The sequence below is a fragment of the uncultured Muriicola sp. genome, assembly GCF_947258935.1.
In the GTDB taxonomy this organism is placed as follows: domain Bacteria; phylum Bacteroidota; class Bacteroidia; order Flavobacteriales; family Flavobacteriaceae; genus Muriicola.
In genome coordinates, this window is record NZ_CAMYKH010000025.1 from 1 (window position 1) to 40,960 (window position 40,960).

Here is a 40,960-nt window from a genome sequence, read left to right on the forward strand (position 1 = left end):
CAGTTCCTGCATCAGGTCGGCTATGGCATTGGTGGTTACATTTCCCTTTGGAGTTCCTTCTAGGTGGTACACAGCCTTAAGGTAGTTTTCTTCCGATTGGGTCATTCTTTTTTCTTTATATACAAAAATACATTTTTATTTGTAAAAACAAATTTTTAGATTTGTCTAAATTTAGTAAAACAAGAGATGTTCTCCTTTAGATATTCTACTTATCGATTATTTATTATTGTGGTCACCGCATTACTATACTGTAATAATCTGTTTGCACAACAAGGCAAGATAGTTGGTAAGATCACAGATAGTGGAAAACCCATTTCTTTTGTAAATGTAAGTCTTAAGAATACGACCAAAGGAACATCTAGTGATGAGAATGGAGCGTATGAATTGGAAGATATTAAACCAGGACGCTATGTATTTCTGGCAACTGCACTGGGGTATAAGAACTATCAGACCACTGTGGTACTATCTGCTGATGAAGTCTTTTATTTAAATATTGAACTAATACCTAACATTGAGAGCTTAGATGATATTGTAGTAACCGGGACACTTAAACCAGTAAGCCGACTTGAAAGTCCGGTTCCTGTTGAAGTGTATTCCCCCGCTTTTTTACAACAGAATCCCACAGCAAATATTTTTGAAGCACTTGCCAATGTAAATGGGGTTCGTCCCCAAATCAATTGTAATGTATGCAACACGGGAGACATACATATTAATGGACTTGAAGGCCCATATACCCTGGTCATGATAGATGGTATGCCTATAGTTAGTGGTTTAGGAACGGTTTACGGACTTTCTGGCATCCCTAACTCACTTATAGCCCAAATTGAGGTAGTAAAAGGCCCTGCTTCTTCACTTTACGGCAGTGAAGCTGTAGGCGGACTGATCAATGTCATAACCAAATATCCCCCGACAGCCGCAGAATTGGCAGTAGACGGGTACCTTACCGGATGGGGAGAGTACAATTTGGATATTGGGTCGAAAATTGATCTGGGAGACAAAACTACCGTGCTTTTGGGAGTAAATTATTTTAATTATGATAATCCCATAGACAACAACAATGATAATTTTACGGACGTGACCCTGCAAAACAGGGTATCAATTTTCCAAAAATGGAATTTTCAGCGATCTAAACTAAGAGAGTTTTCTCTTGCCGGAAGATATTTGTACGAAGACCGCTGGGGTGGTGAAATGCAATGGTCCCCGGAATTCCGTGGTACAGACAGTATCTATGGCGAAAGTATCTATACAAACAGATGGGAATTGCTAGGTAAATATCAATTGCCTTTAGACATTCCAATCATGTTCTCCTTTTCGTATACAGATCATGATCAAAATTCGGTCTATGGCACCCTTCCTTATCTGGCACAACAAAGGATAGGATTTGGACAACTTACATGGGGACCAAAACTGAACTCTCATGATCTGCTTTTTGGCGCTGCCTTGAGATACAATTATTATGATGATAACACTACGGCAACATCAGACAGTTTTGGAAATCAACCCGATGAAGCGTGGATCCCGAGCCTGTTTGCACAGGATGAGATAACTTTCAACGAGCACCATTCTCTCCTCCTAGGGTCCAGAATTGATTATGACAAAAGACACGGAACCATTTTTACTCCCAGAGCGGCTTACAAATGGAAATTAAACGATCTTGATGTGCTTAGGATCAATGCTGGTACGGGTTTTAGGGTTGTTAATCTTTTTACTGAAGATCATGCAGCTCTTACCGGGGCCAGGGAAGTAGTTATAACTGAATCTCTAGATCCCGAACGCTCCTTCAACATAAACCTAAACTACCTGAAAAAAATCTTCAGCTCTCAAGGGACATATCTCAACTTTGATACTTCCATCTTCTATACATATTTCTCTAACCGAATCCTTCCTGATTACGAAACAGATCCAAATCAAATTATTTATAGCAATTTGGGCGGTAACTCCATTTCCAAAGGGATAAGTGGAAATCTGGATCTGTCCTTGCCAAACGGACTCAAAGTATTACTGGGAGCTACAATAATGGATGTTAGTACTGAGGAAAACCAGGTGAAAACAAGACAAATCCTTACGGAGAGATTTACAGGTACCTGGAATGTTTCATACACGGTAATCCCATGGAAGCTTACCATAGATTATACCGGGAATATTTACGGACCAATGCGTTTACCCTTACTGGGTGAATTAGATCCTAGAGATGAATTTTCGCCCACATGGAGTATACAGAACATACAATTTACCTATAAAGACTGGGAAGGAATTGAACTGTACGGTGGGGTAAAAAACTTGTTGAACTGGACCCCCAACAGAAATGCCCCCTTTATTATCGCCAGAGCCAATGACCCATTCGACAAGAATGTAACCTATAATTCTAATGGGCAAGTAGTGGCCACAGCAGATAATCCGTATGCCCTCACCTTTGACCCAACCTATGTATACGGCCCTAACCAGGGTATTAGAGCATTCTTTGGATTGAGGTATCGTTTATGATTAGGATAAAAGTCATTTTGTTTTTAGCTTAATTTGTACCTTTATCCACTCGCTTGGGTGTATGAAAGAATACGATTTCATCATAATTGGTGCTGGTGCAGCCGGACTCATGATGGCCGATGGAATGGGAAAAGACCCTGCCTTTCGAGACAAATCCATTCTCCTTTTAGATAAAGACGACAAAACCACCAATGATCGTACCTGGTGTTTTTGGGAAAAAGGACCGGGTGCTTTTGACAATATCGTTCATAAGAAATGGGATGAGATCTACTTTGCGGGAAAGGAAAATAAAAAGATCTATCCTATTACTCCTTATTCATATAAGATGGTCCGGGGGATAGATTTCTATCAACACTATTTAAAAAGAATTTCATCATATCCCAACGTTACTTTCAGACAGGAAGCTGTGAAGAGCATCCTGGATCAACAGGATATGGGGGTAAATGTAGGAACTGATAAAAACAACTACCTGGCCAAACAAGTTTTTGATAGTCAGCTAAGCTTTAAAAAGTTTAAGGATCATCCCAGGTATCCTATTCTACAGCAACATTTTATCGGATGGTTTATTCAAACAAAAGAGCCTGTTTTCGATCCCCGGCAGGCCACATTTATGGATTTTTCGGTAGCGCAAAAAGGCAACACACGGTTTATGTATGTCCTGCCCTTTTCAGAAACATCTGCACTTTTAGAATATACCCTTTTTTCGGGCTCATTGCTTCCCAAGGAGGAATATGAAACGGCTATAGTGGCATATATGGACACTCATTTTAAGGGTGTTGAATTTGAAATTGTAGAAAAAGAACAAGGCAGTATTCCAATGACGTGTATAGATTTTACCTTACAAAACTCACGGAATGTTTATCATATTGGTACTGCAGGTGGATGGAGTAAGCCCAGTACTGGATACACTTTTAGAAATACGGCTTTAAAAAGTGAAGCCCTCATCCAACATCTTAAAGCAAACAAACCACTTGATACCTTCCAAAAGAGAAATCGTTTTTGGATGTATGATGTGCTTTTATTAAATATACTTTACAGGAACAATGCTTTGGGACGATCCATATTTGAATCGCTTTTTACGAAAAGGAAACCTCAGTTGATCTTTAAATTCCTGGATGAAGAAACACGCTGGTATGAGGATGCTTATATAATGATGTCTCCTAAGCCAATCCCATTTGTGAAGTCGCTCATTCGTCATGTGTATTGGATATTCACAGGCACAAAGAAGCGTTGGTAATTTATCAGACCTTTCTGCCCATCAGAGCTTTACCAAATTGACGTAATACATCTTTATTCTTGTCGGAAACAACAAGGGTGTCTAGATGAGAAAAAGCTTTTTTGGTATAAGAGGCGATCGCCTTTTTCGTTGCCTTAGACGCTCCGTTTTGTTCATAGATCTCTTTCACCCTTTTTACTTTCATATCAGTTTTGCCGGGTTGGATAGAAAACAGATCCTTTAGCTCCCTGCTTTGAATTTTATCGGCCATTTCGATCGACTTCAAGTATAAATAGGTCTTTTTGTTTTCGATTATATCACCCCCTACCTGCTTCCCAAAGGTCTTGGGATCCCCAAAGGCATCTAGGTAATCATCCTGCAATTGGAATGCTATTCCCAGGTTGAGACCAAAATCATAAATATCTTTTTGGGCAGCAACAGTAGCCCCGGCTATGATCGCACCCATTTTCATGGATGCTCCAACCAGAACAGCTGTTTTATACTCGATCATCTTAAGGTACTCAGCTACCTCAACATCCTCCCGTGATTCAAAATCCACGTCGTACTGTTGTCCTTCACAAACCTCAATGGCCGTTTTACTAAAAAGCATGGTCAATTCCTTAAAGACAGAAGGAGAATACGACTCTAAATAACAATACGCCTCTATAAGCATGGCATCTCCGGATAAGATCCCGGTATTGACATCCCATTTTTGATGTACGGTGGTCTTACCACGTCTCAAAGGAGCCGCATCCATAATATCATCGTGGATCAGGGAAAAATTATGAAAGAATTCCACCGCCATAGCCGCATCAAAAGCATCCTGATATCTACCGCCAAAAAGTTCAGTGGTCAACAAAGTAAGTACAGGTCGCAGACGTTTGCCCCCCAGTCCTAGAATATAACTCATGGGTTCATACAGGCTTGCAGGTTCTCTTACAGCCACTCTGGAGGTGAGATGTTCATTGAATTTTTCCTGATAGTATTCAACTGTATGCATGGCAAATTTTTTTCAAAAATAGGTGAATTCACCACAAGCTGCCTAATGATCCTGAAAATCTCAGCTTCACCTTGCTTTAAAGAATATGTTAAATAATTGCAAAACGTAGGAAACTTTATTTGTATTTATAGTTTCCTACCTTATATTTGCCCCCTTATGAAAGAAAAAATACTCGATAAGGCTACAGATATGTTCCTGACGCTTGGATTCAAAAGCGTTACTATGGATGATCTTGCCCATGAAATGGGTATTTCCAAAAAGACCATCTACGCGCATTTTGAAAATAAAACGAAATTGGTAGAAACGTCCACTTTGGAGCTTTTTGAGGTGATCTCAAAAGGAATTGACACCATTTGTAGTCTTCAGAAAAATCCTATTGAAGAATTATACGAGATCAAAAAGTTTGCTATGCGGCATTTGAAAGATGAGAAAGCGTCTCCTCAATATCAATTGCAAAAATATTACCCGCGTATACATAAAACAATGCGAAAGAAGCAATTTGAACTTATGCAAAATTGTGTGGTAGACAACCTTAAACGTGGAATGGAGCTGGGTATCTATCGCTCCTCTCTAAATATAAATTTTATTGCCAGGATCTATTTTACCGGCGTAACCAGTATAAAGGATCACACACTTTTTCCGGAAGATGAATTTCCAATAAGCCAACTTATGGATGATTATCTGGAATATCATCTCAGAGGTATTGTAACTCCGGAAGGTCGAAATATTTTAAATGAAATCATTCACTCTAATCACGAATAAATGAACACATATCGTTTATTTCTTATACTGTTCACTACATCATTTTTTGGCTTTTCTCAGGAAGCGCCTGTAGGGTACACGCTTAATGAAGCCATTGCCTTCGCTTTGGAGAATAATTACAGCGCACTCAACGCCGATCGCGATATTATAGATGCCCAAAAACAAAAATGGGAGACCATTGCCTCTGGATTGCCTCAGATCAGCGCAGACCTCAATTATCAAAATCAATTAAAACAACCTGTTTCCCTAATCCCTGCCGAATTCTTTGGGGGCCAACCCGGAGAGTTCCAAGCTATTGTTTTTGGACAACCTCAACAGGCCAGTGCCACTGCCACAGTTCGCCAACAGATCTTCGACGGTTCATATATAGTAGGGGTGCAGGCAACGAAGGCCTTTTTAAGTTATAGCAGGAACAATAAGGAAAAAACACAACAAGATGTACGCAAAGCTGTTGTAGAAGCTTATGGAAATGTTCTTTTGGCAAAGGAATCCGTGACCATTTTGCAAAAAAATCTGGATGCCCTGCAAAGCAACTTGTATGAAACCCAAAAACTGTATGAGAATGGCCTGGCAGAAGAAGAAAATGTAGAACAATTACAGATCACTTTTTCTACGGTGGAAAGTCAGTTGAAGAATGCCCAGCGTCTTCAAAATATCACCCTTCAAATGCTCAATTTGGTCATGGGGCTACCTATTGAGGACGAGACTCAATTAAAGGAGGACCTCAACGATCTTGCTCAGGCCTACGTAGACCCTGCTGCTTTAAACACCCCGTTTAGCATGGAGAACAATGTGGACTATAAATTGGTGAACAACCTTAATGAACAACGCTATTTTGAATTAAAACTTGCAAAGAGCAGGGCTTTACCTACATTAAATGCCTTCGCTAATTACGGCACGGCAGCTTTCAGTAATTCTTTCACTTTTCTGGACGGGGATCAGCAATGGTACGATTCCTCTATTTTAGGTTTCGATCTGAGTATCCCAATCTTTAGTTCATTAAAAAGGAGTGCCAGTACGCAAAGAGCCAAAATAGCCCTCGAAAAAGCCAAGACCCAATTAACAGAAACCCAGGAGCGGATTAGACTACAATTGGAAAAGGCAAAAAGTGATTACCTCCTGGCAATAGAACAATATGCTACAACTCAACAGAATTTGAATTTGGCAGAACGAATAGAACAAAAAAATCAGATCAAATACAAGGAAGGGATCGCCTCTAGTTTTGAGCTGAGACAAGCCCAAACCCAATTATATACAGCTCAGCAAGAGTATTTGCAATCCATGGTAGATGTTATCAATACCAAAACCGAATTAGAAGTAATCGCCAATAATCAGTAAAAAATAAACTTATTTTCAAAATGAAAAATACTATATCCATCTTCACCATATTTCTTCTGTTACTATCCTGTGGTAGTGATAAGAATGTGTCTATAGACACCCTCATAGCCAATGGAGATCTCAATGCACTAAGGTCCAAAAAGACGGTCATCACAGAGCAGTTAAAAGTGTTAAATGAGCAAGTTAAGACACTAGATTCCGTAATTACTGCCTTAGATACGGATACCAAATTACCGTTAGTGAGCACCTTTGAGGTAAGCTCTCAAAACTTTCAACATTTTTTGGAACTCCAGGGTGATGTTGCTACCAAACAAAATGTGTTGATTTACCCGGAAATGGCCGGAACACTTCAGCGTGTCTATGTTACCGAAGGAGATAGAGTAACGAAGGGACAGTTATTGGGTGTCATAGACGATGGAGGCATGGCCAACCAACTGGCACAATTAAAAACACAAGCAAGCCTGGCGGAAACAACCTATGAGCGGCAAAAAAGGCTCTGGGAGCAAAAAATTGGTTCAGAAATACAATACCTGCAAGCTAAAACCAACTATGAAACCACTATGAGCAGTGTAGAGCAAGCAGAACGCCAATTGAGTAAATCTAAACTAAGGGCCCCATTTACCGGGATCATAGATGATGTTATAAAAGATCAGGGAACCGTGGTATCACCGGGTCCGGGATCTGAGGTCTTTCGGATAGTAAATCTATCTAATATGTATATCACTGTAGACGTTCCTGAATCGTACCTGGGTAGTATTACCAATGGAAGTATGGCTAAGGTATATTTCCCTGTTCTGGGCGATTCTATAAATACAGCGGTTCGGCAAACCGGAAATTTTATTAATCCTAATAACCGCTCCTTTAGTGTGGAAATACCTGTCCCTAATAAAAATGGAATTATTAAGCCAAATTTGAGCGCCAGGGTTACTATCAATGATTACTCCAATCCTATAGCACTGCTTATTCCCCAGAGTGTGATCTCGGAAAATGCGGAAGGTGAACAGTACGTGTTTATTGTAGAAAAGCCTTCGGAAGAAATGCAGGGAACCGCCAAAAAAAGGATCGTTACAACCGGGAGAACACAGGGCAGGTACGTTGAGATCCTTACCGGACTCACCGCAGGAGAATTGATCATTCAGGAAGGGGCCAGGAGTGTTAAAGACAATCAGGACGTACAAATTAATAAGTAAGAAGTACTATGAGCCGACAGCAAAAAAACGCCAACAAGGAATTCAGACTTTCATCCTGGGCCATTGACAACCCTTCTGTGGTCTATGTTATGATTGCTATTTTCCTTTACATGGGTTATACCTCCTATATGGCCTTACCCAGGGAGGACTTTCCGGAGATAGTGGAGACCAAAGTGTATATCAGTACCCCTTATCCGGGAAATACAGCAGAAGATGTAGAAAGACTCATTACCGATCCTCTGGAAGATCGGATCAAAAATGTGAGCAACCTGGTAGAACTTACCTCTACTTCACAGGAAGATTACAGCATTATTACTGCCGAGTTCGATGAGGAAATTACCGTTGAAGCTGCTAAACAAAAAATTAAGGATGAAGTAGACGGTGAAAAGGCAAGTGAAGATTGGCCCTTGTTCAACGGCGCTAAAGTAGAGCCAAATATCTTCGATCTTAATTTAGCAGAAGAGTTCCCCATCATGAATATCAACTTTACCGGGGATTATCCGGTTGAAAGTTTAAAAGAATTTGCCGAGTACCTCCAGGACGAGATAGAAGACCTGCCACAAGTAAAAGAAGTGAATATTAGAGGGGCTCAGGAAAAAGAAGTGGAAATTGCTGTAGATGTCTATAAGATGATGGCTTCCAAAGTAAGCTTCCAGGATGTGATTCAAACCATAGCCAATGGAAATATGACCATGTCTGCAGGGAATCTAAAGACCATCAATCAACGAAGGAATATTCGAATTATAGGTGAGATCAAAGATCCAAAAGAGCTAAACGAATTTGTGGTTAAGTCGGAGAATGGCGCAGTTTATTTAAAGGATATTGCAACCATCACCTTTGATGAGAAGGACAAAACTACCTATGCCCGTGAATTTGGAGAAAATGTAGTAATGCTCGACGTTAAGAAACGTTCGGGTCAAAACAGCATTGAAGCAACCAATGAGATCAAGAAGTTGGTTAAAGAAGCAAGAGAGAATTACTACCCAAAAGATCTTACACTTACTATTGCCAATGACTCCTCTAGCCGCACCCTTGGCCAGGTAGATGACCTTGTCAATAATATCATTTTTGGGATCATTCTGGTAGTTACCGTACTTATGTTCTTTCTTGGTTTCAGGAATGCCCTTTTTGTCGGTTTTGCTATCCCAATGTCTATGTTCATGTCTTTTGTTATACTCTCCGCCCTGGGGTATACCTTAAATACAATGATCCTTTTTGGACTTATCATGGGTCTGGGGATGTTGGTGGATAACGGAGTTGTGGTGGTGGAAAATGTATACCGACTAATGGAACAGGAAGGGATGACCAGAATTGAAGCTGCCAAGAAAGGTATTGGAGAGATCGCTTTTCCAATTATTATCTCGACCCTTACTACGGTAGCAGCTTTTGTTCCACTCGGTTTATGGCCCGGGATTTTTGGACAGTTTATGATCTATTTCCCAATTACCCTGTCTGTGGTCCTGGGATCTTCCCTTTTTGTGGCCATTTTTATGAACTCTATGTTGGTTTCCCGCTATATGGAACTTGGGGATAAAGAATTAACCCGCCGGCAATTGATCAGAGTTAGTATTATCCTTGGAAGTATTGGGATCTTGATCCTGATCTTCGGAGGTGCCATGCGTGGTTTGGGTAGCGTAATGATCGTTACGGCCATACTATTCTGGTTCTACAAATACGGCTTAAAAAAATGGGCTAAAAAATTTCAAACAACGTCGCTTATTCGCTTTGAGAATTTCTATGAAAAAACAATTAAATACGCTCTTAGAGGTAAAAATGTGTATTGGTTTTCGGGGATTACCGTCCTATTATTACTAAGTACCTTTATGCTCTTTGGACTTTCATTGGGTAGTGGCCGCACCAAGGTTGAATTCTTCCCGGACAATACCCCCAATGAGATATACGTCTATATTGAGTACCCACAGGGAACTGCCATTGAAAAAACCAATGAATTAACCAAAGTAATAGAGGAAAGGGTCTACGCTATTACTAAAAAACCTGAGTATACAAATAAAGGTTATAATTACCTGTTATCCTCTGCTGTATCTCAAGTTGGAGAAGGTGCCGGAAATCCTAATACGGATGGAGGTTCATCGGCTGAAATGCCTCACAGAGGAAAGATCACCCTCTCCATGCGCGAATTCAAATACAGGAATGGGATCAGCACAGAAGATCTCCGCAGCGATATTCAGGAAAATCTAATCGGGATCTACCCCGGAGTTTCTATCTCTGTTGAAAAGGAAGCTGCAGGGCCACCTTCTGGATACCCCATTAACATTGAATTGGAGGGAATAGATTACGATGTATTGATCAATACTGCCGAAAACATTCGAAACTTTATCAATAAAAAGAACATCGCCGGAATAGAAGAACTGAAAATTGATGTCAATAAAGGGAAACCTTCTATGAATGTACTTGTAGACAGGGAAAAGGCAGGAGAATTAGGTGTCACTGTTGGGCAGGTTGGACAGCAATTACGGCGTTCTCTTTTTGGCGAAAAAGCAGGTGTCTATAAGGTAGGTGGGGAAGATTATGACATCAATGTACGTTTTAGAGAGGACATGCGGTACGATAAAAGTGCCCTGTTCAATCAGAACATTATTTTTAGAGACCAGGCTACCGGTCAGATTAAGGAAATTCCGGTTTCGGCTGTGGCATCTCAAAAGAACACATCTTCCTTTAGCGCCATTAAACACCGCGATGGTAAACGCGTAGTAACCGTATATTCTGGTCTAAAACCCGGCTTCTCAGATGCCGGAGCTGTAGTTGCTGATATTCAGAAAGAAATGGAGAACTTTGAAGAACTCCCTGCAAATGTAAAACTAGATTTTACAGGACAAATTGAAGAACAGAACAAACAAATGCAGTTCTTAGTAGGTGCTTTCTTTTCTGGTCTTGGGCTGATTATGCTTATCCTGATCTTCCAGTTTGGAGGAATTTCCAAACCTGCGATCATCATGACGGCTATATTTCTAAGCTTTATTGGCGTCTTTGGCGGACTAATGATAACGGGCTGGTCTTTTGTTATCATGATGACTATGATGGGTATTATAGCACTGGCCGGTATTGTTGTAAACAATGGTGTAGTGCTGTTAGACTATACACAGATCCTTATAGACCGCAAGAAAGTTGTACTTGGGCTAGACGACTATGACCTGATACCCCTTGAGCAGGTAACGGAAGTGATCGTTAAAGGAGGTAAAGCAAGACTGCGCCCCGTAATACTTACGGCAGTAACAACGGTTCTTGGGCTTATACCTTTGGCCATTGGCCTCAATATAGATTTCTTTTCGCTCTTCTCTCAGGGAGATCCTAAGATCTATATAGGTGGAGATAACGTTATCTTTTGGGGGCCCTTGGCATGGACGGTTATTTTTGGTCTTATTGTTGCCACCTTCTTAACCCTAATCATTGTTCCGGTGCTGTTTAATATTACGTATAGAATAAAATTGTATTTCCGCCCTAGCAAGGTATCTGACCTTAATAAAGTTGAAGCAGAAATTGCTGCCTAGATTTTTGGTCCAAAAATAAAAAGCCGCCCTATTGGGCGGCTTTTCTTTTTGACCTACTACCAACTATTCATTCTCGGAAAGAGGCACAGGTAATGTGTTAAAGATCTGATCTCCTGCACGGTCAATAGACAGGGTGTTAGACAAATTATATCGTCTGAGATCGAACATCCTATGGTTCTCACACCAAAGAGAATATCTGCGTTGGTTTAACATCTCTGTTGTTAAGGCATCTGCTGTTAATGGGCCGGCATAAGGTCCTAAGGAAGCCGAGTTCCTGATCACATTGATGGCGTCTTCAGCCTCCGTGAGATCATTCGCCAATATATTTGCTTCCGCATAGACCAGCACAAGCTCTTCATTACGCAACATATCAATAGGTGAAATATTGGAAGCATATAAAGCCGTCTGGTATGCCCCAGCCAGGCCATCCTGCTCAGTAGGATTAGCTCTGATGAGTGTCTTAGATGATACCCGGGTATCCCCTGCTTCTGCATCGGCGATAAAGGAATCATGAACAATGATCTGATCTCCGTTATTATCCGGGATCTTAAACAAGTCATTCGTAAAATCCCCACTGTCTAAACTATAGACATGCTTGGGACCTACTGTGAGATCACCGGCAAGATCAAAATAAGAAGCATTTAATGCGGTTAAAGTTCCTGTACCATCCCCTGCATATAAGGCTGCTACTGCAGCAGTCGCCCTATTGAATTGAGCAAAGGTACTTGGTGTATCAAATCCGGCAAATCCGGCAAGGGGGAAAGCGAATTCTGCTCCCGCACCGTTCAGATCAGATAAAGCTTCATCCAGCAAAGACCTTACAGCCGTTAGAGCTGCGCCGAAATCTAAAATTGGTCCAAGATTATCAGGATCTGCAACATCTACTCTGGCTCTGTTATAAGACTTTAGGATCTCAATGAGTTCAAACGCAATAATGGTCTTTGCAAAACCACGGTAGCCTGATTTCTGTGTGTCAGTAACCGAGGTAGTGTTATCTAAAGATTGCAATAGAATATTGGCATTCTTAATAGACACATACCGCCCCCCCCAGGGAGCTGTTGAATAGAAGGAGTTATTATCTAAATTAATGCCACTTGCACCCAACAAATCCTGAGTATTCCTGGGATCAGCATCAAATAAATATAATTCTCTTGCCATGGTCCCAGACCCTGTGGTCTGTATCCCCAAAGAATTTCTCATGGCCGATTCTACTCCAACAACCAGGTTGTTGAGCTGGTTCTGAGAAGCATCTGTCAAAACTCCTGCCAGACTTGGTCTGTTTGGATCTACCTGTTCATCGAAAGAACAGGAGGTTATAAAAGCCCCAAAGAATGCCATGAGTGCTATTACACCTGTTATTTTATATTTCTGTATAATTTTCATTGCTATTTTTTTAGAAGTTAACGTTTAGATGAAAATAAAACTGCTTGGTACTTGGGAATGGAGTAACCTCTATCCCGGAAGACAAGCCGGCACCTCCATTGGTAGAAGTTTCCGGATCATAGCTGCTATAGTCTGTAATGGTGAAAATATTTCTACCAGAAAGTCCCAATTTTACCCCAGTAACAGAATCGCCGAAAAATGCGAGGGCACTGGTTGGCAGCCTATAGTATACCGCTGCTTCTCTTAGTCTTAAATACCCTGCTGGTTCTATAAATCTCACCGCCGCAATGGGTTGTCCGTTCCTTTCTATTCCTGCCGGTGTATCCAAATCTGGGCTGGTTCCTCCTAAATCGGTAAGTAACCTTGATAGGTTCAGATTATCACCTCCTTTTTTCCATTGCAATAAGAAGGATACGTCAAATTGTTTGGCTATAGTAAAGTTGTTATTGAAGCCCATTTGAAAATCGGGTTCTACATTCCCTAATTGGGTTGGCACCCCATTAACATTTCCGGCTAACTGGGTTACAGGTTGTCCTTCCTCTATATAAAAGGTTCCAAGGCCAAGACCAAATCCGGCTCCGGGTTGTGGAAACGCTGGTACGTCCAATCTGGTTACTTCAGATCTGTTGAACCAGAAATTTATATTAGAACTCCAGATGAAATTCTCGTCCTGAACAGGATTCACTGTAACTCCAACTTCAAGACCATAATTCTTGAGATCGGCCAGGTTGGTAGTTTCTGAACCAAATCCGGAAGAGGTTGGTAATGCCCGGTTTAATAACAAGTCCTTTACAACTCGATTGTAGTAAGAAACTTCCAAATTTACTTTATTAAATAGTCCGGCATCAAAACCAACTTCAAATTCCGAAGATGCTTCCGGTTCTATATCAGGGTCTCCTTTAAGAGCATTGATGGAAGATCCTCCAATGCCTCCAACAGAAACCTGGTTTAAGCCTGTAAAGGCAGAACCAAAGGCCCCGGAAGAACCTGTTTCCCCGTAAGCAGCTCTTAGTTTAAGCCTTTTTAGGAAGCCATCTCCATCGCCCCAAAAATCGAAGTTATGCAAGTTTGCCGCCAAAGACGCTTTTGGGAATCCATAATACTTATTAGGATCTCCATTCAGGGTAGATTTATCAAAACGATACCCTACCGTACCTATCAATCTATCCATATAGTTCCCTTCCAGCTGAGCAAAGTATCCAAATTCCTTTACTGTAGAAGTATTCTGTGTAATAGACTGGGCAGATCCCTGTGTTAAATTGGTCTGATCCGGTATTAGTTGGGTTGACTGATTGAAGATCAGATCTGCTTGTTGTTCCAGGTAAGAAACACCTGCCTGAGAAGTAAGAGCAAGGTCACCGCCCATGGCATTGTGATTCCATACTGCTATACCCTGATAGTTGAAATTTGTAAAGTTGTTCTTCCCTACCCCAATAAAACCATTCTGGTTTCCTCTTTGGGCCTGATGCGTTTCCGGCACATAGACAAAAGTCTCATTTGCCAGAAAATCCGCTCCACCGTTAAAAATGAACTTTACGGAATCATCTCCTGTATTTAAAATATTCGTGGTTAGTTTTATCCCTTGTATGAATCGGTTATTCCTATCCTCATTCCTGGCAAGGTCCCTTACAAATATGGGGTTACCTGAATAGTTTGGGTTATCCGGATAGGCCCCGGTATCATCCGGGAATAAATTGATCCAAGGTCTGGTAAAGGCCAGAGTATATCCATAACTCAATCCACCCTCATTCTCATTTCCTGTAAAACTCCTGCTCGAACTACTGCGAACATAGTTAGAGGATGCTGAAAAACTAAAGGTATTAGATATGGTATGGTCTATATTGGCCCTCAAAGAAAAACGATTAAAACCGGTATTCTTAATAATACCTTCCTCATCTCTGTAAGATGCCCCTACAAAGAATTTGGTCTTATCACCTCCCCCACTTGCACTGATACGTGTATCTGTGATAAGTCCGGTTTCTCCATAGATCTCATCCTCATAGTCTATAAGACCTCCATCCGCTATTGCCTGATTGTAGAGCGTCACTTCTGCCGCACCAAAGGTGTCTTCCACACTCTGAGCCGTCCATGGACGCAGACCTAATTTGTTAATAATGGTATTAAAACCAGTATCCTGACTGAATTTGATCTCTGTTTTTCCCTGACTTCCTCTTTTGGTCGTAATGATCACAACACCAGCATTTGCACGTGTACCATAAATGGCCGCCGCAGAGGCTCCTTTTAGAACCTCAATGTTCTGGATGTCGTTAGGATCGAGATCCGCAATACGGTTGGAAGAGTTCTCTTCATTCCCCCTGTTAGCGCCAGATGCAAAACGCAACCCTGATGGTATCTCTGCGTTATTGACATACACCCCATCTACGATGTACAGCGGTTGGTTATTTCCATTGATTGAGGAAATCCCACGTAAACGGAGGGCAAATCCACCTCCGGGTGCTCCTGAAGAGGATGTAATGTTCACCCCTGTTAATTTCCCGTAGAGGGCACCATCTAAGGTTGTTTGAGCGGTGGTTCCCACCAGTTGATCGTTCGAAACGGTGGCTACCGCGTTGGCCAGGTTACTCCTTTTAATGGAGGTACCTAAACCTGTAACGATCACCTCGTCTAAACCAGTAGCTGATTCTCCGATTGATACATTCAGCGTGGTTGGCCCTTCTACCATCACTTCTTTGGTTTCATACCCAAGTGATGAGAATACAAGTGTTGCAGGAAAACTGTCAACACTGATCGAATAATTTCCGTCAAAGTCGGATATGGCACCTCTGGAGGTACCCTTGACCACGACGTTTACCCCCGCCAGGGGGCCTCCATAACTGGAATCCGTAATATTCCCGCTGACCGTCCCTTGCGAAAAAGCCCATAAGGGCAACGCTAAAAACAACCACAGGAATGATTTTCCGAGTAATTTTTGTCTCATGTTTGTAAGTTTTGAATTAGAAATTGAGTATTCCAAGGTAATGAAGAATTCATAAAATCAAAGAGAATTCTAATATTTTCTTTGCATTACCACTATAATATATTCTTTAAAATAGGTATAGATATTATGGGTTAAACGCATTACTTCTTACATTTGCCGCAGTTAAAATTCATATTATCAATGTATAGAAGTCATACCTGTGGAGAGTTGCGGAAAACGCATATTGGGACCAAAGTGATCTTAAGTGGATGGGTACAGAAAGTGCGCGATAAAGGCTTTGTGGTTTGGATAGACCTACGAGACCGCTATGGGATCACACAACTGGTCTTTGATGAGCAAAGAACAACGGCTACACTGCTCTCAGAGGGCAGAAAACTCGGCCGCGAATTCGTAATACAGATCCATGGGGAAGTCATTGAAAGAACTTCTAAAAACCCTCAACTAAGTACTGGTGATATTGAGATCCTGGTTTCAGAATTAAAGGTATTAAACCAGTCTTTGCTGCCTCCATTTACTATTGAAGACGAAACCGATGGCGGGACTGACCTTCGTATGAAGTATCGCTATTTAGATATCCGAAGAAATCCCGTAAAAAACAATCTTATTTTTCGCAGCAAGGTGGCCATGGAAGTACGCAAGTATCTTTCAGATGAGGGATTTATTGAGGTGGAAACTCCATATCTCATCAAATCTACTCCGGAAGGTGCCCGCGATTTTGTTGTTCCCAGTAGGATGAATCAGGGACAATTCTACGCCCTCCCACAATCGCCACAAACCTTTAAGCAATTATTGATGATAGGTGGGCTCGACAAATATTTCCAGATCGTAAAATGTTTTAGGGATGAGGATCTAAGAGCCGACAGACAACCTGAGTTTACTCAAATCGATTGCGAAATGGCCTTTGTGGAACAAGAAGATGTCCTCAATGCCTTTGAAGGTCTTACCAGACATTTGTTAAAAGAGATTCGTGGTATTGAGGTGGAAAAATTTCCAAGGATGACGTACGATGAAGCCATGAGAATATACGGGAATGACAAGCCCGATATTCGTTTCGATATGCGGTTTGGAGAATTGAATGCCGTTGCACGGCACAAAGATTTTCAAGTTTTTAATTCGGCAGAACTAGTGGTTGGAATAGCTGTTCCGGGAGGGGCAACGCTTACGAGAAAAGAGATTGATGGCCTCACTAACTGGTTGCGGAGACCTCAGATAGGCGCCAAAGGTATGGTGTACGTGCGCTGTAATGAGGATGGTAGTTTTAAATCTTCGGTAGACAAATTCTATGATCAGGAAGATCTTAAAAAATGGGCGGAAGCGACACAGGCAAAAGCCGGGGACCTTATTTGTATACTCTCCGGGGAGACCATGAGCACCCGTGCACAATTAAGTGCCCTGCGGATGGAAATGGCAGAACGACTTGGATTGCGAAACCCAGAAGAGTTCGCCCCACTTTGGGTCATAGACTTCCCTTTGTTGGAAAAAGATGAGGAAACCGGGGATTATCATGCCATGCACCACCCGTTTACATCCCCAAAACCAGGGCAATTAGCCTTACTCGATACAGATCCGGACGCTGTGAGAGCCAATGCGTACGACCTGGTCCTAAATGGCAATGAGATTGGAGGAGGTTCAATTCGTATACACGATAAAAAAGTGCAAGCTAGTATGTTCCGTCACCTTGGTTTTACTGAAGAAGAAGCACGTGCACAATTTGGTTTTTTAATGGATGCCTTCCAATACGGGGCTCCACCTCATGGTGGCATCGCTTTTGGTCTGGACAGGCTTGTAGCCATTTTAGGTGGTCAGGAAACCATAAGGGACTTTATTGCCTTTCCAAAGAACAACAGCGGCCGGGACGTTATGATAGATGCGCCCGCACCAATAGATGAAGCCCAGTTAGAGGAGCTGAACCTCCGGCTAGTAGACAATGAAGAATAGATTCTCTGGAGTTTGATCTATAATTCCCGAAAAAAATGCCATTGAAAATAAAGTAAACTATGTCATTCCTTTAAGTTATAACTGCATAATGCTCAAACAGATCAAAATTCTGTTCGCACGATTCTTTCGCTGGCGATATAAACATATCTCCAACAAGACCTTCATCCATATTATGAGCGTTGCCGTCGGTTTTTTAGCAGGATTAGCCGCGGTGACACTAAAGAATACCACTTATTATATTGAATCCCTCGTAGATCAAGGAATTGCCTTTTCCGGCACACAACTCTACTTTATCAGTCCTATTGTTGGCTTAACCCTTGTGTACCTCTATGTAAAATACGTCCATAAAGAAAAGCTAGAACACGCTATCTCATCCATTCTTTTTTCCATGTCCAAAAAGAAGGGGATCATAAGTATTAAAAAGATATATACTCCTTTGATCACCGCTCCGCTAACCGTAGGATTTGGAGGTTCGGTTGGACTATTAGGGCCGGCTATTGCATCGGGTGCTGCCCTTAGTTCCAATTTGTCAAGATTCCTTCATATAAACGCCAAAACTAAGTCCTTACTCATTGCCTGTGCCTCTGCAGGGGCAATAGCCTCAGTCTTTCAATCACCTATTGCGGCCATCATCTTCGCGGTGGAAGTATTTAGTTTAGATCTGACAATGCTTTCATTGTTGCCATTATTATTTGCGTCTATTTCCGGTGTGTTAACCTCTTATTTTTTTCTGGGCGATGAAACACTTTTCAATTTCAATGTAACCGAGAAATTTGAGATCAGAGATACCCTCTTTTATATTGTCTTGGGGGTAGGTACTGCATTTTCATCCATCTACTTTACAAGAATGTATTTTGGAATACTGCATTTCTTCAAGCGATTTAAAAGTCCGAAGTACAAGCTGCTGGTAGGTGGGTTAGCTATTGGAACAATGCTGTATTTTATTCCTCCATTATACGGTGAAGGATTTGGTTATATCAATCATCTCCTGGATGGTAACTCATTAGAAGCATTGGGAAAAACACCTTTTGATGCGTATACCTCTAATATATGGATAGTTATAGCACTGCTATTTGGCATCACCATTTTTAAGGCAGTTGCCATGACCACCACTTTTGCGGCAGGTGGTGCGGGAGGTATTTTTATCCCTACCATGGTTATGGGCAGTACGCTTGGGAATGTTGTTGCAAAAGTGATCAACAACATTGGAATGGGTTTTTCAGTTAACGAGAGTAATTTTACCCTTATTGGCATGGCAGGTCTGATAGCCGGGGTGCTGCATGCCCCTTTAACTGCCATCTTCCTTATTGCAGAGATCACAGGTGGCTATGAACTATTTGTTCCTTTGATGATCACCTCGGCCATTTCATTTCTGATCACTAAAAATACGCTAGACCATTCCATATACACCCGCGAATTAGCCAAAGAAGGCGCACTGATCACACATGATAAGGATAAAACCGTGCTAACTCTCATGCAACTAGATGATGTTATAGAAAAAAATTTCAAAACAGTTTATCAGAACATGACGCTTGGAGAAATGCTGCATGAATCTGTAGCTAAATCTACCCGCAATATTTTTCCGGTATTAAATGCAAAAGGAGTGTTGGTGGGTATTGTGCTTCTGGATGATGTGCGCGACTTTATGTTTGACACAAGCCTCTATGATAAACTTCTGGTTGAGACCATCATGCATAAAGCTCCAGAACACATTTTTTATGAAACAGATACCATGCAAACTGTGATGCAGAAATTTCAGGATAGTAGTGCATGGAATTTACCGGTAATTAAAGATGGCAAATACTATGGTTTTGTTTCTAAATCGAAACTACTTACAGCATACAGACGCAAATTGATCAATTTTACTAAATAACATGTTTTTGAAAAGTAAATATATTATCACCCTTATTGTTCTATCGTCTCTTGTAGCCATTATCTATGGCTTCACTGTCATTGAAGAAGACCCTGCTCTAGGCAATAAATGCATTGGTTTTGGAACGGTAGGCCTATTCCTGATAGCCATGCCATTATTCCTTTTTAAAGAAAGCAAAGGCAAGAAAGTGAAAGACTATATGCTAAGTGAAGAGAACATTAAAAAAATGCGAGAGAATCAGGAAAAAAAATCAAAAAATAGCTAGTTAACTTCCAAAAAAATGGATGATCCTTTACGGCTTTTGCTCAAAAATCCATATTTTAGTATTACACCTAATATTTAATAATTTCATATGCATGACTGGAACAGTAAAATTTTTTAATGAATCCAAAGGCTATGGGTTTATTACTAACGATGAAACCGGAAAAGACATCTTTGTTCACGCCACTGCCCTCAACGGGGTAGAATTGAACGAAGGAGACAAAGTAGAATACGAAGAAGAAGAAGGTAGAAAGGGAGTGGTTGCCGCTAAAGTAGAGGTGATCAGCTAATATATTTTATTTTGATTGAATACAGAACGCCTGTGAATCCACAGGCGTTTTTTTGTGTAAATTTTTCTTCTAGTTTAAATTACGCCTCTGGATAAAAAAACGTTTTATAATGGTATTAGCTTCCTTCTCCAAAACCCCGCTGGTTACCTTTGTTTTGGGATGTAAATTACCTCCTCCAACTGAATATCCACGTTGCGGATCGGGAGCTCCATAAACTATTTTTGGGATCTGGCTCCAGTACAACGCTCCTGCACACATTTGGCAGGGCTCCAGGGTTACATAGAGCGTACAATCGTACAGATATTTTCCTCCTAAGAAATTTGAGGCAGCTGTAATGGCCAACATTTCGGCATGGGCCGTTACATCATTTAACTTTTCAGTTTGGTTATGTGCCCTTGCAATAATCCTTCCCTGAACTACAACCACAGCACCAATAGGCACCTCTCCGTTCTCAAAAGCTACTTCTGCTTCCTGCAGGGCTTTCTTCATATAATACGTATCATCCAAGATCAAATCCATGGTCCCAAAAATACAATTTTCACAGAAGTATCTGCCCTCATCAAAAATGAATTAATGTACCTTTGTTCCTTTCCATGAAACTCTTAAATAACATACAACACCCTAAGGATCTACGCGGACTTTCTCGTGATCAATTACCTCTGTTATCAAAGGAATTAAGGGAATTCATCATTGAGATAGTCTCGGCTAAAGAAGGCCACCTGGGGGCTAGTTTGGGAGTGGTTGAGCTTACCATTGCCTTGCACTATGTATTTAATACCCCTTATGACAAGCTTATTTGGGATGTTGGCCATCAGGCATATGGGCATAAAATACTCACAGGCAGAAGGCATCTTTTTGATACGAACAGGCAACTTGGTGGTCTAAGTGGTTTTCCAAAAAGAGAAGAAAGCGAATTTGATTCCTTTGGCACAGGGCATAGTTCAACGTCCATTTCAGCCATTATGGGGATGGCCATCGCTGCAAAACTTAACGGGGATACTAAAAGAGAGCATATTGCGGTTATTGGAGACGCTTCCATAGCCAGCGGCATGGCCTTTGAAGGCCTAAACCATGCCGGTGTAACAGATGCAAATGTGCTGATCATCCTAAATGACAATGCCATAGGGATAGACCCCAGTATAGGGGCATTAAAGAAATATCTTACCAACGTAAAAAAGGGTACTGCAAAGGAGGAGAATATTTTTGAATGTCTCAATTTTGAATACTCCGGGCCAATAGACGGGCATGACATGAACGCTGTTGTTGATGCCCTGCGCAAGATGAAAGAAATGTCCGGACCGCGACTACTTCATCTTATTACCACAAAGGGTAAAGGACTACAAAAAGCTGAAGAAAATCAGATCACCTATCATGCCCCCGGGAAATTTGATAAGGTAACCGGAGAATTAGTCGGTTCAAAAACAGAAGATCAGCCACCCAAATATCAGGACGTTTTTGGTCATACACTAGTGGAATTGGCCAAAGCGAACAAAAAGATCATTGGCATTACGCCTGCTATGCCTACCGGAAGTTCTTTAAAATTTATGATGGAGACCTTTCCCGAAAGAGCCTTTGATGTAGGTATTGCCGAACAACATGCGGTTACAATGGCCGCTGGTTTGGCAGCCGAAGGAATGATCCCTTTTTGTAACATATATTCCACCTTCCTGCAACGCGCCTATGACCAGTTGATCCATGATGTAGCACTGCAAAATTTGCCGGTCATCTTTTGCCTGGATCGTGCAGGGCTGGTAGGACAAGATGGAGCAACACATCATGGAGTCTATGATCTCGCATTTTTGCGTTGTATCCCAAATATGGTCATTTTTGCGCCTATGAATGAAAGTGAGTTACGAAATATAATGTATACTGCTCAGGAAGGAATTGAACATCCCATGGCCATCCGCTACCCCAGAGGAAGGGGAGTAATGACTTCCTGGCGTACTCCTTTTAAGAAGATATCTATAGGCACTTCCAGGAACCTTGTCAAAGGTGCTGACATTGCTGTATTATCTCTTGGCCATATTGGAAATAAGGTCACCGAGGTTTTAAACAGCCTTCATAATCCTATGGAAATTGGTCATTTTGATATGCGTTTTGTAAAACCCTTGGATATAACCCAACTCCATCATATTTTCAAAACATATCAGATAGTGGTTACTCTTGAAGATGGATGTGAAATGGGTGGTTTTGGCAGTGCTATTTTAGAGTTTGCCAACACCAATGGTTATAAGAACAAAATTAAATGCCTGGGGCTCCCAGACTTTTTTATTGAACATGGTACGGTGGAGGAACTCCAGGCTTTAGGGCACATAGATGATACATCTATTACCAATTGTTTAACTCAATTGCTGCATGAGGTTTCTTAAAGTGTCCATTCCAATTCTGATATGCCTGGGGTTGAATTTCAAACTTTCTGCTCAGGATACTATTGTTCCGCCACAAGAACCAGATACCACTATTACAGATACTGTAGTGATCCGTGCTTCACAGGAAAGGATAAAATATATCCCCAGAGAAGTAAACCTAACCAACCCGGTTATTTCATTTAAAAAGACCAGGCCGCGTACTAAAAGGTTTAACCGCTTTAAGCTCCCTTCCTTTTGGGTAGTGGAGAACACCCTGGGATTAAACGTAAGCGAAGTTGCCTTTGTAAACTGGAATGCAGGGGGAGATAATGCCTTTTCTGCATTGGCAAATGCCAAATTTGTCCGTAATTACAAATTCAGATACGTACAATGGAACAATGACCTGGTACTTCGGTATGGTGTAAATGTACAGGAAGGACAAAAACTTCGCAAAACGGAAGATGCCATTAGGTTCTCCTCTAGTTTCGGATATCGCAGGGATACCTTAACAAGTTGGTACTATTCAGCCAAGGTGAAATTTAATACTCAGTTCTCTAATGGGTATAAGTACCCGGACAGAACCATGCCTATTTCCAGATTTATGGCCCCGGGTTATCTTTTTGTTGGGGCAGGTATTTCATATATCCCGGAAGGCAAAAACTTTAATTTATATATCTCCCCACTTACTCAAAAAGCCACCTTTGTTCTAGACCAGAACCTTGCTAATGACGGAGCATTTGGGGTACAAAAGGCCGTACGAGATTCTACCGGAGCAATTATTCAGGAAGGTGAGAACAAGTTTATAGAACTAGGAATTTCTATTACCAATGAGTGGAAAACCCCTCTTTGGGAGAACGTTTCTCTGGATCATAGAATTAGTCTGTATACGGACTACCTGCGTTCTTTCGGGAATGTTGATATAGACTGGGAACTGAATTTTGAGTTCACAGTGAATGATTTTATAAAAGCCAATTTTGGCACCCAGATCATTTATGATGATGATATCCGTTTTAACCAGATAATTGCTGATGATGGGTCTGTTGTGTCCTCAGGGGTGCCGCGAATCCAGTTTAGGCAAATGCTGGCTATTGGCCTCAGTTATAGTTTCTAAAGTTGTTTCCCTGAGATCTTGTTGTGGATATGAACAGCAGCACTGTCTGAAAGACTGGCCACATAACAGCAACAATTCAACAAAACGGAATAAAGCGACCCGGAAATATCCTGATATTTAGGTGGCAAAGTTGTCATTAAAAGTTGGTCATAATTGCTGGCAGATCCGTTTTTACTTTTTACCAATGCATTTGAATACGCTTCTAGAATATCGGCAATTATCCGATATCCGGCAATCTCTTTTTCGATCACTTCCTGAGATCTGTAGACCTTTTCGGCACTCAAACTAAGGATGTCCTTTATTTGGGCTTTATAATTACTTTTATCGAGTAAAGAGGTGCTGAAATTCCCTTGCAAAATCTCTGATTCGTTCTTAATAAAAGTCTCCGTGGCATCACTGATAAGCGTATTGATGGCAAGGGCACGCAGGTAACTTAACCTATCTTCCATATGTGCTAATCCGTGATATTTTTTAGTATCGATCCTATCTTTTACCAGCTTAATTAGATATTCCAGGGCAAAATCTTCAGAGATCAATCCAAGATTTATTCCATCTTCAAAATCAATGATCGTATAGCAAATATCATCAGCAGCTTCAACTAAGAATGTCAATGGGTGCCTGGCATAACTACCATCCTGAGAACGTTGCTTTAGTCCGAGTTCTGTAGCTACTTCATTAAAAAAATGAGTGTTTGCCTGGAAACAGGCATATTTCTTATCCGCAATATGTTGGGTTGGCTTCTTGGGCAGTGATTCCTTTGGGTATTTCAGAAAGGCCCCAAGGGTAGCGTAACTGAGTCTAAGTCCTCCCTCTACCCCTTCTCGAGATTCCGTAAGAATTTTAAAGCCGTTTGCATTACCTTCAAAATCTATGAGGTCCTGGTACTCCTTAGCTGTCAGTTCACCTTGATATACGGTCCCCGGACCGCTTTTAAAAAACTCACCAATAGCCTTTTCCCCGCTATTAAAAAACTCGCCTATGGCCTTTTCCCCGCTATGTCCGAAGGGAGGGTTGCCAATATCGTGTGCCAGAGATGCCGCGGCCACAATAGCCCCGAAATCATTAAACTGATACCCGTGTATTTCTCTAAGATGCGGATATTTGGCAAGTAGTTGTTTTCCGGCAATACGACCTAAACTCCTCCCTACAACAGAAACTTCCAAACTATGCGTAAGTCGGGTATGTACAAAGTCGGTCTTAGACAGCGGAATTACCTGGGTCTTATCTTGTAAACTTCTAAAGGCGGAGGAAAATATAACACGGTCGTAGTCTACCTCAAAACCCAAACGGGTTTCGTCCTGTTCCTTCCTCAATCTCTTATTAGTGTCCCCAAAGCGCCGTAAAGACAGTAATTCTTCCCAGTTCATATGATGTATTTGGCCGCAAGATACCACTTTTCAAAAACGAAAAAAGTAAGGCCTTTCGCACAACTTAACATTGAGGTAATGTCATAACCTAAACATAACCTTTAAAAAATAAAGTATTAACCTGGGACTAACATACCCTTTACACGCTCAAGCGTTCTTTGCACCGTGATAATGAATAAAAGTTTGATGAAGCATTTTTGTATAGTGTTCTTTCTTCTGATGAGCGGAACTCTATTCTCTCAGGGTACTGGAAGTATTGAAGGTAAAATTACCGACAAGGAAATGAACAATGAACCACTGGCGTTCGCCAACGTAATTTTAAAAGGAACTACAATAGGTACTACTTCCGACTTCGACGGTTTGTTTGAAATATACAATCTGGTGCCCGGGACTTATACCGTTGTCTTTACCTTTCTAGGGTATGAAACCCTGGAGATTTCCAATGTGTTGGTAGAAGCAGGGAAGACTACTAAAGTAAATACAGCTCTGGGCGCCGGTAATGTATCCTTAAATGAAGTGGTCCTAATTACAACGGCAGCAAGAGACTCAGAGATAGCATTGCTGATAGATCAAAAAAAGGCCATTGAGATTAAAGAAGCGATAAGCGCAGAGGCACTTACAAGAAAAGGGATAGACGATGCAGCAGCAGCGGTAGCTCAAATTGCAGGTATCTCCAAGCAGCAGGGATCCAGCAATGTATATGTACGTGGATTAGGGGATAGGTACCAGAATACCACCATGAATGGTTTGGCATTGCCTTCGAACAACGTGAACAAGAAAAATATTGACTTAGATCTATTTTCTTCCAGTATTATTGAAAACATCTCCGTTAGCAAGGCCTATACCGCAGCTTTTTATGGAGATTTTTCCGCTGGAAATGTCAATATCGACTCTAAAGAATACACAGGTGATGGATACCTGGCAGTTTCGCTTGGTAGCGGTGTCAACTCCAATGCCGCAGGGACCAACTTTGTAACCAGCGAAGGGACCAGTTTTTTTGGCTTTTACAACCGGTATGACAATGACCCTTTCGCCATCATATTATCGCATGGGGTAGATCCGGAAGCAGATTATGATCCTATCAATATTTCAGGTACCATAGAAGGAGGATATTCTATTAATTTGAATGAGGATTCCAGACTTAGCTTCTTTGGGATGGCCAGTTTTACGAACAGTTATGAGTTCCTTGAAGGACCGGCCCTCGATTTTACAAATGATATAAAAGTTAGATTCCCATTGGTTAATGAGTATGCCTATAGTACTACGACTACTGCGATGGGAAATATTAACTATCGCATCAATAATGACCACAAAATAAAATTCAGCTCCCTTTTCGTAAATAGTGCCAAGGATGCAGTTGGGTATTATGGTGTTGGAGGGAATGGTTTTAACAGGGATGGTTTTAGCAATAATGGCGATGGAGGATATTTTCAATTAAACGTACAGTTTAACCAGGACATGATCTTTGTCAACCAATTGAATGGACAGCACATGTTTGAAGACAAATGGGGACTAGACTGGGGTATAGGCTTTAACAAAGTATTCTCGGATGAACCGGATAGGAAGCGTATTTCCCTGGAAAACTACCAATTTGCTCTGGATAATGACCCTGCCACCAATCCTATCTTCTACGATAATATCGCCTTTGATAACCAACGGTTTTTCCAAAGTATAGAAGATGATGAATTAAGTAGCTATATCAATCTATCAAATGTGGTATCGGATAAGGTAACCCTCAATTTTGGATACAACGGGAGGCGTAAAGAACGTAGGTTTAACAACTGGCGTTATGGCTACCAGATTGCAGATAAAAATGCAAATCCAGTTACGGATATTAATAATTTAGATGATTTTTTTAATGTGTCCAATATCAATATCCCGTCAGGAAGTGGCCTATGGGATCTTTTTATTGTCCGGAATCCACAGAACGTAGACATTGGACTTCAAAACAGACCACAGCTCTACGAAAATACTTATAAAGGAAATCTTGACATCCATGCCGGATATGTAACTGCAGAATTAAAATTAAGCGATAAATGGCTTTTGATCCCCGGATTCAGGTTAGAAGCGTATAAGCAATCCATAATATATGATGTCATAAATCCTGTCCCGACAGACCCTGGTTTCAGAAATGCTTATGAAAATATATTTCTTCCAAGTTTCAATGTTCGCTATGGCCTCAATGAAGATACTAACTTGAGATTCTCACTTAGCAAGACCGCGTCTTTCCCAGAATTTAAGGAGGCTGCTAACTTTGTTTATGAAGGGGTTGTACAGCGTGTAGGTGGAAACCCGGACTTATTAGGGAAACCAGATGGCACTGGACCCATTTTCTCTGAGATCTTTAATTATGACCTAAAATACGAGTGGTTCCCAAATCGTGGAGAGTTACTCTCTTTAGCTGCCTTTGCCAAAACCATCAATGACCCCGTAAACCGGGTAGTGGCTACAGATGCTACGGGAAATCAGCGATATTTTAGAACCGGGGACCAGGCTAAGGTATATGGGGTAGAAATAGAAGTGAGAAAGAATATCATCAACGATTCAAAAGAGAATGCAGTTCTCACTGTTGGGGCTAATGCAGCCTACACATACACCGAACAGGATCTTGAAACAGTTTCTTCTTCAGAAGGTTTTACGTTTGGAACCTCCTTTGCGGACAGAACGACGGAAGAATTGGAAGGCGCCTCTCCAGTCATTGTCAATGCGGATATCAGTTACAGTCCGCAATTTGGAACCTTTAAACCAGCGGCTACGGTGGCATTCTCCTATTTTTCAGATCGTATCTATGCCATTGGGAGTGGAAACCTGGGAAATATCATTGAGAAAGGGATTCCCAGCCTAAACTTTGTTTGGAGAAATACTTTCGGAGACCACTTTGAAGCAAATTTAAGTGCTACTAATTTATTAAACCCAGATATTTCTCTTTTCAGGGAAAATACCGGGGTGGAAGATACCAACCCCTTGGTTCAAGGGTTTGTGAAAGATGGCAATGTAATCTTACGCGAGTATAAAAGAGGAGTTAATGTTGGCCTCAGCCTTAAATATAAATTCTAATTCTATTTTAAACTAAAAACTATGAAAAACAAATTATTAATCTTTGGAGTCGCCGCTTCCTTACTTATAGCGTGTGAAAGCGATGATACTGCCGATATTATTATCACAGACAATAGTGTCACCAACAATATAACAAATTCAGGTGGTGGAGACCCAGGTGCTACCACAGAAAATTTGAGTGGTGTTTATACGGAGGACCTAAGCCTGGATCCGGATGTTGATTATGTAATAACCGGACCTGTATTAATGGCATCAGGAACTACTTTAACCATCCCTGCGGGAATGACCATTAAAGCACAACCTGTAGGAGTGAATGCCTATATTGCCATTCAACAAGGCGCAAGGATCAGTGCCATAGGCTCTGCCTCCAGCCCTATTATCCTTACCTCCAATGCAAGCGCCCCTTCTTCTGGTGACTGGGGAGGTTTGGTCATTTGTGGATTTGCTCCTATAAATTCTACGGCAGACGGGTCTACAGATACATCAACTTCTGAAGTAGGAGGTCTTTCTTACGGTGGCAATACCCCAGCTGATAATTCAGGATCTGTGCAATACGTGCGCATTGAATACGCTGGTGGTGCCATTGATGGAAATGCAGAACTAAACGGACTTTCTATGTATGCCGTAGGTAGCGGAACCACAATAGACTATGTAGAGATCTATGAAGGATCTGATGATGGTGTAGAGTTTTTTGGCGGAACAGTAAATGCCAGTCATATAGTAATTGTAAATGCAGAAGATGATTCTATTGACTGGACAGAAGGATTTACAGGAACACTGACAGACATTTATGTTCAGCACGGTACTTCTCACGACAAGGCTTTTGAATGCGATGGGTACAACACAGATTTTAGCAACGAAGGCGGTTACTTCTCTGCCCCTAATGTGAACAATGTAACCATCGTTGGCGCCAATGACGGCAGTGAAGCTGTCCGATTAAGAGCTGGCACCCAGGGTCTTTTTACTAATTTGGTATTGACAGATTTTGACGAAGCATTCGACCTGGACGGAGATACCGGAGACAACCCAACAGGACAAGGCGTCATTGACGGCCTGCTCGGAGTAACCGATGTTACCTTTAACAATGTGGTTACTAAGCTAAAAAATGATACAGGATTTACCTTTACTGAAGCAGATTTTATCAGCGGTGACGGTAATGGTACCGGCACTGATATAGCCAGCTGGGGAGCTGGATGGACAGTAGGTATTAATTAAATTTGAAATTAGCTATATATATTAAAAAAAGGTCTCGCATAGCGGGACTTTTTTGTTAACACCTTCCTTACTAAATGTTAAACTGCACGTAACCTTATTTTTACATAGAAGGAGTTCCTTTGTATCAGAAATTAATTATTCATGAAAAAACTTCTTGGTTTTCTTTTCTTTATCTCTTCTTTGGCCATGTTTTCTCAAGAACAAGGCACCATAGCTGGTACTATCCTTGATCAGGAAGTGTTTAATGAACCTTTGATCTATGCTGAAGTTCATTTAAAAGAAACTTCTAAAAGAGTACAAACCAATTTTCATGGTAATTTTGAAATGACCGGAATAGCTCCCGGCAACTATACCCTGGTTATAGATTATCTTGGATATGAAAGCCTGGAATTAGCCGTTGAGGTAGAAAACGATAAAGTGGTACGTCTAACCAAAAGTCTTGGAGCCAAGCAACTAAGCCTGGATGATATGGCAACTATAGATACTGCCAAAAAAGAAGTACAAACTTTGGCGCCTACCAGCCTAAATAATCGGGGTGAGAAATAAGTAACACTCTCACAACTTATTAGAGAAGTATCTTTTATTGAATAGCTAAAAACATAAATCCCGCCAATGGCGGGATTTATGTTTTATGCGGTTAAATGTCTAACCGTTTAGTTCTTTACCAGCGTATTGCTGCTCTTTTTCCCATCAACACTGGCCACAACATTATTGTTATACTCCACTTTCTTCATAGTGCCATCTTGCCAGAAGGTCCAGGTGCCTGTTCTCAGACCTCTTTCATAGGATCCCTGAGCAATGATATCTCCTTCTTCGTTATAACTGATCCACTCACCGTGTAATTTACGATCCAGATTAAAAGTGCCTTTTTGGCTTATTTGGCCATTATCATGGAAATAGGCAGCTTCTATTAATCCTGTTTCTTCATTCATATTGAGCTCTTTCTCTTTTTGCCCAAAAGAATAAACGGTTACGAGTAGAAGTACTAAGGTGCAGGTAAATCTTTTCATCTTGTCTAACTTGAAATTATCTTCATGTAAAGTTACTTTATTTTAACTTTTAAGCAACGATTTCTTTACATATAATTTACATTAACAACGTAAATAATTGATTTTTAGTCTATTCCCAATCAACTATCCAATGCTATTTTAATGATAATTTAATATTTGAATTACTTTTATATTACACTTAACATTGATCTTTGTTAACGTAATTAATTACATAAATTAAGTACTTCATATATATTATTAGTTTTTGTCGACTATTATTTATGAATGCTGCTAACTGCCTTTGGCCAAGGCAGTTTTTTTATTTTTAATAATCTTTAGGTAACATTTAAGTAACATCTAGTTCCGTAATTTGTCTTCGACAAAAACTAATACTGACATGAAGTTACAACTTCTCTTTTTTTTCCTTATATCCTTATTTTATTTTCCATTACAAGCACAAGAAACCAACGCCCCCGCTTTTGGCAAGGGCCTGTTTAACCTGGTTGGAAAGGACAGTTCCTTTACAATGAAGATCGCTGCTCGTATGCAGATCCTTGCCATTTCAGAAGGGCAGGATGACTCAGATGGTATTTTTTCAGATAATGAAACAAATTTTTTGGTGCGCCGGGCCAGATTAAAATTCGACGGTTATGCCTATTCTCCTAAACTTAGATATAAATTAGAGCTAGGTCTTTCCAATCGGGATATATCAGGAGTGTCAGATTTTACGCGTAATACCCCTCGCTATATCCTGGATGCCGTGGTAATGTGGAATTTTTACGAAAACTTTGAACTCTGGTTTGGACAAACCAAACTGCCTGGGAACATTGAAAGGGTTATCTCATCAGGAAATCTGCAGCAAGTAGACAGATCACTGGTAAACAGCAGGTTTAATATAGATCGCGATATGGGGTTTCAGCTTAGACATCATTTCGATCTTTCAGATTCCTTTGTTGTAAGGGAAAAAATAGCTTTTTCTCAAGGTGAGGGAAGAAATATTACTGATGGAAATCTGGGAGGTTATCAGTATACCGGTCGACTCGAATTTTTACCCTTTGGCGAATTTGTAAGTGACGGTGATTACAGCGGTAGTGATCTCAAACGAGAAGAAAAGCCTAAACTTATGTTTGCTGTCAATTATGACATTAACAGTGATGCCGTTAAAACGAGAAGTAACCTGGGTTCTTATATGTTAAATGACACCGGCTTATATGAGACTACCATCAATACTTTTTTCTTTGATGGGATGTTCAAATACAACGGATTCTCATTTATGTGGGAATATGCCGACCGGGATGCTGACGATCCTATAGCAAAAAATTCTGATGGGACTGAAACAGGTGATGTGGTATGGGTAGGCAACGGAATAAACCTGCAGAGCGGTTATTTGTTTCCCTCTAATTGGGAAGTTTCAGGAAGGTATACAAATATAAAATTAGATGAAGGAATTACTGGAAGGGCTCCGGAATCGCAATACACTTTTGGAGTTTCAAAGTATATTGTTGGTCACAAATTAAAAGTACAATCAGATTTAAGTTATCTTTCGATAGATAACGGAACGAATGAGGTAATGTTCAGATTACAACTCGATGTTCATTTCTAAATTAGAAATAACTATTACATAACACAGCTAACAAAGATACTTTAGATATTTACATCCTTATTTTAAAGACCTTATGGAAAATATTTACTTTATAATGATCATTGCACTAGCTGCCCTGGCAGTTGCAGATCTAGTGGTGGGAGTCAGTAATGATGCGGTAAACTTCCTCAATTCGGCCATTGGTTCAAAGGCCATCTCTTTTAGGACGATAATGATCGTAGCCAGTTTGGGAATCGCTTTTGGAGCGATTTTTTCCAGTGGTATGATGGAAGTGGCCCGGAAGGGAATTTTTAATCCGGGGGAGTTTTATTTCAATGAGATCATGTTCATTTTTATGGCCGTTATGATCACTGATATATTGCTCTTAGACTTCTTTAATACCTTGGGGATGCCTACCTCAACGACCGTTTCAATTGTATTCGAGTTATTGGGAGCAGCAGTTGCAATGTCTGTTATAAAGATTGGTGTTGATGGTGGCACCATGGGAGATATTATTAACTATATAAATACTTCCAAAGCCTTTGAGATCATCATGGGAATACTCTTGTCTGTGGTAGTGGCCTTTTCTATTGGTGCTTTTGTTCAATGGGTATCACGTGTGCTGTTATCTTATGACTTTGAGCGTAAAGCAAAATGGGTAGGTGCCATATTTGGCGGTATCGCATTATCGGCTATCACCTACTTTATATTTATGAAGGGTATTAAAGGAACTCCTTACGCCGGTGAGTCCTATGACCTCATTGGAGGTGTAACGATCAGTAAATTCCTGGAAGCCCAGGTATACTCTATTATAGCGGTAAGTTTAGTTTTCTGGTCTATACTTTCATTTTTACTTACTTCTGTTTTTAAAGTGAATATTTATAAACTGATCATAGGTGTAGGCACCTTTGCCCTGGCCTTAGCATTTGCCGGGAATGATCTGGTAAACTTTATTGGTGTTCCTATTGCCGCCTATCAGTCTTATGAAGCTTGGGTCGTCTCAGGCGTACCGGCTACAGAATTTAGTATGGGTGTGTTAGCGACTAAAGTGCCAACCCCAACCATTTTATTGTTTCTTTCCGGCATGGTGATGGTGGCTACCTTATGGTTTTCAAAAAAGGCACGCTATGTTGCGGATACAGAAATTAATTTATCAAGACAATCTGATACTAAAGAGCGCTTTGAACCTAATTTTTTATCGCGAAATCTGGTGCGATTTACTATGATGGTATCTGAATACACTGCAACTGTGTTGCCCAACTCCTGGACGAATAAAGTCGATTCCCGATTTAAAAAACTGGCAATTACCTTACCGGAGGGCAAAGTTCACGAGTTACCTGCTTTCGATATGGTACGGGCTGCTGTTAACCTAATGGTTGCCGGAATTTTAATTTCAATTGCTACCTCCTATAAACTGCCTTTGTCCACAACGTATGTAACTTTTATGGTAGCCATGGGTACTTCTTTAGCAGATAGGGCATGGGGTAGTGAAAGTGCTGTATACAGAGTTGCGGGAGTTCTTAATGTAATTGGTGGCTGGTTCTTAACTGCTATCATCGCCTTTGTTGCCTCTGGAATTATTCTAGCTATCATAAGCTTTGGCAAAGGAGCAGCTATAGCCATTTTATTGTTTGTCGCTATTTTGTTGCTGGCCCGTAACTATATTTCTTACAACAAGAAATCTAAGGCCATACTTGCAGAGGATAGGCTTGTAAAAACAGAAAGCCGCTCTATCCAAGGAGTAATTTCGGAAAGCTCTTCGAATATCTCTAATGCCATGAAACGCAGTAGCAAATTATACAGGAATAGTATAGAAGGATTGGCAAAACAAGATCTGGATAAGCTTAAAAAGAACAAAAGTAATGTTGTAAAATTATCTGACGAAATAGATGAACTCCGCGACCATTTGTTCTATTTCATTAAAAATCTGGATGATACCAGTTTAGAGGCCAGTAACTTCTATATAAGCATTCTTAGCTATCTAACAGATATAACCCAATCTCTGGAATATATCACAAAGATCAGCCACAAGCATGTTAACAACAATCACAAGAAATTAAAATTCAATCAGGTTAAAGAATTAACAGAAATAAATGAGGAACTAGAGTCTCTATTTGGCAAAACCAAGCAGGCGTTCGATAATGGTTCCTATGAAGAGATTGGGGTAATTCTTACTCAGAAGGAGCGATTGTACAATTTGGTTTCCGAAAAGATTGAGAAACAAATTAAACGTACTCGTTCAGAAGAATCGAGTCCTAAAAACACGGTCTTATATTTCTCTTTATTGTTGGAAACAAAGGATCTTATGGAAGCAACCATGAAACTTTTGGAACTTTATTATTCAAAACATGATAAGTCTATTGAGCCTCCAACCATCGAAGAATAGGTCTCTTTTAGATTTTTATTTTCAAGAGTGTATATACATTTGAAATAATGGCGGGGTTTACTATTAGATTATTAAGCCACCGCTTCCATGGACAGATTTTGATCACCTTTAGGAATTAGTAACGTATCTCGTCTGCAATACAGCAATTCGGCTACCGTAATTAAGTTATTGAGAATGTTGCGCACATTATCATGGTCATTTACTAATGAAGAAGCCATGTCTGTTGTAATTAATTGTTCTCGGATCAAGCGATCTATCACTTCATTGTCTGCCTTAAGTTTTTTGTTGGTTCTTTTTCTCAGATCCATCAGTATTTTTTGATATGTCTCTATGGTCTCATCCATGGGAAGATTATAGACTTCCCGAAGTACTTTAACAGTTAGCTTTCTATAGTTATCGTATTCATTTTTAATTTTTGTATTGGGAGAGGATGAATACATTGTAACGTTCCTGTTTAATTCCCTTAAGTCCTTGATGACTTCAACCATCTTTCTATTGGCCACTTTAATTTCCAGAACCCGGTTATTTTGAATTTCGGATAGCTTTAGGGTACTTTGTGCATTGGTAGCATATCGGATAATTTCACCATAAATGGTCTTTACCTTACTCAAATACAAGGCACGTACATCGGTTTTCATATCCACCATAGACTTTTTTACCACCTTTTTAGCCTTTAGGCTAGATTTAATGTCCTCTCTATGTATATTCAAGGCATGTGTTACAATTTCGAAAATAGCATTTTGAAATAGGTATTTAGATTCACTTAGCAATGAAGCGATCACTGTTTCAGGGAATTGTGCTATTTTCTCATTCAAATATTTTGGCTCATCTATTTCTCTTTCCAGTTCTAATTTCTCCGGAACTACCCATTCCACAATTTTGGCGATCGGAGTTATAAACCAAACTAAAAGAAAGGTATTCATCACATTGAATACCGTATGAAATAGAGAGATAGCCACCGGAATGGCTGCCGCATTCAAATAAGGCGATTCGCTACCTAAGCGCTGGGTAAGCCAACTGATCAGGCTTAAAAAAGGATAGAACAAAATCAGCATCCACACTACCCCTATAATATTAAATATTAAGTGAGCCCTGGCTGTCCTCTTTGCCTGGAAATTGGCAACAATAGCCGCTAAATTAGCTGTAATGGTGGTTCCTATGTTTTCTCCCAACACCATGGCTGCAGCCAGCTCAAACGGGATCCATCCTTCTGCTGTCATGATAAGAGTTAAGGCCATGGTAGCACTGGAGGATTGTATGACTACTGTAAGTATTGTGCCAATAAATAAAAACAACAGTATAGACCCATACCCCATGTCTGCATACCTGTTCAGAAACTGAAGGATCTCAGGATTCTCATTGATGTTAGGCATGGCTTCCTTTAAAAATTGTAACCCAATAAAGAGGATGGCAAATCCTATGATAAACCCACCCCAGTTTTTTAAATTTTCTTTCTTTGAGAACATAAACAGGAACCCAAACCCTACTAAAGGCAGCGCAATGGCACTCATACTCACCTTAAATCCAAGGATCGTTATTAACCAGGCCGTAATGGTTGTACCTATATTGGCACCCATAATAACGCTTATAGATTCTGTGAGGGTTAATAAGGAAGCATTAGAGAAGCTCACTACCATGAGTGTAGTTGCAGAGGAGGATTGAATTACGGAGGTAATTAAAAAGCCTGTGGAAATGCCTAGAAACCGATTGGAGGTCATGGTGGCCAGAATACCCCGCATTTTATTCCCGGCTAAAAGTAAAAGGGCATCACTCATCACTTTCATACCAAAGAGAAAGAGGCCAAGGGCCCCTAATAATTGTAATATATCTCCAAATCCGAACTCCATAGGGTAGCTTTGTTAAAAGTAGTTGTCGACTCTAGTCGATCAATTTAAAATAAATATTCGAAATTGCACTACAACTAATGATGATAAAATTTTATACCCATGGCTAAATACTGCTTACTTGTTCTGGTTTCAATTTATTCCTTTGTAGGTATCTCTCAGGAAATAACTCCAAATACGCTCCTGGCAAAATCTATCGAATATCATGATCCCAATACTGCCTGGGAATCGTTCCGAGGCACCTTGTATATTACTATGGAAACTCCAAATAACAGCAACCGAACTAGTGAAGTTACGCTAGATTTCCCTTCTGATTATTTTAAGTTGGTTGCAAAGACAGACACTATCACCACTACAGAGATATTTAATAAAGGAACGTGTAGCTTTACCGTGAACGGCAGAACGATCATGCCAAAAGAAGATTCCAAATCCAACGCTAATAATTGCGGCCCAATACTAATAATGAAAAATTATTACACCTATCTCTACGGACTTCCCATGAAATTAAGAGATAATGGTACCATCCTGGCTCCTGCTGTTCATAGAAAAACTTTTCAAGGAAAGGAATATCTGATTCTTAAGGTTACCTATGAGGAAAAGGTTGGGAAGGATACATGGTATTTCTATTTCGATCCTCCTACCTATGCCATGGAGATCTATCAGTTCTTCCATGACGAATCGCAAAATGATGGAGAGTATATTTTATTAGATGGGATAGAAGAGGTAAGAGGGATGAAGATCCCAAAAAAAAGGAGCTGGTATACTAATAAGGAAAACCAATTGTTGGGCACAGATTTGCTTACCGCCTACAGGGACTTAGACTAGATTTTTTATTTACCTACCTAATATATAGGTCAACTGATTAATATCATTGCATTCTTTCTTATTACCGCTTAAATTTACAGTCCTTGAGTACTAGATAGGTCATTATTAACTCTAATTCAAATGCCATGAAAAAAGTAATCCTTGGTTTATTAGCTCTTGGATTAACCATCCCAGTCTTTACCCAGGATGTAAAGGTTGAAGAGCTTTCTGAAGTGGTCATTAGACCTATGAACTTCAAATATTTGAATGCGACCAATTCTAAGACTGCTGCTATTCCGGTTAAAATGTTGGAACGTGCGGTTGCGTCTTATGATGTAACGGAAGCTGATTTCTATCAGGATGATTTTGAATTTTACACAGTTTCCTTCTTTATTCCTGATGGAAAAATTGTTGCCGAATATGACAATGACGGCAAGATTATTAGGACCATCGAAAAATTTAAAAACATAACATTACCTAATGATGTTAAAACTGCCGTATTAAAAAGGTTCCCCAATTGGACCGTAACTAAAGATGTTTATCGCGTTACTTACACCGAAGATAACGGCGCGACAAAGGTCTATAAACTTATGCTTAAAAATGGTGATAAAAAAATGAGGGTTAAAGTAGATGATATAGGTACATTCCTGTAATTCGTGCTTGATACCCCGGCTTAATTTAGTATAAATGAAAACAAGGAATAACGGGTTCTGTCAAAAAAGGCAGGACCCTTTTTTTTGAATGGAACACCCAAATAACTTAGCGGTAAAAATTCATTTCATCCATATATTTCCAGACCGCCTCCGGCAGCATTGGCCTAACATTCTTGCCTGCTCTATGGCTTTTTCTAATAAAGGTAGAAGAGATCTCCATGATAGGTGCATCTACTTTATGAACTTTAGGCTGCTCCTTAAATTGCTCCGGAATTATTCCTGCAGATATCCTGGGGTAGACGTATAAATGATGGTTTGCTAGGATTTCTTGGTAGTTCTTCCACTTGTGAAAACTCTTAAGATTGTCTTCACCCAGCAAAAGGGAAAATGAGAAGTCCTTTCCGTATTTCTCTTTTAAATGTACGAGTGTATGAATGGTATAATTAGGTTGTGGCAAATCAAATTCTATAGTGCTTGCCTTTAATTTTGGATATTCCTGTACAGCCTCAAAAACCATTTGATACCTATGATGATTATCTAATAAGGATTGCTTGACCTTAAAGGGACTCTGGGGGGTAATAACGAACCAAACCTCATCCAGAGATGAGTATTCCACCATATGATTGGCTATCACTAAATGACCAATGTGTATTGGGTTAAAGGTGCCGAAAAAAAGTCCAACCTGCTTCATAAGCTCCGCAAAGATAGGGATGAATATTGAAATGCAGGCTGACTAATAGCCCTAGCTTTTTGGTTCATTCTTTTTGAAGGAAGGCACTACCCCAATATAATCGGCTACCATTTGATGGGCCTCATGCAAGGCTTTCTCCAGGTCGTAATTTTTTATCACCTTATCAAATTGAGGAGCTGTGGCCAACTCCACAGAGGCCTTGGCTATCCGCATATTGATCTTTTCATCAGACTCAGTGCTGCGCTTTTTTAGCCTGATTTTAAGCTCATCTATACTGGGGGGTTTTACAAAAACCGCCAGGGTCTCTTTAGGAAATTTCTTCTTTATCCGCAATCCGCCGGCTACATCAATATCAAAGATCACATTCTTCCCTTCGGCCCATAGGCGTTCCACTTCACTCTTTAGTGTTCCGTAAAAATTATCTCTGTATACCTCTTCCCACTCAAGAAAATCATCGTTCTTAATGTGTTGCTTAAATTCGGAAAGTTTCATAAAGTAATAGTGCTCCCCTTGTTTCTCCTTCCCCCTCCTGCTTCTGGATGTAGCAGAGACTGAAAATGCCAGATTGAGCTCAGGCTGCTCTAGCAGATACCGTACAATGGTGGTTTTCCCACTACCCGAAGGTGCTGAGAAAATAATAAGTTTCCCTCCTGTACTCATAAGACATTCAGCATTTGTTCCTTTATCTTTTCTAACTCATCCTTCATCTGAACCACTAATTGTTGCATGGGTGCATAATTGGCCTTAGAACCAATAGTGTTGATCTCCCTGCCTATTTCCTGACTAATAAACGCCAGTTTCTTACCATTGGAGTCGGCAGAGCTCATGGTCTCCTTAAAATAATTAAGGTGGTTCTCCAAACGAACCTTTTCTTCGGTGATATCGAATTTCTCCAGGTAATAAATTAGCTCTTGTTCAAAACGATTGGCGTCTACCTCCACCTTCAGATCGGCCACGGCTTTATCGAGTCTTTCGCGAATGGCCCCCAGACGTTCCGGGTCCATGGCCATCACTTTCTGCAGTAAAGATTTCAAAGAATCTAAACGAGCGGCAAAGTCGTTTTCCAGGATCCTGCCTTCTTCAGACCTAAAGTTCTGGATCTCTTTTAAGGCTTCATTCAAGGCTTCCAGGATGCCCTTGTACTCTTCTTTATCAATATCATCCCTGTCTGTTTTCAGGGTATCGGGTAATCTAAGGGCCATTTCCATAAGTCGAAGATCATCTCCGTCCGCAATAGCTCTTAATTGTTTGATGTATTGCTTAACTACCGCCTGATTGACCTCTGACGAAGTTTCATCTCCGGTAATTTCAACATATAAGCCAAAGTCTATCTTTCCACGTAGCAAAGCACTTGCGATGATCTTCCGCAATTCCAATTCTTTTTCCCTGTATGCCGGAGGCATCCTTGCATTAAGGTCGAGTGATTTGCTGTTAAGCGATTTAAGCTCAACGGTGATCTTCTTTGTTGGAAGCTGTACAACATGCTTCCCAAATCCTGTCATGGATTGGATCATAATTTGTGTTTATTTTGGCCAAAGGTACTTAATTTCTCTTGCCTGAATCTCTGTATTTCCCCTTAGGTTTATGTTATTGTCATACCCAGATATTTCGAAAACTTACACTGGTATTATCTCCAAAGGGAGCTGCCGTAGGAGGTGCCCGTTCGTATATTTCGGCCTCCTCAGGTACAGTTGGCTCTATTCCTGAATTTTCTTCATAATCAATTACTCCGATTATGGTTTCCTGATCTTTAGTACTACTTCATTCTCCATGCTGTTTAAAGGAGTACAAAAGTACTGTCAGCACTGTGAAGATAATACCTCTCATCTACAGTTCTTTTATCTTGATATTTCGATATCCTATGCTAATGTTCTCACCATGATCCTGCAGTGCGATCTTCCCGGTTTGGTATTTTCCAAAAGCTTCCCAATCCGCAAATTTTGAACTAGCCACCATGGTATCCCAACCTTCCCCGGTGACCGGAAACTCAACGATCTTTGTGCCATTAAGCACCACAATCCCCTCATTGGTCTTATGGTTTATGGTGATCTCATAGACATTCCATTCCCCAATTGGTTTTACGACATCCGCGGAAGGGGCTACCATATCATACAGGGCACCCGCCTGGTGCGTGGTCCCATTTTTGGCATCCGGATGGTTGATATTATCCAACACCTGTATCTCAGGACCCGTGTAATAAGGTTCATCGTATTTAGGATCTTCAACAACTCCCCACATAATACCGCTGTTTGCTCCTTCTGTAACCATCCATTCTAAGTATAAAACAAAATCTGTATACTCCTTATCTGTTACCATATTGAACCTGTTACCGTCGGTCCTGGCCTCTTTGGGCCTAAGTATCATGGCGCCATCTTCCAATTCCCATGCGTCTGGCACTTCCTTCCCGGGATAAACATGCCAGCCATCGAAAGAAGTTCCATCGAACAGCACTATCCAATCGTTCTCATTCATATCACTTGTATTTTCCATAGACATTTCTTCTGTGGCCAGCACTTCTTCCTTATTCTCTTTTTCCTTACAATTTACCAGCACAATGCAGGCCAATGCAATCAATACATAATATTTTTTCATAGTATAAGTGTTATATTCCTAAAATTTTCTTGAGCATTTTCTTATCTGTTTCCCCCCCTGCAAAATCATCAAAGGTTTTTTGGGTGGCCTCTATGATATGATCTTGAATAAAGACCGCTCCTTCACGGGCGCCCTGTTC

The 40,960-nt window shown here is 40.6% G+C and carries 30 protein-coding genes and 1 pseudogene; 19 read left to right on the forward strand and 12 right to left on the reverse strand.

All coding sequences use genetic code 11. From position 1 onward, the window contains the following. Positions 1-186 precede the first annotated feature (186 nt). Both Q0X72_RS06260 and Q0X72_RS06265 read left to right on the forward strand, forming a co-directional pair. Positions 187-2,484: a TonB-dependent receptor gene (locus Q0X72_RS06260; protein WP_297762985.1), complete on the forward strand. Its 2,298-nt coding sequence runs from the start codon at positions 187-189 to the stop codon at positions 2,482-2,484. A gap of 61 nt (positions 2,485-2,545) precedes the next feature. Continuing rightward, positions 2,546-3,721, forward strand: coding sequence for a lycopene cyclase family protein (locus Q0X72_RS06265; RefSeq protein WP_297762988.1), 1,176 nt, complete (start codon positions 2,546-2,548; stop codon positions 3,719-3,721). 4 nt (positions 3,722-3,725) lie between these two features. On the opposite strand, the gene Q0X72_RS06270 is transcribed toward Q0X72_RS06265, so the two are convergent. Next, entirely contained in the window at positions 3,726-4,700 is a 975-nt protein-coding gene (locus tag Q0X72_RS06270) for a polyprenyl synthetase family protein (protein ID WP_297762991.1), read from the reverse strand. Between the two features lie 156 nt (positions 4,701-4,856). Here Q0X72_RS06270 and Q0X72_RS06275 point away from each other — a divergent pair, with 156 nt between their 5' ends. Genes Q0X72_RS06275 through Q0X72_RS06290 form a run of 4 tightly spaced genes read left to right on the forward strand, consistent with a single transcriptional unit; the run spans position 4,857 to position 11,499 of the window. Beyond that, positions 4,857-5,462 carry a TetR/AcrR family transcriptional regulator gene (locus Q0X72_RS06275; RefSeq protein WP_297762994.1) on the forward strand — a complete coding sequence of 202 codons (606 nt, stop codon included), beginning with the start codon at positions 4,857-4,859 and terminating at the stop codon, positions 5,460-5,462. Continuing rightward, the gene (locus Q0X72_RS06280) at positions 5,463-6,800 is read left to right on the forward strand and encodes a TolC family protein (protein WP_297762996.1); all 1,338 of its coding nucleotides are present in this window, start codon (positions 5,463-5,465) and stop codon (positions 6,798-6,800) included. A 20-nt stretch (positions 6,801-6,820) separates the two neighbouring features. Beyond that, positions 6,821-7,990: an efflux RND transporter periplasmic adaptor subunit gene (locus Q0X72_RS06285; RefSeq protein WP_297762997.1), complete on the forward strand. Its 1,170-nt coding sequence runs from the start codon at positions 6,821-6,823 to the stop codon at positions 7,988-7,990. Between the two features lie 8 nt (positions 7,991-7,998). Next, positions 7,999-11,499 (forward strand): efflux RND transporter permease subunit, encoded by a 3,501-nt coding sequence (locus Q0X72_RS06290; RefSeq protein WP_297762998.1) that lies wholly within the window; start codon positions 7,999-8,001, stop codon positions 11,497-11,499. A gap of 63 nt (positions 11,500-11,562) precedes the next feature. On the opposite strand, the gene Q0X72_RS06295 is transcribed toward Q0X72_RS06290, so the two are convergent. Both Q0X72_RS06295 and Q0X72_RS06300 read right to left on the reverse strand, forming a co-directional pair. Then, a complete protein-coding gene (locus Q0X72_RS06295; protein WP_297763000.1) occupies positions 11,563-12,882 on the reverse strand; it encodes a RagB/SusD family nutrient uptake outer membrane protein in 1,320 nt (439 codons plus the stop codon). A 10-nt stretch (positions 12,883-12,892) separates the two neighbouring features. Beyond that, on the reverse strand, positions 12,893-15,820 hold the full coding sequence (locus tag Q0X72_RS06300) for a SusC/RagA family TonB-linked outer membrane protein (protein WP_297763001.1): 2,928 nt from the start codon (positions 15,818-15,820) through the stop codon (positions 12,893-12,895). A gap of 180 nt (positions 15,821-16,000) precedes the next feature. On the opposite strand from Q0X72_RS06300, the gene aspS reads away from it, so the two are divergent. From aspS to Q0X72_RS06320, 4 genes are all read left to right on the forward strand, one after another. Then, complete coding sequence (aspS, locus tag Q0X72_RS06305) at positions 16,001-17,758, forward strand: aspartate--tRNA ligase (protein ID WP_297763002.1); 1,758 nt, start codon at positions 16,001-16,003, stop codon at positions 17,756-17,758. A gap of 88 nt (positions 17,759-17,846) precedes the next feature. Continuing rightward, a complete protein-coding gene (locus Q0X72_RS06310) occupies positions 17,847-19,631 on the forward strand; it encodes a chloride channel protein (protein ID WP_297763003.1) in 1,785 nt (594 codons plus the stop codon). Position 19,632: 1 nt separating this feature from the next. Beyond that, positions 19,633-19,896 (forward strand): hypothetical protein, encoded by a 264-nt coding sequence (locus Q0X72_RS06315; protein ID WP_297763004.1) that lies wholly within the window; start codon positions 19,633-19,635, stop codon positions 19,894-19,896. Between the two features lie 91 nt (positions 19,897-19,987). Further along, positions 19,988-20,182, forward strand: a complete 195-nt coding sequence (locus Q0X72_RS06320) for a cold-shock protein (RefSeq protein WP_297763006.1) — start codon at positions 19,988-19,990, stop codon at positions 20,180-20,182. A gap of 69 nt (positions 20,183-20,251) precedes the next feature. On the opposite strand, the gene Q0X72_RS06325 is transcribed toward Q0X72_RS06320, so the two are convergent. Next, a complete protein-coding gene (locus Q0X72_RS06325) occupies positions 20,252-20,701 on the reverse strand; it encodes a nucleoside deaminase (RefSeq protein WP_297763008.1) in 450 nt (149 codons plus the stop codon). A 74-nt stretch (positions 20,702-20,775) separates the two neighbouring features. On the opposite strand from Q0X72_RS06325, the gene dxs reads away from it, so the two are divergent. Next, positions 20,776-22,551, forward strand: a complete 1,776-nt coding sequence (gene dxs, locus Q0X72_RS06330; protein WP_297763010.1) for a 1-deoxy-D-xylulose-5-phosphate synthase — start codon at positions 20,776-20,778, stop codon at positions 22,549-22,551. After that, positions 22,538-23,641 (forward strand): DUF3078 domain-containing protein, encoded by a 1,104-nt coding sequence (locus Q0X72_RS06335; protein WP_297763012.1) that lies wholly within the window; start codon positions 22,538-22,540, stop codon positions 23,639-23,641. The genes dxs and Q0X72_RS06335 overlap by 14 nt, the downstream gene beginning before the upstream one ends. On the opposite strand, the gene dgt is transcribed toward Q0X72_RS06335, so the two are convergent. Continuing rightward, positions 23,638-25,008, reverse strand: a complete 1,371-nt coding sequence (dgt, locus tag Q0X72_RS06340) for a dGTP triphosphohydrolase (protein WP_297763014.1) — start codon at positions 25,006-25,008, stop codon at positions 23,638-23,640. The two genes, Q0X72_RS06335 and dgt, sit on opposite strands and share 4 nt — an antisense overlap. A gap of 186 nt (positions 25,009-25,194) precedes the next feature. Here dgt and Q0X72_RS06345 point away from each other — a divergent pair, with 186 nt between their 5' ends. The 3 genes from Q0X72_RS06345 (at position 25,195) to Q0X72_RS06355 (ending at position 29,826) form a co-directional block, all read left to right on the forward strand. Then, a complete protein-coding gene (locus Q0X72_RS06345) occupies positions 25,195-28,065 on the forward strand; it encodes a TonB-dependent receptor (protein ID WP_297763016.1) in 2,871 nt (956 codons plus the stop codon). Positions 28,066-28,086: 21 nt separating this feature from the next. Beyond that, positions 28,087-29,280: a multidrug transporter gene (locus Q0X72_RS06350; protein ID WP_297763019.1), complete on the forward strand. Its 1,194-nt coding sequence runs from the start codon at positions 28,087-28,089 to the stop codon at positions 29,278-29,280. A 141-nt stretch (positions 29,281-29,421) separates the two neighbouring features. Further along, the gene (locus tag Q0X72_RS06355) at positions 29,422-29,826 is read left to right on the forward strand and encodes a carboxypeptidase-like regulatory domain-containing protein (RefSeq protein ID WP_297763022.1); all 405 of its coding nucleotides are present in this window, start codon (positions 29,422-29,424) and stop codon (positions 29,824-29,826) included. Positions 29,827-29,933: 107 nt separating this feature from the next. Here the strand turns inward: Q0X72_RS06355 and Q0X72_RS06360 are convergent, their stop codons facing one another. Further along, on the reverse strand, positions 29,934-30,290 hold the full coding sequence (locus Q0X72_RS06360) for a nicotinic acid mononucleotide adenyltransferase (protein ID WP_297763025.1): 357 nt from the start codon (positions 30,288-30,290) through the stop codon (positions 29,934-29,936). Between the two features lie 376 nt (positions 30,291-30,666). Here Q0X72_RS06360 and Q0X72_RS06365 point away from each other — a divergent pair, with 376 nt between their 5' ends. Together Q0X72_RS06365 and Q0X72_RS06370 are read left to right on the forward strand one after the other, a co-directional pair. Next, entirely contained in the window at positions 30,667-31,872 is a 1,206-nt protein-coding gene (locus tag Q0X72_RS06365; RefSeq protein WP_297763028.1) for a porin, read from the forward strand. 73 nt (positions 31,873-31,945) lie between these two features. After that, positions 31,946-34,237 carry an inorganic phosphate transporter gene (locus Q0X72_RS06370; protein ID WP_297763031.1) on the forward strand — a complete coding sequence of 764 codons (2,292 nt, stop codon included), beginning with the start codon at positions 31,946-31,948 and terminating at the stop codon, positions 34,235-34,237. 71 nt (positions 34,238-34,308) lie between these two features. Here the strand turns inward: Q0X72_RS06370 and Q0X72_RS06375 are convergent, their stop codons facing one another. After that, positions 34,309-36,084: a Na/Pi cotransporter family protein gene (locus Q0X72_RS06375; RefSeq protein ID WP_297763032.1), complete on the reverse strand. Its 1,776-nt coding sequence runs from the start codon at positions 36,082-36,084 to the stop codon at positions 34,309-34,311. Positions 36,085-36,183: 99 nt separating this feature from the next. On the opposite strand from Q0X72_RS06375, the gene Q0X72_RS06380 reads away from it, so the two are divergent. Next, a complete protein-coding gene (locus Q0X72_RS06380; protein WP_297763033.1) occupies positions 36,184-36,906 on the forward strand; it encodes a DUF6503 family protein in 723 nt (240 codons plus the stop codon). A gap of 125 nt (positions 36,907-37,031) precedes the next feature. Continuing rightward, entirely contained in the window at positions 37,032-37,538 is a 507-nt protein-coding gene (locus Q0X72_RS06385) for a nicotinate-nucleotide adenylyltransferase (RefSeq protein WP_297763034.1), read from the forward strand. A 106-nt stretch (positions 37,539-37,644) separates the two neighbouring features. Here Q0X72_RS06385 and nadD read toward each other — a convergent pair whose 3' ends face one another. The 5 genes and pseudogenes from nadD to Q0X72_RS06410 form a co-directional block, all read right to left on the reverse strand. After that, entirely contained in the window at positions 37,645-38,229 is a 585-nt protein-coding gene (nadD, locus tag Q0X72_RS06390; protein ID WP_297763036.1) for a nicotinate (nicotinamide) nucleotide adenylyltransferase, read from the reverse strand. Positions 38,230-38,280: 51 nt separating this feature from the next. Further along, positions 38,281-38,889, reverse strand: coding sequence for a guanylate kinase (gene gmk, locus Q0X72_RS06395; protein WP_297763037.1), 609 nt, complete (start codon positions 38,887-38,889; stop codon positions 38,281-38,283). Beyond that, positions 38,886-39,743: a YicC/YloC family endoribonuclease gene (locus Q0X72_RS06400; RefSeq protein ID WP_297763040.1), complete on the reverse strand. Its 858-nt coding sequence runs from the start codon at positions 39,741-39,743 to the stop codon at positions 38,886-38,888. The genes gmk and Q0X72_RS06400 overlap by 4 nt, the downstream gene beginning before the upstream one ends. Before the next feature lie 313 nt (positions 39,744-40,056). Then, positions 40,057-40,821, reverse strand: a complete 765-nt coding sequence (locus Q0X72_RS06405; RefSeq protein WP_297763043.1) for a DUF1080 domain-containing protein — start codon at positions 40,819-40,821, stop codon at positions 40,057-40,059. Positions 40,822-40,831: 10 nt separating this feature from the next. Continuing rightward, a pseudogene (locus Q0X72_RS06410) lies at positions 40,832-40,960 on the reverse strand (sugar phosphate isomerase/epimerase); the annotation flags it as partial.

Bases quoted from the DNA above. Each gene is read 5' to 3' on its own strand.
- dxs (WP_297763010.1), top strand. From the start codon at position 20,776: ATGAAACTCTTAAATAACATACAACACCCTAAGGATCTACGCGGACTT.
- Q0X72_RS06350 (WP_297763019.1), top strand. From the start codon at position 28,087: ATGAAAAACAAATTATTAATCTTTGGAGTCGCCGCTTCCTTACTTATA.
- Q0X72_RS06335 (WP_297763012.1), top strand. From the start codon at position 22,538: ATGAGGTTTCTTAAAGTGTCCATTCCAATTCTGATATGCCTGGGGTTG.
- Q0X72_RS06325 (WP_297763008.1), bottom strand. From the start codon at position 20,701: ATGGATTTGATCTTGGATGATACGTATTATATGAAGAAAGCCCTGCAG.
- Q0X72_RS06275 (WP_297762994.1), top strand. From the start codon at position 4,857: ATGAAAGAAAAAATACTCGATAAGGCTACAGATATGTTCCTGACGCTT.
- Q0X72_RS06380 (WP_297763033.1), top strand. From the start codon at position 36,184: ATGGCTAAATACTGCTTACTTGTTCTGGTTTCAATTTATTCCTTTGTA.
- Q0X72_RS06355 (WP_297763022.1), top strand. From the start codon at position 29,422: ATGAAAAAACTTCTTGGTTTTCTTTTCTTTATCTCTTCTTTGGCCATG.
- Q0X72_RS06260 (WP_297762985.1), top strand. From the start codon at position 187: ATGTTCTCCTTTAGATATTCTACTTATCGATTATTTATTATTGTGGTC.
- Q0X72_RS06280 (WP_297762996.1), top strand. From the start codon at position 5,463: ATGAACACATATCGTTTATTTCTTATACTGTTCACTACATCATTTTTT.
- Q0X72_RS06270 (WP_297762991.1), bottom strand. From the start codon at position 4,700: ATGCATACAGTTGAATACTATCAGGAAAAATTCAATGAACATCTCACC.
- Q0X72_RS06370 (WP_297763031.1), top strand. From the start codon at position 31,946: ATGGAAAATATTTACTTTATAATGATCATTGCACTAGCTGCCCTGGCA.
- dgt (WP_297763014.1), bottom strand. From the start codon at position 25,008: ATGAACTGGGAAGAATTACTGTCTTTACGGCGCTTTGGGGACACTAAT.
- Q0X72_RS06315 (WP_297763004.1), top strand. From the start codon at position 19,633: ATGTTTTTGAAAAGTAAATATATTATCACCCTTATTGTTCTATCGTCT.
- Q0X72_RS06265 (WP_297762988.1), top strand. From the start codon at position 2,546: ATGAAAGAATACGATTTCATCATAATTGGTGCTGGTGCAGCCGGACTC.
- Q0X72_RS06400 (WP_297763040.1), bottom strand. From the start codon at position 39,743: ATGATCCAATCCATGACAGGATTTGGGAAGCATGTTGTACAGCTTCCA.
- nadD (WP_297763036.1), bottom strand. From the start codon at position 38,229: ATGAAGCAGGTTGGACTTTTTTTCGGCACCTTTAACCCAATACACATT.
- Q0X72_RS06375 (WP_297763032.1), bottom strand. From the start codon at position 36,084: ATGGAGTTCGGATTTGGAGATATATTACAATTATTAGGGGCCCTTGGC.
- gmk (WP_297763037.1), bottom strand. From the start codon at position 38,889: ATGAGTACAGGAGGGAAACTTATTATTTTCTCAGCACCTTCGGGTAGT.
- Q0X72_RS06290 (WP_297762998.1), top strand. From the start codon at position 7,999: ATGAGCCGACAGCAAAAAAACGCCAACAAGGAATTCAGACTTTCATCC.
- Q0X72_RS06385 (WP_297763034.1), top strand. From the start codon at position 37,032: ATGAAAAAAGTAATCCTTGGTTTATTAGCTCTTGGATTAACCATCCCA.
- Q0X72_RS06300 (WP_297763001.1), bottom strand. From the start codon at position 15,820: ATGAGACAAAAATTACTCGGAAAATCATTCCTGTGGTTGTTTTTAGCG.
- Q0X72_RS06365 (WP_297763028.1), top strand. From the start codon at position 30,667: ATGAAGTTACAACTTCTCTTTTTTTTCCTTATATCCTTATTTTATTTT.
- Q0X72_RS06320 (WP_297763006.1), top strand. From the start codon at position 19,988: ATGACTGGAACAGTAAAATTTTTTAATGAATCCAAAGGCTATGGGTTT.
- Q0X72_RS06285 (WP_297762997.1), top strand. From the start codon at position 6,821: ATGAAAAATACTATATCCATCTTCACCATATTTCTTCTGTTACTATCC.
- Q0X72_RS06360 (WP_297763025.1), bottom strand. From the start codon at position 30,290: ATGAAAAGATTTACCTGCACCTTAGTACTTCTACTCGTAACCGTTTAT.
- Q0X72_RS06345 (WP_297763016.1), top strand. From the start codon at position 25,195: ATGAAGCATTTTTGTATAGTGTTCTTTCTTCTGATGAGCGGAACTCTA.
- Q0X72_RS06405 (WP_297763043.1), bottom strand. From the start codon at position 40,821: ATGAAAAAATATTATGTATTGATTGCATTGGCCTGCATTGTGCTGGTA.
- aspS (WP_297763002.1), top strand. From the start codon at position 16,001: ATGTATAGAAGTCATACCTGTGGAGAGTTGCGGAAAACGCATATTGGG.
- Q0X72_RS06310 (WP_297763003.1), top strand. From the start codon at position 17,847: ATGCTCAAACAGATCAAAATTCTGTTCGCACGATTCTTTCGCTGGCGA.
- Q0X72_RS06295 (WP_297763000.1), bottom strand. From the start codon at position 12,882: ATGAAAATTATACAGAAATATAAAATAACAGGTGTAATAGCACTCATG.